This window comes from Paraburkholderia lycopersici, from assembly GCF_900096975.1.
Lineage (GTDB): Bacteria > Pseudomonadota > Gammaproteobacteria > Burkholderiales > Burkholderiaceae > Paraburkholderia > Paraburkholderia lycopersici.
Window position 1 is genome coordinate 170538 of the sequence record NZ_FMYQ01000003.1, and the last position, 57671, is coordinate 228208.

50 protein-coding genes (2 of these 50 cut by a window edge) are annotated in these 57671 nt (G+C 65.7%); 11 read left to right on the forward strand and 39 right to left on the reverse strand.

Annotated elements, in window-relative coordinates; all coding sequences use genetic code 11:
- A protein-coding gene (gene cysE / locus BLU17_RS05270; RefSeq protein ID WP_091995470.1) for a serine O-acetyltransferase crosses the window boundary here: on the reverse strand, window positions 1-402 show its 5' portion. The gene continues 435 nt to the left of window position 1, outside the view; only the first 402 of its 837 coding nucleotides appear in the window; its start codon is at window positions 400-402; its stop codon lies off the left edge, out of view.
- Between the two features lie 196 nt (window positions 403-598).
- Window positions 599-1474, reverse strand: a complete 876-nt coding sequence (locus tag BLU17_RS05275) for an RNA methyltransferase (protein ID WP_091995472.1) — start codon at window positions 1472-1474, stop codon at window positions 599-601.
- 369 nt (window positions 1475-1843) lie between these two features.
- Here BLU17_RS05275 and BLU17_RS05280 point away from each other — a divergent pair, with 369 nt between their 5' ends.
- The 4 genes from BLU17_RS05280 (at window position 1844) to BLU17_RS05295 (ending at window position 8346) form a co-directional block, all read left to right on the forward strand.
- Window positions 1844-2644 carry an inositol monophosphatase family protein gene (locus BLU17_RS05280; RefSeq protein WP_091995474.1) on the forward strand — a complete coding sequence of 267 codons (801 nt, stop codon included), beginning with the start codon at window positions 1844-1846 and terminating at the stop codon, window positions 2642-2644.
- A 167-nt stretch (window positions 2645-2811) separates the two neighbouring features.
- Window positions 2812-4110, forward strand: a complete 1299-nt coding sequence (lplT, locus tag BLU17_RS05285) for a lysophospholipid transporter LplT (RefSeq protein ID WP_091995773.1) — start codon at window positions 2812-2814, stop codon at window positions 4108-4110.
- A gap of 98 nt (window positions 4111-4208) precedes the next feature.
- Window positions 4209-6896, forward strand: coding sequence for a DNA mismatch repair protein MutS (mutS, locus tag BLU17_RS05290; RefSeq protein WP_091995476.1), 2688 nt, complete (start codon window positions 4209-4211; stop codon window positions 6894-6896).
- A 100-nt stretch (window positions 6897-6996) separates the two neighbouring features.
- Window positions 6997-8346, forward strand: a complete 1350-nt coding sequence (locus BLU17_RS05295; protein WP_245746729.1) for a hypothetical protein — start codon at window positions 6997-6999, stop codon at window positions 8344-8346.
- Window positions 8347-8356: 10 nt separating this feature from the next.
- Here BLU17_RS05295 and BLU17_RS05300 read toward each other — a convergent pair whose 3' ends face one another.
- The gene (locus BLU17_RS05300; protein ID WP_091995481.1) at window positions 8357-8905 is read right to left on the reverse strand and encodes an FKBP-type peptidyl-prolyl cis-trans isomerase; all 549 of its coding nucleotides are present in this window, start codon (window positions 8903-8905) and stop codon (window positions 8357-8359) included.
- A gap of 32 nt (window positions 8906-8937) precedes the next feature.
- Here BLU17_RS05300 and BLU17_RS05305 point away from each other — a divergent pair, with 32 nt between their 5' ends.
- Both BLU17_RS05305 and BLU17_RS34500 read left to right on the forward strand, forming a co-directional pair.
- Window positions 8938-10170, forward strand: a complete 1233-nt coding sequence (locus BLU17_RS05305; protein WP_091995483.1) for a cupin domain-containing protein — start codon at window positions 8938-8940, stop codon at window positions 10168-10170.
- Window positions 10171-10401: 231 nt separating this feature from the next.
- The gene (locus tag BLU17_RS34500; protein ID WP_425434064.1) at window positions 10402-10671 is read left to right on the forward strand and encodes a hypothetical protein; all 270 of its coding nucleotides are present in this window, start codon (window positions 10402-10404) and stop codon (window positions 10669-10671) included.
- A gap of 168 nt (window positions 10672-10839) precedes the next feature.
- Here BLU17_RS34500 and yoaA read toward each other — a convergent pair whose 3' ends face one another.
- From yoaA to BLU17_RS05330, 3 genes are all read right to left on the reverse strand, one after another.
- A complete protein-coding gene (yoaA, locus tag BLU17_RS05320; protein ID WP_091995487.1) occupies window positions 10840-13104 on the reverse strand; it encodes a DNA repair helicase YoaA in 2265 nt (754 codons plus the stop codon).
- A 76-nt stretch (window positions 13105-13180) separates the two neighbouring features.
- Complete coding sequence (locus BLU17_RS05325; protein ID WP_091995489.1) at window positions 13181-13414, reverse strand: DUF465 domain-containing protein; 234 nt, start codon at window positions 13412-13414, stop codon at window positions 13181-13183.
- Window positions 13415-13501: 87 nt separating this feature from the next.
- Window positions 13502-14503 carry a colicin transporter gene (locus BLU17_RS05330; RefSeq protein WP_425434069.1) on the reverse strand — a complete coding sequence of 334 codons (1002 nt, stop codon included), beginning with the start codon at window positions 14501-14503 and terminating at the stop codon, window positions 13502-13504.
- A 189-nt stretch (window positions 14504-14692) separates the two neighbouring features.
- On the opposite strand from BLU17_RS05330, the gene BLU17_RS05335 reads away from it, so the two are divergent.
- Window positions 14693-17041 (forward strand): Tex family protein, encoded by a 2349-nt coding sequence (locus BLU17_RS05335; protein WP_091995491.1) that lies wholly within the window; start codon window positions 14693-14695, stop codon window positions 17039-17041.
- A gap of 99 nt (window positions 17042-17140) precedes the next feature.
- Here BLU17_RS05335 and BLU17_RS05340 read toward each other — a convergent pair whose 3' ends face one another.
- The 17 genes from BLU17_RS05340 to ndk all read right to left on the reverse strand — a co-directional run bounded on the left by BLU17_RS05340 (window position 17141) and on the right by ndk (window position 36705).
- Window positions 17141-19027, reverse strand: coding sequence for a potassium transporter Kup (locus BLU17_RS05340; RefSeq protein WP_091995493.1), 1887 nt, complete (start codon window positions 19025-19027; stop codon window positions 17141-17143).
- Window positions 19028-19271: 244 nt separating this feature from the next.
- Window positions 19272-19844: a phosphoribosyltransferase gene (locus BLU17_RS05345; protein ID WP_091995494.1), complete on the reverse strand. Its 573-nt coding sequence runs from the start codon at window positions 19842-19844 to the stop codon at window positions 19272-19274.
- A gap of 30 nt (window positions 19845-19874) precedes the next feature.
- Window positions 19875-21221, reverse strand: coding sequence for an adenylosuccinate synthase (locus BLU17_RS05350; protein ID WP_091995496.1), 1347 nt, complete (start codon window positions 21219-21221; stop codon window positions 19875-19877).
- 190 nt (window positions 21222-21411) lie between these two features.
- Complete coding sequence (locus BLU17_RS05355) at window positions 21412-22563, reverse strand: ATP phosphoribosyltransferase regulatory subunit (RefSeq protein ID WP_091995498.1); 1152 nt, start codon at window positions 22561-22563, stop codon at window positions 21412-21414.
- Between the two features lie 109 nt (window positions 22564-22672).
- Entirely contained in the window at window positions 22673-22864 is a 192-nt protein-coding gene (locus BLU17_RS05360) for a DUF2065 domain-containing protein (RefSeq protein WP_028210024.1), read from the reverse strand.
- A 47-nt stretch (window positions 22865-22911) separates the two neighbouring features.
- Window positions 22912-23826: a protease modulator HflC gene (gene hflC, locus BLU17_RS05365; protein ID WP_091995500.1), complete on the reverse strand. Its 915-nt coding sequence runs from the start codon at window positions 23824-23826 to the stop codon at window positions 22912-22914.
- A gap of 12 nt (window positions 23827-23838) precedes the next feature.
- Window positions 23839-25275, reverse strand: a complete 1437-nt coding sequence (gene hflK, locus BLU17_RS05370; protein WP_091995502.1) for an FtsH protease activity modulator HflK — start codon at window positions 25273-25275, stop codon at window positions 23839-23841.
- A 97-nt stretch (window positions 25276-25372) separates the two neighbouring features.
- Window positions 25373-26560 carry a GTPase HflX gene (gene hflX, locus BLU17_RS05375; RefSeq protein WP_091995504.1) on the reverse strand — a complete coding sequence of 396 codons (1188 nt, stop codon included), beginning with the start codon at window positions 26558-26560 and terminating at the stop codon, window positions 25373-25375.
- 59 nt (window positions 26561-26619) lie between these two features.
- Window positions 26620-26856, reverse strand: a complete 237-nt coding sequence (gene hfq / locus BLU17_RS05380; protein WP_027814901.1) for an RNA chaperone Hfq — start codon at window positions 26854-26856, stop codon at window positions 26620-26622.
- A 162-nt stretch (window positions 26857-27018) separates the two neighbouring features.
- Entirely contained in the window at window positions 27019-28356 is a 1338-nt protein-coding gene (gene der / locus BLU17_RS05385; RefSeq protein WP_091995506.1) for a ribosome biogenesis GTPase Der, read from the reverse strand.
- A gap of 438 nt (window positions 28357-28794) precedes the next feature.
- Window positions 28795-29940, reverse strand: coding sequence for an outer membrane protein assembly factor BamB (bamB, locus tag BLU17_RS05390; protein ID WP_091995508.1), 1146 nt, complete (start codon window positions 29938-29940; stop codon window positions 28795-28797).
- Between the two features lie 66 nt (window positions 29941-30006).
- Window positions 30007-30636 carry a YfgM family protein gene (locus BLU17_RS05395; protein ID WP_091995511.1) on the reverse strand — a complete coding sequence of 210 codons (630 nt, stop codon included), beginning with the start codon at window positions 30634-30636 and terminating at the stop codon, window positions 30007-30009.
- Between the two features lie 93 nt (window positions 30637-30729).
- Entirely contained in the window at window positions 30730-32067 is a 1338-nt protein-coding gene (hisS, locus tag BLU17_RS05400; protein WP_091995513.1) for a histidine--tRNA ligase, read from the reverse strand.
- Window positions 32068-32156: 89 nt separating this feature from the next.
- Window positions 32157-33464 (reverse strand): flavodoxin-dependent (E)-4-hydroxy-3-methylbut-2-enyl-diphosphate synthase, encoded by a 1308-nt coding sequence (ispG, locus tag BLU17_RS05405; RefSeq protein WP_176928937.1) that lies wholly within the window; start codon window positions 33462-33464, stop codon window positions 32157-32159.
- 125 nt (window positions 33465-33589) lie between these two features.
- Window positions 33590-34771, reverse strand: coding sequence for a helix-turn-helix domain-containing protein (locus BLU17_RS05410; RefSeq protein WP_091995517.1), 1182 nt, complete (start codon window positions 34769-34771; stop codon window positions 33590-33592).
- Between the two features lie 198 nt (window positions 34772-34969).
- The gene (gene rlmN / locus BLU17_RS05415) at window positions 34970-36133 is read right to left on the reverse strand and encodes a dual-specificity RNA methyltransferase RlmN (protein ID WP_091995779.1); all 1164 of its coding nucleotides are present in this window, start codon (window positions 36131-36133) and stop codon (window positions 34970-34972) included.
- A gap of 146 nt (window positions 36134-36279) precedes the next feature.
- A complete protein-coding gene (gene ndk / locus BLU17_RS05420; protein ID WP_091995519.1) occupies window positions 36280-36705 on the reverse strand; it encodes a nucleoside-diphosphate kinase in 426 nt (141 codons plus the stop codon).
- Window positions 36706-37019: 314 nt separating this feature from the next.
- Here ndk and BLU17_RS05425 point away from each other — a divergent pair, with 314 nt between their 5' ends.
- Window positions 37020-37718, forward strand: coding sequence for a Bax inhibitor-1/YccA family protein (locus BLU17_RS05425; protein ID WP_091995521.1), 699 nt, complete (start codon window positions 37020-37022; stop codon window positions 37716-37718).
- A 138-nt stretch (window positions 37719-37856) separates the two neighbouring features.
- Here BLU17_RS05425 and BLU17_RS05430 read toward each other — a convergent pair whose 3' ends face one another.
- From BLU17_RS05430 to BLU17_RS05475, 10 genes are all read right to left on the reverse strand, one after another.
- A complete protein-coding gene (locus BLU17_RS05430; RefSeq protein WP_091995523.1) occupies window positions 37857-38630 on the reverse strand; it encodes an MBL fold metallo-hydrolase in 774 nt (257 codons plus the stop codon).
- A 1-nt stretch (window position 38631) separates the two neighbouring features.
- Window positions 38632-39771: an outer membrane protein assembly factor BamC gene (bamC, locus tag BLU17_RS05435; protein ID WP_091995525.1), complete on the reverse strand. Its 1140-nt coding sequence runs from the start codon at window positions 39769-39771 to the stop codon at window positions 38632-38634.
- Between the two features lie 123 nt (window positions 39772-39894).
- Window positions 39895-40800 (reverse strand): 4-hydroxy-tetrahydrodipicolinate synthase, encoded by a 906-nt coding sequence (gene dapA, locus BLU17_RS05440; RefSeq protein WP_091995527.1) that lies wholly within the window; start codon window positions 40798-40800, stop codon window positions 39895-39897.
- Between the two features lie 44 nt (window positions 40801-40844).
- Window positions 40845-41480, reverse strand: a complete 636-nt coding sequence (locus BLU17_RS05445; RefSeq protein ID WP_091995529.1) for a class I SAM-dependent methyltransferase — start codon at window positions 41478-41480, stop codon at window positions 40845-40847.
- 8 nt (window positions 41481-41488) lie between these two features.
- Window positions 41489-42691, reverse strand: coding sequence for a tryptophan--tRNA ligase (locus BLU17_RS05450; protein ID WP_091995531.1), 1203 nt, complete (start codon window positions 42689-42691; stop codon window positions 41489-41491).
- A 4-nt stretch (window positions 42692-42695) separates the two neighbouring features.
- Window positions 42696-43361 (reverse strand): site-2 protease family protein, encoded by a 666-nt coding sequence (locus BLU17_RS05455; protein WP_091995533.1) that lies wholly within the window; start codon window positions 43359-43361, stop codon window positions 42696-42698.
- 59 nt (window positions 43362-43420) lie between these two features.
- Window positions 43421-44059 carry an L-threonylcarbamoyladenylate synthase gene (locus tag BLU17_RS05460; RefSeq protein ID WP_091995535.1) on the reverse strand — a complete coding sequence of 213 codons (639 nt, stop codon included), beginning with the start codon at window positions 44057-44059 and terminating at the stop codon, window positions 43421-43423.
- A 178-nt stretch (window positions 44060-44237) separates the two neighbouring features.
- A complete protein-coding gene (locus tag BLU17_RS05465; protein ID WP_091995537.1) occupies window positions 44238-45068 on the reverse strand; it encodes a 3',5'-nucleoside bisphosphate phosphatase in 831 nt (276 codons plus the stop codon).
- Between the two features lie 105 nt (window positions 45069-45173).
- Window positions 45174-46058 (reverse strand): alpha/beta fold hydrolase, encoded by an 885-nt coding sequence (locus tag BLU17_RS05470; RefSeq protein ID WP_091995539.1) that lies wholly within the window; start codon window positions 46056-46058, stop codon window positions 45174-45176.
- A 72-nt stretch (window positions 46059-46130) separates the two neighbouring features.
- Entirely contained in the window at window positions 46131-47045 is a 915-nt protein-coding gene (locus BLU17_RS05475; protein WP_091995541.1) for a ferritin-like domain-containing protein, read from the reverse strand.
- 220 nt (window positions 47046-47265) lie between these two features.
- On the opposite strand from BLU17_RS05475, the gene BLU17_RS05480 reads away from it, so the two are divergent.
- From BLU17_RS05480 to BLU17_RS05490, 3 genes are all read left to right on the forward strand, one after another.
- Complete coding sequence (locus BLU17_RS05480) at window positions 47266-47790, forward strand: gamma carbonic anhydrase family protein (protein ID WP_091995544.1); 525 nt, start codon at window positions 47266-47268, stop codon at window positions 47788-47790.
- Window positions 47791-47856: 66 nt separating this feature from the next.
- Window positions 47857-48819: an Hsp33 family molecular chaperone HslO gene (hslO, locus tag BLU17_RS05485; protein ID WP_091995781.1), complete on the forward strand. Its 963-nt coding sequence runs from the start codon at window positions 47857-47859 to the stop codon at window positions 48817-48819.
- A 114-nt stretch (window positions 48820-48933) separates the two neighbouring features.
- The gene (locus tag BLU17_RS05490; protein WP_091995546.1) at window positions 48934-49335 is read left to right on the forward strand and encodes a hypothetical protein; all 402 of its coding nucleotides are present in this window, start codon (window positions 48934-48936) and stop codon (window positions 49333-49335) included.
- Window positions 49336-49432: 97 nt separating this feature from the next.
- On the opposite strand, the gene ftsB is transcribed toward BLU17_RS05490, so the two are convergent.
- The 6 genes from ftsB to BLU17_RS05520 form a co-directional block, all read right to left on the reverse strand.
- On the reverse strand, window positions 49433-49855 hold the full coding sequence (gene ftsB / locus BLU17_RS05495; RefSeq protein WP_091995549.1) for a cell division protein FtsB: 423 nt from the start codon (window positions 49853-49855) through the stop codon (window positions 49433-49435).
- A 104-nt stretch (window positions 49856-49959) separates the two neighbouring features.
- Entirely contained in the window at window positions 49960-51243 is a 1284-nt protein-coding gene (eno, locus tag BLU17_RS05500; RefSeq protein WP_091995784.1) for a phosphopyruvate hydratase, read from the reverse strand.
- A 341-nt stretch (window positions 51244-51584) separates the two neighbouring features.
- On the reverse strand, window positions 51585-52439 hold the full coding sequence (gene kdsA, locus BLU17_RS05505) for a 3-deoxy-8-phosphooctulonate synthase (RefSeq protein WP_091995551.1): 855 nt from the start codon (window positions 52437-52439) through the stop codon (window positions 51585-51587).
- Window positions 52436-54097 (reverse strand): CTP synthase, encoded by a 1662-nt coding sequence (locus tag BLU17_RS05510; protein WP_091995553.1) that lies wholly within the window; start codon window positions 54095-54097, stop codon window positions 52436-52438. The genes kdsA and BLU17_RS05510 overlap by 4 nt, the downstream gene beginning before the upstream one ends.
- Window positions 54098-54224: 127 nt before the next feature.
- Entirely contained in the window at window positions 54225-55028 is an 804-nt protein-coding gene (locus BLU17_RS05515; protein ID WP_091995555.1) for an alpha/beta fold hydrolase, read from the reverse strand.
- Window positions 55029-55090: 62 nt separating this feature from the next.
- Window positions 55091-57671 carry the 3' portion of a DNA internalization-related competence protein ComEC/Rec2 gene (locus BLU17_RS05520; RefSeq protein ID WP_091995558.1) on the reverse strand. Its footprint extends 14 nt past the window's final position, so only the last 2581 of its 2595 coding nucleotides appear in the window; its start codon lies beyond the right edge, outside the window; its stop codon occupies window positions 55091-55093.

The following is a 57671-nucleotide window of genomic DNA, read 5'->3' on the forward strand; positions in this document are numbered from 1 at the left end:
CAGCACCTTCGCGCCCGCGCCGACGATCACGCCCGGACCCAGCGTGGGGTGGCGTTTCGCGCCGCGCGTGAGCGAGGTGCCGCCGAGCGTCACGCCCTGATAGATCGTGCAGTCGTCGCCGACCTCGGCCGTCTCGCCGATCACGACGCCCATGCCGTGATCGATGAACACGCGCCGGCCGATGGTCGCGCCCGGATGGACCTCGATACCGGTCAGAAAACGCGCGATCTGGGAGACATAACGCGCGAGCCAGCGGCGTTTCGCGCGCCAGCACGCATGCGCCAACCGATGCAGCACGAGCGCGTGCAGACCCGGATAACAGGTCAGGACCTCCCACGCGCTGCGAGCGGCGGGATCGCGCTCGCGGATCGTGGCAATGTCTTCGCGAAGTCTCTTGAACATGGCAGTCACGCTAAAAACGGGCGGCATCGTGGAGAATTGCGGCCATGCGACCCCGCCACGTGCGCATGACCGGGCGCGCGGCCTTTGCAGCCGCGCGCATTTGCTTATGAGGTTTTAGCCGATTTTCAGCCGATTGTAGGCGTAAAGGCGCTTCGGGGCAGGAAGCCCCCGTCGGCGGCAAGGTCGGCGCCATGGCTCAGCGGCTTTCGCCGCCTTTGGCCTTGAGCATGAGGATGTGCTTGGCGATACCGCGCACGATGTTGACCTCCTCGCGCTCGAGCCCGGAGCGCGCGAAGAGCCGCCGCAAGCGCGACATCAGCTTCTTCGGATTGGCGGGATCGAGAAAATCGAGCGCGATGAGCGCGTTCTCGAGATGCACATACATGCGCTCGATGTCGTCGCTCGTGGCGAGCGGCGAGCCGGCACCCTGCTGGAGCACGCCGTCCGCGCCTATCGCACCGCCCGCGCGCCCTGCAACCGGCAGCGCCGCGCCAGGCAAGCCTTCGCCGAGATACGCGAGACGCAGCTCATAGGCGAGCACCTGCACCGCCTGGGCGAGATTGAGCGAGCTGTAAGCAGGATTGGCCGGAATGTGCGCCAGCGCGCTGCAGCGCTCCACGTCGTCGTTCGAGAGGCCCGTGCGCTCGTTGCCGAAGACGAGCGCGATGTCGCCGCCGTGCGCCACCTGGCGGCACGCATCCTGCACGGCCGGGCGCGGCGCGCTCGGCGGCGGCCCGTACTCGCGCGTGCGCGCCGTGAGCGCGAGCGACCACTGCACGCCGGCCAGTGCGTCGGCCAGCGTCGGCACGATGTGGGCAGCTGCAAGCACGTCGTCGGCGCCGCTCGCCATCGCCACGGCCTCGGGGTCGCAGTGGACCTGCGGCACACGCGGCGCCACCAGCACGAGGCGCGAGAAACCCATCGTCTTCAGCGCGCGCGCCGCGGCGCCGACGTTGCCGGGATGGCTCGGCTCGACGAGCACGAAGCGGGTGGACGTGAAGCCGCCGCGCAGCGGCTCGTGAAGGTCGCAAGCGGCCGCCGCGGCCTGACCAGCGAATGAATCGGGGTGCATCAAGATAAGTCTCTAGCGCGAACGTAAGGAAAACGTCTATGTTAGCGCGCCTCGCATCCGGAGAAGAGGCGGGAAAGCGGCGCACCGTCAGCCAGAGCGGCCCGGTCTCAGGTAAAATGCGAGGTTCGCGCGCGTTTGGCGTTGCGCCGGGCCGCTTCACGGCTCGCGCGGCGTCGGGCAGGCTAGTGGCAAATAGCGCCGCCGCGCCCCGCTCTTATTCAATTCGTCTCCGTTGGCGGGACAGGTTCCGCAGGCTGCTCCAGGCCCGCGCCCTGTCCAATCGTTAGACGCTTTTATCTTTTGCACCACCGGCGCGCAGCAACCTCGAGCAGGTCGAGCGCGAGCGCCGGACAACAAGGATCCTGGCTCATGCATCCCATGCTCAACATCGCTGTCAAGGCCGCGCGCCGCGCCGGACAGATCATCAACCGCGCGTCGCTCGATCTCGACCTCGTGCAGGTTGCGAAGAAGCAGCACAACGATTTCGTCACGGAAGTCGACAGGGCGGCCGAAGCCGCCATCATCGAAACGCTCAGGACCGCCTACCCCGATCACGCCATCCTCGCCGAGGAATCGGGCGAGTCGGAGAACGAATCCGAGTACCAGTGGATCATCGATCCGCTCGACGGCACCACCAACTTCATCCACGGTTTCCAGTACTACTGCGTCTCGGTCGCGCTCGCGCACAAGGGCATCGTCACGCAGGCCGTGGTCTATGACCCGACCCGCAACGACCTCTTCACCGCCTCGCGCGGCCGCGGCGCGTTCCTGAACGATCGCCGCATCCGCGTGGGCCGTCGCGACCGTCTCGCCGACGGCCTGATCGGCACCGGCTTTCCGTTCCGCGAAAAGGACGGCCTCGACAGCTACTGCGAGCTCTTCGCCGAGATGACCGGCGCGTGCGCGGGCCTGCGTCGTCCGGGCGCGGCCGCGCTCGACCTGGCGAACGTCGCCGCAGGCCGCATGGACGGCTTCTTCGAGCAAGGCCTCAACCCGTGGGACGTCGCCGCGGGCGGCCTGCTCGTGACGGAAGCCGGCGGCCTCATCGGCAACTACACGGGCGACTCGGCTTTCCTGCACGTTGGCGAAGTCGTCGCGGGCAACCCGAAGATCTACGCGCAAATGGTGCCGATCCTTTCGAAGTACACGCGCGTCAACAAGGCAGCCTGAGAGGCAACCTGAGTGCGCGGCGCCGTGCGCATGTCCGCACGCCGCGACGCGGACCACGCATGCGTATCGAGCGGCTTCGGCCGCTTTTTTGTCGCTTTTTTGTCGCCCGTCTGCCGCTGGTTCATTCCCGCCGCCGCGCCGCTGCATGAGCAGCGCGCATGCATCCGATGAAAAAAGGCTTCTATACGATTATCGCCGCGCAGTTCGTGTCGTCGCTCGCCGACAACGCGCTCCTCATCGCGGCGATCGCGCTGCTCACGGTGATCTCCTCGCCCGCCTGGGTCACGCCGCTCCTGCAGATCTTCTTCACGATCTCCTACGTGCTGCTCGCGCCTTTCGTCGGCGCATTCGCCGACGCCCTGCAAAAGCGCCACGTGATGTTCGTCTCGAACGCGCTCAAGGCGTGCGGCTGCCTGCTGATGATCGCGGGCGTGCATCCGATGATCGCCTATGGCGTGGTCGGCTTCGGCGCGGCCGCCTACTCGCCCGCAAAGTATGGAATCCTGACGGAACTGCTGCCGGCCGAAAAGCTCGTCGCCGCCAATGCGTGGCTCGAATCGGCCACGGTGCTCTCCACCATCGTCGGCACGATGATGGGCGGCGCGCTCGTTTCGGCCTACGCCGAGCGGTTCGTCGCGCGCCGTCCGCTGCCGCTCATCCATTCGGCCGCCGACCTCGCAATGCTCGCCGTGATGTTGACCTACGTGATCGCCGCGCTCATCAATATGGGCATTCCCGATACGGGGGCGCGCTACGAAAACCGGCTCAAGGAGCCCGCGCGGCTCTTCCACACGTTCACGCATTGCTTCAACGTGCTCTGGGCCGACAAGCTCGCGCAAATCGCGCTCTGGGTCACGACCCTGATGTGGGGCGCGGCCGTCACGCTGCAACTGCTCGTACTCAAATGGGCCGACGTGAACCTCGGCCTCTCGCTCTCGAAGGCGGCCGTCATGCAGGGCGTGACCGGGCTTGGCATCGCACTGGGCGCAGGCGCCGCTGCGGCGTGGGTGTCGCTGCGCGCCTCGCTGCGCGTGCTGCCCGTTGGCGTGCTGTGCGGCGCGGTCGCCGTGGGCATGGCGTTCTACAGCAAGGGGCTCTTTCCGCACGGCGGCGGCGTGCGCCTCGGCACCTTCATCGTGCCCTTCTACCTGCTTTTCGCGTACCCGCTGATGGTACTGCTCGGCATGCTCGCGGGGTTCTTCATCGTGCCGATGAATGCGCTGCTCCAGCATCGCGGCGCGACGCTGCTCTCGGCGGGCCACTCGATCGCGGTGCAGAACTTCAACCAGAATCTCGCGGTGTTGCTGATGCTCGGCGCATATGCGCTGCTGCTCACCGCAAAGATGCCCGTGCCATGGATCATCGTCGTTTTCGGCGTATTCGTCGCCGCGATGATCTGGCTCGCCATGCGGCGCAGTGCGGCAAACGCACGCACGATGGACCTGCAGGCGCTGGTCGACGAATGACGGGAATGCCTGCGGCACGGCGTTAGCCGAAAGGCTGGCTTTACATGCAATCGGCGCGCGTTAAACTCACGCCCTGAACCCCTAGCAAGACACCGAGGATGGCTACACATACCGCCGGCGCAGCCGACAGCGCGCAACATACCCCCATGATGCAGCAGTACCTGCGCATCAAGGCCGACCACCCGGGCACGCTCGTGTTCTACCGGATGGGCGACTTCTACGAGCTCTTTTTCGAAGACGCCGAGAAAGCCGCGCGCCTGCTCGACCTCACGCTCACGCAGCGTGGCGCCTCGGCGGGCAATCCCATCAAGATGGCGGGCGTGCCGCATCACGCCGTCGAGCAATACCTCGCGAAGCTCGTGAAGCTCGGCGAATCGGTCGCGATCTGCGAGCAGATCGGCGACCCGGCCACTTCGAAAGGGCCGGTCGAGCGCAAGGTAGTGCGCGTCGTCACGCCCGGCACGCTGACAGACGCCGCCTTGCTGTCCGACAAGAACGACGTCTACCTGATGGCCGTCTGCCCCGGGCACAACCGGCGCGGCGTGACCGTCAACGTCGGCCTCGCATGGCTCAATCTCGCGAGCGGCGCGCTGCGTCTCGCGGAAGTTGCGCCCGAACAGGTCGCGACGGCACTCGAACGCATTCGGCCGGCAGAAATGCTCGTCGCCGAAATGCCGGCGGAAACCGCCGCCTGGGCGCCGCCCGCCGGTACGGGGGCGCTCACGCGGGTACCCGCGTGGCACTTCGACGTCAGTTCGGGCAAGCAACGCCTGTGCGACCAGCTCGACGTGGCGAGCCTCGACGGCTTCGGCGCGCAAACGCTCACGAGCGCCTGCGGTGCGGCCGGCGCGCTGCTGCTCTACGCGGCGGCCACGCAAGGCCAGCAACTGCGCCACGTGCGCAGCCTGAAGGTCGAAGCCGAATCGGAATACATCGGGCTCGATCCGGCCACGCGCCGCAATCTCGAACTCACCGAAACGCTACGCGGCACCGAATCGCCCACGCTCTGCTCGCTGCTCGACACCTGCAGCACGGCAATGGGCAGTCGCCTGCTCCGTCACTGGCTCCATCACCCGCCGCGGGCGGCGGCGGTCGCGCGGTTGCGTCAACAGGCCATCGGCGCGCTGCTCGAAGCGCCGCCGCACGCGAGCGTCGATACGCTGCGCGGCGCCTTGCGCCAGATTGCCGACGTCGAGCGCATCACGGGCCGTCTCGCGCTGCTCTCGGCGCGGCCGCGCGACTTGTCCAGCCTGCGCGACACCTTCGCCGCGCTGCCCGCGCTGCGCCAGCAGGTCGCGGCCGCAAGCGGCGCGGCGACTTCGCTCGCGCACATCGCCGAGGCGCTCGAACCGCCCGCGGAGTGCGCTGCGCTCCTGCAACGCGCTGTCGCACCCGAGCCCGCCGCCATGGTGCGCGACGGCGGCGTGATCGCGCGCGGCTACGACGCCGAACTCGACGAACTCCGCGACATCTCCGGGAACTGCGGCCAGTTCCTGCTCGACCTCGAAACGCGTGAACGCACGCGCACCGGCATCGGCAACTTGCGCGTCGAGTACAACAAGGTGCACGGCTTCTATATCGAAGTCACGCGCGGCCAGACCGACAAGGTGCCCGACGACTATCGCCGCCGCCAGACGCTCAAGAACGCGGAGCGCTACATCACGCCGGAACTCAAGACATTCGAGGACAAGGCACTCTCGGCGCAGGAACGCGCGCTCGCGCGCGAAAAATCGCTCTACGACGCGCTGCTGCAAGCACTGCTGCCGTTCATTCCCGACTGCCAGCGCGTGGCCGCGGCGCTCGCCGAGCTCGATCTGCTCGCGGCATTCGCAGAACGCGCCCGCGCCCTCGACTGGAACGCGCCCACGTTCACGGAAGCGCCCGGCATCGAGATCGAGCAAGGCCGCCATCCCGTGGTCGAAGCGCAGGTCGAGCAGTTCATCGCCAATGACTGCGCGCTCAACGCAGAGCGCAAGCTGCTGCTCATCACCGGCCCGAACATGGGCGGTAAATCGACCTTCATGCGACAGACTGCGCTGATCGCGCTGCTCGCCTACGTGGGCAGCTACGTGCCCGCGAAGCGGGCGCGCTTCGGGCCGATCGACCGCATCTTCACGCGCATCGGCGCCGCCGACGACCTCGCGGGCGGCCGCTCGACCTTCATGGTCGAGATGACCGAAGCTGCGGCCATCCTCAACGACGCCACGCCGCAAAGCCTCGTGCTGATGGACGAGATCGGACGCGGTACGTCGACGTTCGACGGCCTCGCGCTCGCATGGGCGATTGCGCGGCACCTGCTCGCGAGCAACGGCTGCCACACGCTCTTCGCCACGCACTATTTCGAGCTCACGCAATTGCCCGCAGAGTTTCCGCAGGCAGCGAACGTGCATCTTTCGGCCGTCGAGCACGGTCACGGCATCGTCTTCCTGCATGCGGTGCAGGAAGGCCCGGCGAACCAGAGCTACGGCCTGCAGGTCGCGCAGCTCGCTGGCGTGCCGGCTGCCGTGATCCGCGCGGCGCGCAAGCACCTCGTGCACCTCGAGCAGCAATCGGCCGGACAACCTACTCCGCAACTCGACCTCTTCGCGGCACCCGCCACCGATTACGACGACGAGCCACCCTGCGCGGAGGATCGCGCCGCGCCCGCTGAGGAACAAGATCCCGCCGCAACGCTGGTCGCACAACGGCTGCGCGAACTCGATCCGAACGAGTTGCGCCCGCGCGATGCGCTCGATCTGTTGTACGAACTGCATGAACTGGCCACGGCGCCGGACGCGAAACGCTGAGCGTCGCCTCGCGACGCCACCGCGGCCACCGCATCCGCCGGGCCGCGGCCGCCTCGGCTCGTGCTATCTGAAAATTATGCGCCGTATGGCATGTGCGTTGATGCTGGCGTTATCGCTTGGTTCGCCGCGTGCCGCGCACGCGCAGTCCCCGCGCTATGCCTTCGCGGTCGTGGCGAACGCGCTTGCATCCCAAAACGACGAAGCGGCTGCGCGACGCCTCCTCGACGCCATCGGGCGCGATCCGCAAATCGCCTTTATCGTCTACGACGGCAATCTCAAAGGCGTGCACGAAGCTTGCGCAGACCATCTCTACGAGCGGCGTCACGACATTCTCGACACGTCGCGGGTGCCGCTCGTCTTCGTGCCGGGCGAACGGGACTGGGTAACCTGCGGCGCGAACGGGTCGGGCGCCTATGATCCGGCCGAGCGGCTCGATTTCCTGCGCCAGAACTTCTTCGCCGACCCAAATTCGCTCGGCCAGAACCCCTTCGCGCTTACACGAGAAAGCGAAGTCTCGCGCTTCAGGCCCTATCGCGAAAATGTGCGCTGGCAACTTGGCGACACCGTGTTCATAGGGGTGAACGCGCCGGCCGGCAACAATCACTATCTCAATGCGGGCGGGCGCAACGGCGAATTCGAAGACCGGGTGATCGCCAACAGCTTCTGGCTCGAGCATGCGGCCGAATATGCGAAGCGCCGTAACGCGCGCGCGATCATCATCTTCATGCAGGGCGACGCGATGCCCGAGCACTATGAGCGACCCGAGCGCTTCGCATGGCTGCGTTTTCACCGTGCGCCGCGCGACGGCTATCTCGAGTTGCGCCGCAGCCTCGTGAAGCTCGCCCAGACCTTCCGCGGCCCGGTGATCCTCGTGAACGCCGACGACTCGAAGCTCACGCACGGTTTCACGATCGATCAACCGCTGCACAACGAAAAAGGCGCGAGGATAGAAAACGTCACGCGCATTGCGTTCTCGCTGCGCGATCCGCTCACGCAATGGCTGCAGGTGGATGCCGACATGACGCGCGGCACGCCGCTGCGCGTGAGCGTGCGCGACGTGCCAAAACATCTGGCTCCGCAGCCTGTACAACCATCGCAGGGTACGCTGGGCGCAGGACAGTCGCCCGCGATGCCGGAAATGCCCGAAGTCTCGTCGATGCCCGACGTGACCGAGATTCCCGGCATGCCGCAATCGCCCGACGTCACGCCGCCGCCCCAGAGCACGCCGGGAAGCGCGCCAGATTCCGGTGTACCGCCCACCGGTAACGGCGTGCTGATGCCAGCCTGGCCCGCGCAGGGCGGCCAGAATGGACTACATGGTCCGAACGGTATGAATAACGCTAATGGCCAGAACGGCCTGAATGGCGCAAACGCCGGCAGCGGCGAAAGCGGTGGAGCGGGCCGGCGGCAACCGCCCGGCGCACCTGCGTCGGGCGGCTTTGCACACTGATCAGCGTGGATCAGTGCAGTGTGGGTTTCGAAGCGCCTTCGTCGCCGTCGTCTTCCTCTTCGTCTTCGTCGACGACTTCGAGGCCGTCTGCGCCATGCGCGTGCTCATGCTCGATCTCGTCGTCAGTGGCTTCACGCACTTCCTTGACCGTTAGCGCGAAACGCAGCGCCATGCCTGCGAGCGGATGATTGCCGTCGAGCACGACCTTGTCTTCCGCGACGTCCGTCACCGTATAGATGAGCGTGTCGAGATCTTCGTCGCCCTCTTCAGGCGTGCCTTCGAACTGCATGCCGACTTCGAGCGGCTCGGGAAAGCGATTGCGCGGCTCGATCTTCACGAGTTCCGGATCGTACTCCCCGAAGGCGTCCTGCGGCTCCAGCTGGATCTGGGTCTCGAAGCCCGGCTCCTGCCCATCCAGCACTTCCTCGATCTTGGGGAACGTGCCATCATAGCCGCCGTGCAGATAGACCATCGGCTCGTCGCTTTCCTCGATCAGATTGCCCTGCGCATCCGATAGCTTGTAAGCGACCGACACGACGGTGTCCTTTGCAATTTTCATTCGATCCTCCAGATTACAGACCACATTATACGATGCCGAAGCGGTCCCCAGACCACCCGGTGGACGCGCGCAAGCGGCGCGCCTCCCTCCCCCCGGCATGCCCCGCGCCCGATGTCCCCACGCCGCTCCTGGGCGGCCTGACTCCGGCGCAGTTCATGCGCAAATACTGGCAGAAAAAGCCGCTCTTGATCCGCCAGGCGATCCCCGACATCGAAGCCCCGCTCACGCGCGACGAACTCTTCGCCCTTGCCGACAGCGATGATGTCGAGTCGCGCCTCATCACGCATTTCCGCCGCCGCTGGGCATTCGAGCACGGTCCGTTCTCGCCGGACGAGTTGCCCACGCCCAGGACGCGTCAATGGACACTGCTGGTGCAAGGCGTCGATCTGCACGACGACCGTGCGCGCGCGCTGCTCGAACGCTTTCGCTTCGCGCCCGATGCGCGCCTCGACGACCTCATGATCTCGTACGCATCCGATGGCGGTGGCGTCGGCCCGCACTTCGATTCGTATGATGTCTTTTTGCTGCAGGTTCACGGGAAGCGCCGCTGGCGCATCGGCGCGCAGCGCGACCTGTCGCTGCAGGAAGGCCTGCCGCTCAAGATCCTCGCGAACTTCCAGCCTGAGGAGGAGTGGGTGCTGGAACCGGGCGACATGCTGTACCTGCCGCCGCACATCGCACACGACGGCATTGCCGAGGGCGAATGCATGACATGCTCGATCGGCTTTCGTTCGCCTTCCACGAGCGAGTTGACGAGCCAGTTCCTCTACTGGCTCGCCGAGCGCGGCACCGATGACGGCAACCGTCAACCCACGCTCTACCGCGACCCCGACCAGCCGGCCGTGACGCATCCCGCCCAGTTGCCGCCGGCACTCGTGGAGCGCGTTGGCGCCGTGCTTGCTAAAGTGCGCTGGAGCGACGCCGACGTATCTTCGTTCGTGGGCTCCTGGCTCTCCGAACCGAAAGCGAATGTCGTCTTCGACGCCCCGGAGAAGCCGCTCGACGAGGCCCGTTTCGTTACGCGAGCCGCAAAATATGGGATAACACTCGACCGCAGGACGATCCTGCTTTACGATTCGCGGTCGTATTACCTGAACGGGGAACAATACTTGCTCAAAGAAGCGAGAAAGTGGCTACCGGCACTGGCCGACAGCCGCTCTATGGACGGGAAACGCTTTGTAACACTCTCACACGATTCATGTATGACAGTGTTGCTACACGAGTGGTATCGTGCGGGCTGGATACGGGTCGGGGTGCTTGCCTAAGCGCTTCGGACTGTTATACCGTATTAAAATAGTGCTTGTATGAGAAAGACAACGTATTGTCCCCGGATTTGTCGACGGTCGATACGAAAGTGCCTATAATTCCCGGCCAGGCCGTAGGGAAGATTCACGCTCTTGCAGTGCGTCTCCACCAGCGGCTCAGGTCGGTGTTGGGGCACATTTACCGGTATTATTTGCGCTGTTGCTTACCTTTAACCATAAAAGGACGTGATCATGAAGAAATCCCTCCTCGTAGCATCCCTGCTGGCAGCTGTTGCACTGGCTGCGTGCAACAAGAGCAGCGACCAAGCTGCTGCGCCGGCTAGCGACGCTGCTGCTGCTTCGGCACCGGCTGCTGCTTCGGATAACGCAGCTGCTGCTTCGGACGCTGCTGCTGCGAGCGACGCTGCTGCTTCGGCTACCGCCGCTGCTTCGGAGGCTGGCGCTGCTGCTTCGGACGCAGGCGCTTCGGCTCCGGCTGCTGCTTCGGGCGCAAGCCAATAAGTTGCATTCGCGCGAGCTCGCCTGGGACCCTGGTTCCGGCGAGCGTCGAAGCGAATCGCCGTATAGCCTGGCGCTTGCGTCAATCGCGTGTCAGGCGTACGACGGGCAAGCAAAAAAGCCACGAACTCACGTTCGTGGCTTTTTTGTTATGCGCCGCGCGCGCATTGCTTAACGCCCGGCGCCCGACTCTTCCGCCGCCTCGCTCTTTTCTTCGAAGAACGCCTTCACCACCTCAACGTCACGGGTGCGCTTGAATGGCGGCAGGCTTTGCCAAATGCGCCGCCCGTACGGCTTGTCGACGAGACGGGTGTCGCAGATCATCAGCACGCCGCGGTCGCTTTCCGCGCGAATCAGACGCCCCGCGCCCTGCTTGAGCGTAATGACCGCCTGCGGAAGCTGGTGGACCGCGAATGGGCTCAGGCCTTTTTTCGCCAGCGCATCGAGGCGCGCCGCCAGCACCGGATCGTCGGGCGGCGCGAACGGCAGCTTGTCGATCACGACGAGTGAAAGCGCGTCGCCGCGCACGTCCACGCCTTCCCAGAAGCTTTGACTGCCCACGAGAATGGCGTTGCCATAGGCGCGAAAGCGCTCAAGCAGCTCCGTGCGGCTCGCGTCGCCCTGCACGAGAAGCGGCGTGTTCCAGCCGCGTGCCTCGATCGTGTCGCGCAGCTTCGCCGCGATGCGGTCGACGGCGCGCAGCGTCGTGCATAACATGAATACGCCGCCACCCGACGCCTCGATTGCCGGCAGCGCCACATCGAACACCGCATCCGTGAACTGCGGCGACGACGGCTGCGGCATATTGCGCGGCACGTAGAGAAGCCCTTGTGCGGGATAGTCGAATGGGCTTGGCAGCGTCATCGAGCGCCGCGAACTCAAGCCCATCTGCGCCGCGTAGTGCGTGAAATCGCCGCGCACGGAAAGCGTCGCCGAAGTGAAAATCCAGGTCCGCGGCACGCCGGCGCGCTGCTTCGCAAAAATCGGAGCCACGGAAAGCGGCGTTTCGTGCAGTTGGACCGTATGCGAAAACACTTCGATCCAGCGAACTTTCTCGTCGGAGCCGTCGGCCGCGGGGGCGTTTTCTTCACGCTCGTCGGCGCCGGACTTGCGGGTTTCGCGCACTGGCGACGAGGTTTCGGGCACCGTCCAGCCCGCGAGGATGCCCTGCAGCTCGCGCACGCGCCGCAGGCACGCGCCAAGCGATTCGGCACGTTCCGCCTGCCCGGCAAGGGCCGTGGCGAGCGCGCCCAACTCGGTCTGCAGCGTGTCGAGCGCATCGAAGAGCGGGTGATCCACCGGCAACTGCGCGATCGAGAGGCGCAGCGAATCTTCCTTGAACGCGAGCCGCACGTCGCGCGCGGCACGCTCCAGCGCGGCACCGAGTTTGACCCACTCCACCGCGTCGCGCGCATGGCCCAGGCCTTCGGCCACGCAATCGCGCGCAAGCTCGAGGAACTGCGCCGTGGAAAGCGTTTCGCCGAAAAAGAGCGTCGCCGTTTCGGGCAACTGATGCGCTTCGTCGAAGATGATCGTGTTCGCGCTCGGCAGCAGCTCGGCCATGCCCGTATCGCGGAGCATGATGTCGGCGAAAAACAGATGGTGATTCACCACCACGATGTCGGCCTGCTGCGCCTCGCGACGCGCCTGCATCACGAAGCAGTCCTTGTAATGCGGGCACTCCTGGCCGAGGCAGTTGTCACGCGTGGACGTCACCATCGACCATACCGCCGCGGTCTCGGGCACGCTCGCGAGCTCGGCCTTGTCGCCTGAGCGCGTGATCTTCGCGAAACGCACGATTTCCTGCAGATAGGCCGTTTCCTGGCGTGACGGCAGCCGGCCGTTGTCCGCCGTGCGCTGCAGATAGTAGTGGCACAGATAGTTCGCGCGCCCCTTGAGCATCGCGACGCTCACGGGCACGGCGAGCGCGTCGCGCACCGTGGGGATATCGCGCGCGAAGAGCTGGTCCTGCAGGTGCTTCGTGCCCGTCGATACGACCACCTTGCCGCCCCACAACATGGCCGGCACGAGGTACGCGTAGGTCTTGCCGGTGCCCGTGCCGGCCTCGACGATCAGCGTGTTGTCGCCCGCTTCGGCTGCGGCGTGCGCGGCTTCCCCGGCGCCCGGCTGCGCCGCCTGGGGCGCACCACGCTCGAGCCGCCGCGCGGGACGCGACTGGGCTTCGAACATCGCGGGTTCGGGCAAGGACTGCGCCGCGGCTTCCATCGCGGCCGCGACTGCGCGCGCCATTTCGATCTGCGCGGCGCGCGGACGATAGCCGTCGATCTCGCGAGCGAGCAAGCCGTCGGCGGCGAAAAGCTCCTCGAGCTCGGCCGCGCGGCGGGCGCTCAATTCGGGCGCCGCGGCGCGCGCGTCGGCCTCCGGCGCGCCGCCTTCGCGCGCGGGCCGGGAACGGGAAACGGTCTTTGAATTCAAGGCAAGCGGTTCCTGCTCGGTCCGGAAGGGCGCGGCCCGCCGACTGCCGCGCCCCGGCGCCTGCCAGGACCCGGGATCAGGCGTGCCCGTCCGAAGTCTTCGTTGAATCGGGGTCCAGCTGCAGTTGCAGCAGGATAATGTTGTCCTTGACCTTGAGCTTGCGCTTCTTCAGCCTCTGCAGTTCGAGATCGTCGTAGTCTGCGGTATCGGACATCCGGTCTATCAGGCGGTCCAGATCGCCATGCTCCGATTCCAGTTGCAGAATGCGGTCACGAAGGACCTCGGCCTTGACTTCACGATGCTCGCGCATGCTCGCCTCCTCGACATATGCGGCGCGCGCTTGCGAAGAACGACGCGCCTGAGGTTGCTGTCCGGCTGAAAAAGCGTGCTACTCGTACTACTGGTCCTGCTGCTGTTGCTGCTGCTTCAGTTGTTGTTGCTGCTGCAGTTCTTGCTGCTGCTTTTCCTGCGCCTTCCCGGCCGCCTGTTTCTGACGTTCTTCGACGTCAGCCTTATGCCTGGCCGCGTCTTCCTGCTTCTGCTGGAAGCGCTGCGCCTTGTCGGCACGTTCCTGCGCCTTCTGTTCACCCTGGCGACGCGCTTCGTCCAGTTGCTTCTGATAGTTCGCCTGCTTCTGGTCGTAGGCCGCCTGGTTCGCGTCACGCTGCGATTGCCCGCCTTCGCGCTGCGCCTGGGCCAGCGCATGTTGCCGCTGCTTTTCCTGATACGCCTGCTCGTTCGCGGCGCGCTGCGGCGCCTCCGCCTCGCGCTGCGCCTGGTCGAGCGCGTGCTGCCGCTGCTTCTGTTCGTACGCCTGAGCGCTCGCCGCTTCGTTGGCGGCGCGCTGCGGCGCATTGGCCTCGTCCTGCGCGCGCTGCAATGCTGCCTGCTGGTCGCGTTGCTGCGCATGCGCGGTGCGTTTCTCGTCGTCGAGCGCCAGCTGTTCGCGGCGAATATCCGCCTGCACGACACGCATCTTGTCGCGCGCCTTGCCGATGCAATGATTCACGAAGAACGTGCTGTAACAGTTGTGCTGCGCGACTGCAAACTGATAATTGTTCTCCGCGGTCCGACGATCCAGCACCTGTTGCCGCGCGTCGAAGTCGTTCTGCTGCGACGTCTGAGCCCCCGGGGCGCCAGCAACATCGGACGCCGCAAGCGGCGCGTTGCCTGCCGGCGCGGCCTGCACCGCCGGCGCACCTTGCAGATCCAACGGCCCGGGCACCCCGACCGTTTGCGCGAGGGCCGGAACGCTCGCCCCGAAGCTCAGCGCGATGGTGCAAATCGCCCCTAGGGCGGTGAACCGCCGGGCAACGCCAGCAGGCGCGCAAAACCGGGCAAGGGGCGAAACGGCGGAGAAGCGGGAGGTCGTCAACGTCTTCGGTGGGCAGCGGAACATGGCTGAAATTCTAACACCCCCCGAGTTGAGCGCTCCGCCATTTATGGCAAAATGCCCCGCTCCACCGGCCGGCGGCGCCCACCCGGCAACGCCCCGAAGCACCTGAGGTTCCGGGCGCCCGAGTCCGGACCGGCCGCCGGAACGCAATCCCCGACCGCAAACCGATCCTCGCAGGAATATCCAGACCCTATGACGGAAACCGTAGCACTCAAGATCGTCCAGCGTATCGCCACCGAGCTGACCGTGCAGCCACGCCAGGTCGCAGCCGCCGTGCAGCTTCTCGACGAAGGAGCGACCGTTCCGTTCATCGCCCGTTACCGCAAGGAAGTCACGGGCAACCTCGACGATACCCAGCTGCGCACGCTCGAAGAGCGCCTGCTCTATCTACGCGAACTCGAAGATCGCCGCGCCGCGATCCTCGCGAGCATCGAGGAGCAAGGCAAGCTCACCGACGAACTTCGCAGCGCCATCGAAACCGCCGACAGCAAGCAGGTCCTCGAAGACCTCTATCTGCCCTACAAGCCCAAGCGCCGCACGCGCGCGCAGATCGCCCGCGAAGCCGGCCTGCAGCCGCTCGCCGACGCGCTGCTCGCGAATCCGCTGCTCGATCCGCAAACGGAAGCCGCGCAATACGTGGACGCCGGGAAAGGCGTCGCCGACGTGAAAGCCGCGCTCGACGGCGCGCGCGACATCCTCTCCGAGCAGTTCGGCGAAACGGCCGAACTGCTGGGCAAGCTGCGCGACTGGCTGCATAACCAGGGTGTGGTGACGTCGAGCGTGGTCGAAGGCAAGGAAAACGAGGAAGGCGAGAAGTTCCGCGATTATTACGACTATTCGGAGACCATCAAGACGGTCCCGTCGCACCGTGCGCTCGCGCTCTTCCGCGGCCGCAACGCGGGCGTGCTGATGGTCAAGCTCGGACTTGGCGGCGAACTCGACGCGCAGGTGCCGCATCCCGGAGAAGCGATGATCGCGCGCCACTTCGGCATCGCGAACCAGAACCGCCCGGCCGACAAGTGGCTCTCCGACGTCTGCCGCTGGTGCTGGCGCGTGAAGGTGCAGCCGCACCTCGAAAACGAGCTGCTCACGAACCTGCGCGAACAAGCCGAAGCCGAAGCGATCCGCGTGTTCGCGCGCAATCTGAAGGACCTGCTGCTCGCCGCGCCGGCGGGCCCGAAGGCCGTGATCGGCCTCGACCCCGGCCTGCGCACGGGCGTGAAGGTGGCGGTGGTCGACCGCACGGGCAAGCTGCTTGCGACCGACACGATCTACCCGCATGAGCCGCGCCGCGACTGGGACGGCTCGATCGCAAAGCTCGCGCGCATTGCCGCGCAGACGCAGGCGGAGCTCGTCAGCATCGGCAACGGCACGGCTTCGCGCGAGACCGACAAGCTCGCGAGCGAGCTGATGTCGAAGCATCCCGAGCTGAAGCTGCAGAAGATCGTGGTGTCCGAAGCGGGCGCTTCCGTTTATTCGGCATCCGAACTGGCGGCCAAGGAATTCCCCGATCTCGACGTTTCGCTGCGCGGCGCCGTTTCCATCGCGCGCCGCCTGCAAGACCCGCTCGCCGAGCTCGTGAAAATCGAGCCCAAGGCGATTGGCGTGGGCCAGTACCAGCACGACGTGAACCAGCGCGAACTCGCGCGTTCGCTCGACGCCGTCGTCGAGGACTGCGTGAACGCCGTGGGCGTCGATGCGAACACGGCCTCGGTCGCCCTGCTCGCCCGCGTGTCGGGCCTGAACTCGACGCTCGCGCGCAATATCGTCGACTACCGCGACGCGAACGGCCCCTTCCCTTCGCGCGAGCATCTGAAGAAGGTGCCGCGACTGGGCGACAAGACCTTCGAACAGGCCGCGGGCTTCCTGCGCATCAACGGCGGCGAGAACCCGCTCGACCGCTCCTCGGTGCACCCGGAAGCGTACCCGGTCGTCGAGCGCATGCTCGCGAAGATCAAGCGCACGATCGGCGAGGTGCTCGGCAGCCGCGAAGCGCTTTCGGGCCTTTCGCCCACCGAGTTCGTCGACGAACGCTTCGGTCTGCCGACGGTGCGCGACATCCTGAGCGAACTGGAAAAGCCGGGCCGCGATCCGCGCCCCGAGTTCAAGACCGCGACGTTCCGCGAAGGCGTCGAGAAGGTGTCGGACCTCGTGCCGGGCATGCTGCTTGAAGGTGTCGTGACGAACGTAGCCGCGTTCGGCGCGTTCATCGACGTGGGCGTGCATCAGGACGGGCTCGTGCATGTCTCGGCCATGTCGACGAAGTTCATCAAGGACCCGCACGAAGTCGTGAAGGCCGGCCAGGTCGTGAAAGTGAAGGTGCTCGACGTCGACGTGAAGCGTCAGCGCATCGCGCTCACGATGCGTCTCGACGACGATCCCGCGAGCGCCGGCGCTTCGCGCAACGGCGGCGGCGCGAGCCAGGCGGGCAACCGCGACAACCGCGGCGGCGGCCGTGACAACCGCGGCGGCCAGCGTTCACGCGACGCCGAGCCGGCGGGCGCGATGGCGGCGGCATTCGCGAAGCTCAAGCAACGCTGATGTCCGCGCAACGCGCGTGAACCCGCAGCGGTTCACGTTGCGCGCACAACAAAAAAGGCGCCGCGGCGCCTTTTTTGTTGTCGATCGAAACGGAAACGGTCAGATCTCGATCTTGGTCCCGAGTTCGACCACGCGGTTTGCAGGAATACTGAAGAAATCAGTGGGCTTCGCGGCGTTCTGATGCATCCATGCAAACACGCGCTCGCGGAAGATCGACATGCCGGGCAACTGGGTCGGCACGACCGTCTCGCGCGCGAGGAAGAACGACGTATCCATCATCTCGAACTTCATGTTGTGGGTGCGCTCGATCTCTTCGAGCACGGCCTGCACGTCAGGCGTTTCGTTGAAGCCGTAATCGGCCTTCACGAGATAGAGCCCGCCGCCGACGTCTTTCACCGTCACGCGGTCGGCGTCCGCCACGTAGGGAATGTCGCGGATCACGAACGTGAGGAAAATCGTGCGCTCGTGCAGCACCTTGTTGTGCTTCAGGTTATGCAGCAGGCTCACCGGCACGAGCGACTCGCTGCCCGTGAGGTAGATCGCCGTGCCCGAGACGCGATGCGGCGGGTGCGCGAGCAGTCCCTGCAGGAAGGGCATGAGGGGAATACCGTCCGCGGCCGTGCGGTCCTTCACGATCATACGGCCCTTGAACCACGTCATCAGCAGGAAGAACAGCAGCGCGCCGATGCCGAGCGGCAGCCAGCCGCCCTCCTCGACTTTGAGCAGGTTCGCGCCGAAAAAGCCCAGATCGACGGCCATGAAGCCCGTGATGATGAACGCGACGAGCACCTTGTTCCACTTCCACACTTTCACCATCACGACGCTCGCGAGCACCGTGGTGATGACCATGGTCGCCGTCACGGCGATACCGTAGGCGGCGGCCAGATTGTCCGAACTCTTGAAGCCGACCACGATGCACAGGATGATGACGAGCAGCATCCAGTTCACGACCGGCACATAGATCTGGCCGATGGCGAGGTCCGAGGTGTGCAGCACTTTCATGCGCGGCACGTAGCCGAGCAGGATGGCCTGGCTCGTGAGCGAATACGCGCCGGAGATGACGGCCTGCGAGGCGATCACGGTCGCGACCGTGGAAAGCACGACGAGTGGTAGCAACGCCCAGTCCGGCGCGAGCAGGAAGAACGGATTCTCGATCGCGCGATGGTTCTGCATCAGCAGCGCGCCTTGCCCAAAGTAATTGAGCACGAGCGAAGGCATCACGAGCGTGTACCAGGCGCAGCGAATGGGCTTCGCACCGAAGTGGCCCATGTCGGCGTAGAGCGCTTCGGCACCGGTCAGCACCAGCACGACCGAGCCGAGCACCACGTAGGCCTGAAGCATGTGCGCGCCCATGAAGCTGACCGCGTAATACGGACTGAGCGCGGCGATGACACCCGGCGCCTGCACGATGCGCGAGACGCCGAGCACACCGATGGTCACGAACCACAGCACCATGATCGGGCCGAACAGGCGGCCGACGAGCGCGGTGCCGTGCCGCTGGATCCAGAACAGCAGAATCAGGATCACCATCGTGAGCGGCAGCACCAGATGCGAGAGCTTGGGCGCGGCGATCTCGAGACCTTCGACCGCCGACATCACCGAGATGGCCGGCGTGATGACGGCGTCGCCATAGAACATGCATGCGCCGAAGATGCCGAGCGCAGTGAGCAGCGCGGCCGACTTGCTCTTGCGGCTGAAAGAGCGCATGGCGAGCGCCATGAGCGCGAGCACGCCGCCTTCGCCGTTGTTGTCGGCACGCATCACGAAAAGGACATATTTGACGCTCACGACGATCATGATCGCCCAGAACAGCAGCGAGATGACGCCCAGAATGGACGTATCGTTGAGCGGAATCCCGTGCGACGGGCTGAACGCCTCTTTCAGCGAATACAGCGGACTCGTGCCGATGTCGCCAAACACCACGCCGATGGCCGCCACGGCAAGAGTAGGTAGCGGCTGCTTGGCCACGTGTGTGCTAGTTGTCATATACGCGGTAATCCGTTTCGAGGCGGAAAAAACGAGCGCTATTCTAAACCGGGCTGCGGAGGAATCCGAGCCGTCGTCGCGGCACTGCGACATAACTTGCCCCCGCGCAGTTTAGCACCGGCCCCAGATGCCGTCTGCCGGTCTGCCGTGCTACTCGCGGCATAAAAAAACGGAGCCGCGAAGGCTCCGTTCGTGGGTCCGCCCGCCGCCGCAGCCCGAAAGCCGCGGCGGCGCAAACCACAGCTTACTGCTGCGCGTCCTGCTGCGCCTGTTGCAGGCCGCGCTTGATCCACGCACCGAGATTGTGCGGGCGCACCGTGTCCCACTCCTCGAACGGCTGGTGAATCCACGGATTGGTCGGCAGATGCTGGACGAAATAGTCCGGCTTCACCGTCGAGCAGCCCTTGTACCAGAGCACCGCCGAGCGCACGCCGGTCACGGCCGGATAGCGTTCCTTGAGATGCTCCTGCACGCGCGCGAGCGTGACGCCCGAGTCGACGAGATCGTCGACGAGCAGCACGTTGCCCGAGAGCTGACCGCGCGTCATCGTGATGTACTGCGCGATGTCGAGATCGCCCTGCTGCGTGCCCGCGGCTTCGCGGTACGAACTCGTCGCGAGAATCGCGAGCGGCAGGTCGTAAATGCGCGAGAGCTGGTCGCCCACGCGCAGGCCGCCGCGCGCGAGGCACAGGATCTGATCGAACTTCCAGCGCGACTCGTGCACCCGCAGGGCGAGCAGCTCGATCAGCCGGTGATACTCGTCCCAGCCGACCCACAGGTTCTTTTCGTCGTTGCGCGGATCCGTCATCTGAATCATTTGTGCTTCTACCTCGTCGCTACTTTTTCTTTACACCTTGAACGGATGACGCAGCAGGATCGTTTCGTCGCGATCCGGGCCGGTCGAGACCATGTCGATCGGCACGCCAGCGACTTCCTGCACGCGCGCAAGGTAGGCCTGCGCGCTCTTCGGCAGCGCGTCCCATTGCGTGATGCCGATGGTGCTTTCCTTCCAGCCCTCGAACGTCTCGTACACCGGCTCGCACGCGGCCACCTGCGAGGCGCCGCGCGGCAGGATGTCGACGTCCTTGCCGCCGACCTTGTAACCGACACAAAGCTTCACTTCGTCGAGGCCGTCGAGCACGTCGAGCTTCGTGATGCACAGACCCGTCACGCCGTTGATCTGGATCGAGCGGCGCAGCGCGGCGGCGTCGAGCCAGCCCGTGCGACGCGGACGCCCCGTGACCGAGCCGAATTCCTTGCCCACCTTCGCGAGCGTGAGGCCCACTTCTGCCTGACGGTCTGCGTTGTCGGCGTCGTAGAGCTCGCTCGGGAACGGGCCCGAACCAACGCGCGTGCAGTACGCCTTCGTGATGCCCAGCACGTAGTTGAGCTTCTGCGGACCGACGCCCGCGCCCGCCGACGCCGCCCCGGCGACGCAGTTGCTCGACGTGACATACGGATAGGTGCCGTGGTCGATGTCGAGCAGCGTGCCTTGCGCGCCTTCGAACAGCAGGTTGCCGCCTTCGTGGTTCACGTCATAAAGACGACGCGAAACGTCCGTTACCATCGGCTTCAGGCGATCGACGTACGAGAGCATCGTGTCGAGCGTCTGCTGATAGTCCACCGCAGCGGCGCCCAGATACTGCGTGAGCACGAAGTTGTGATAGTCGAGGTTCTCGCGCAGGCGCTCCGCGAAAACTTCCGGCTCGAAGAGGTCCTGCACGCGCAGACCGCGGCGCGCCACCTTGTCTTCGTAGGCCGGACCGATGCCGCGCCCCGTCGTGCCGATCTTGGCCGCTCCGCGACGCGCTTCGCGCGCCTGGTCGATGGCGATGTGGTACGGCAGGATCAGGGTGGTCGCTTCGGAGATGAAAAGGCGCTTCTGGACGTCGATGCCCGCTTCCTCGAGCTCGGCGATTTCCTTGAAGAGTGCTTCGGGCGAGAGCACCACGCCGTTGCCGATGTAGCAGGCGACGCCGGCGCGCATGATGCCCGAGGGGATCAGCCGGAGAATGGTCTTCTTGCCGCCGATGATGAGCGTATGGCCGGCGTTGTGACCGCCCTGGAAACGCACCACGCCTTGCGCGTGGTCCGTCAGCCAGTCGACGATCTTGCCCTTGCCCTCATCGCCCCATTGGGTGCCCACGACGACGACATTGCGCCCCGGGGTTACATTCACTGCGCTGGCAGACATGGTGTTTCGTTAGCTGGTTAAAAACGTATTTTACCTGGGTTCGGCGACAAGGCCGCCTTTTTTTCCCGCAATTCGCGGAATTTCCTTTTGCACTCAACGGCATGCGCGCCGCGAGACGTCCTTTGCGACACCCCGCGCGCTGCTCCGCAGGGCGGCGCAACCGACCGCCCGAATGCGCATTACGCCCGCTTCACGCCTGCCTCTCGACGACCCACACGCGGTCGCGCTCGATCAGCACGCGATCGCAGGCGAACTCGTCCATGTCGTGCTCGTGGCCCGGCAGCGCCTGGATCACGACTTCGCCGGCATCGCGCAGCGCGGCGACGGCGGCGCGCAACGCGTCGTCATGGCGCCAGGGCGCGAGAATTGCGCTGCTGCGCGCCTCGACCGGCGAAATGCGCGCCACTTCGCGCAGATCGAGCGAGAAGCCCGTGGCGGCGCGCGCGCGCCCGTAGGCCTCGCCCACCTTGTCATAGCGGCCGCCGCGCGCCACGGCGTTGGGTACGCCATCCACGTAGGCCGAGAACATCACGCCGCTGTGGTACGCGTAGCCGCCGAGATCCGCGAGGTCGATCATCAGTTCCGCGCCGTTGATTTCGCGCACGAGAAACGCAAGGTCGTCGAGCGCACGAGCGATCCCGGGCAGCGCCGGCAGACGCGAGCGCGCCTCGTCGATCACGCTCGCGTCGCCGTAGAGCGACGGCAGCGCGCGCAATGCGTCGCGCGAAACCGCTTCGAGGTTCTGCGTGAGTTCCGCGAGACGCGGCACGTCCTTGCCAGCGAGCGCTTCATACAACGCGTCGCCCAGCGCGGCGGCGGCGGGATCCGCTTCGATGATCGCGGCGAGCACGCCCGCATGCGAGAGATCGAGGCGCACCTTCGCGAGACCGGCGAGGCGCAGCGCATCGAGCATCAACTGCTGGATTTCGAGGTCGGCTTCGAGGCCAGCATGGCCGTAGATTTCCGCGCCGATCTGAATCTGCTCGCGCGTGGCATGCAGGCCTCGCGGGCGCGTGTGCAGCACATTGCCCGCGTAGCACAGGCGCGTCACGCCCTGGCGGTTCAAGAGGTGGGCGTCGATGCGCGCGACCTGCGGCGTCATGTCGGCGCGCAGGCCGAGCGTGCGGCCCGAAAGCTGGTCGACGAGCTTGAACGTGCGCAGGTTCAGATCGCGCCCGTTGCCGACGAGCAGCGATTCGAGGTATTCGAGCAGCGGCGGCATGACCATCTCGTAGCCATAGGCGCGGAAGCGGTCCAGCAGGCGACGCCGCAGCTCTTCGATCTTGCGCGCTTCGGACGGCAGCACGTCCGCAATGTTCTCGGGAAGTAACCAGGTCGACATCGGTTGAGTCCTACCACAATGAGGGCCGCGCGAAGCACGAAGCGACGCGGGCCGATAATTCGGAATCCGGCGAAAACGCCGGCAGCGCAAGACGATTGCCCACGCGCCGTCAGGTCGCCAGCATCAGCAGTACGAGGCCGAGCCCCATCACGATGAGCCCGCCGATCCTGATGTGGTGCGGCGGCCGTTCCGCAATTTTACGGAATGTGTCACGCCACGCCGTCGGAAAGACGAACGGGAACATGCCCTCGATAATCAGCATCAGCGCGATCGCGAGCAAGAGGGAGCCGGCTATGTCCATGCGAAAAGATGCGCCGCGCTGAGCGCGGCGCCTGTGTCTCGTTTTGTCTAGTGTTTGCGCGATGCAGCGGATGGCGGCAACGTTTCGCCGCTATTCGCGCCGCCGTTCGGGCCACGCATGAAGCGGAAGAAGTCGCTCGACGAATCGACCACGATCACGTCGCCGGGCCTGAAGCTCTCGCGGTACGCCAGCATGCTCTGATAGAACCGGTAGAAGTCCGGGTCGCGGCCGAACGCCGCTGCGGCGATCGCCGCAGCCTTGCCGTCGCCCTCGCCCTTGATCGCTTGCGCCTGCGCGTAGGCGTCGGCCATCACGCCCTGCTGCTTGCGCTCAGCGTCGTCCTTGATCTGCTGCGCGTCGGCCGCGCCCTTCGCCCGAATATCGGCTGCGGCCTGCTCGCGCGCCGAACTCATGCGCTTGAAGACCGTCTCGGCCAGCTCGGGCGGGTAGTCCACGCGCGTGAGTTCGATCGCGACCACGTCGATGCCGAGCGGCGCCGCGGCTTGTCTGAGCGTGTCGCGCGCGCCATTGGCGATGGCTTCCTGCTGCGCGAGCACCTCGGTCAGCGTGACCTTCGAGATCGCGTCGCCGAGCGCGTCGCGCGAAAGCGAGGCAAGGCGGTCCGAGAGCGTCTGTGCATCGCCCTTCGTGGCGGCGAAGAGCTTGAGCGGATCGGCAATGCGATAGCGCACCACCGGGCTCACGAGCAGCTCGGTCTTGTCGGAGGTCGTGTAACGGTCGGCGTCGGGAGTCGCGAAGGCCTGGACGCGCGTGTCGATGAACGTTGCCGTCTGGAACGGCGGCGGCAACTTCACGTGCAGCCCGGGACCGGCGAGCGTGGCATTGGCCCCGCCCGACGAGGAAATAATGGCAACGTGGCGCGGATCGACCATGAAAACTGCCGACGAAGCGACCAGCACGACAACCACGACGGCGACGACGAGCGCAATGATCTTGTTCATGTCAGCGCGCCCTTATTGCACGTCGTCTTGGCGGCCGCGCGAGCGAAATGCGTCGCGCGAACGGAGGGAGTCGCTTGCGGCGGCTGCCGCGTCGCTGGCCGCGGGAGCGGCTGCCGCGCCTTGCTGCTGCGTGCCTTGCTGCGATTCGCTGCCGGTAGCCGGAGCGGAACTCGCGTTGGCATCCGAAGCCGCGCCGGCCGTTGCCGCGGCGGAACCCGAAACAGCGGCGGCGCCAGTGGCGCCGGCCGCTACGGCGGCGCGCTGACGCGTCGCGTCGACGAGCTTGTCGAGCGGCAGATAAATCACGTTGTTGCCCGACTTGCTGTCGACGAAGACCTTTGTCGCATTCGAATAGATGTGCTGCATGGTGTCGAGATACATACGCTCGCGAATCACGGCCGGTGCCTTCGCGTATTGCTCGTAGACCTGCGTGAAGCGCTGTGCGTCGCCCTGCGCCTGCGCGACCACACGCTCGCTGTATGCCCTGGCGTCGTCGATAAGGCGCGCCGCGTCGGCCTGCGCGCGCGGCAGCAACTGGTCCGCATAGGCCTGCGCGTCGCGCGTCGCGCGATCCCGGTCCTGGCGTGCCTTGGTCTCGTCGTCGAGCGCGGCCTGGACCTGATCGGGAGCCGAGACGCTCTGGATCGCCACGCCGGTCACGCCGAGGCCCGTCTTGTACTCATCGAGCGCGTGCTGGATCGTGTCGGCGAGCTGGGCGCGGATCGGCTCGCGGTCTGCGTAAAGCAGGTCGTTCGTGCTGCGCGCGCCTACCACGGTACGCACCGCCGCCTGCGCGGCCTGCGTGACGGTGAGGTCGGGGTCGACGCTGCGGAAGAGATAGTCGATTGGTTGCTTCACCTGGTACTGCACCGTGAAGCGCACGTTGAGGATGTCGCCATCATGCGTAATTACCGCGGCATCCTTCACGTTTGCCGGGCGCACGAGATTGCTGCGGCCGATTTCGACGGTGCGAATCTGGCCGACATTGACAAGTTCGTGGGTCTGGAACGGATACGGCAGGCGCCAGTGGACTCCCTGGCCGACCGTGTGGCGATACTGGCCGAACTGAAGCACGACGCCCGCCTGCCCTTCCTGGACAACGAATACGCCGCTGCCCACATAGATCGCGATGAGCACGCCGAGCACGATGCCCACGCCGATGCGCGCGCCATGACCGTTATCCGGGCGCGGCCCGAAGCCGCCCGGCCCCTTGCCCTTGCGGCCAAGGAAAGCGGACACGCGGCGGTTGAAGTCGCGCCACATTTCGTCCAGATCCGGCGGCCCCTCACCCTTGTCGCCGTTGCCGCCCTTGTTGCCGTTATTGCCCGACGGGCGGCGCCCGTCGTCCGAGCGCTGGCCATTGCCGTCGCCTCGCCCCCAACGCGGGTCGTTCAGCGAGAAAATGGCGCGCGCGCGCTGCCAGCCAGTCCGCTTGTTGTAATCGTTCACCTGTGTTCGTTCACCAGAGTAGACAGCGGGTCAATTGCGTGCGGATTCCATCGGAACCGCTGGGCCGGACCGCCTGCAAGGCGACGCCGGGCGCGCTTCAGCGCTCGTGCTCGGGTTCCCAGCGAGGTTCTTCCTGCTGCGCCGCGTTCCAGTCGGCGGCCAGGGGCTGCGACGCCTCGGCAAGCGGCTCGGCAGTCGCGATTTCGGCGATGGCGGAGCGCAGCGCATCCAGTCCGACACCCGTGCGTGCGCTCAAAAAGACGCGCGAAATATTACCATATTCGTCCCGCTCGACCGTTCCGCCACGGGCCGCCAGTTCGGGCACGGCGTCGATCTTGTTGAAGACGAGCACCTGCCGGATCGTATCCGCCCCGATATCGTGCAGCACCTCGTTCACCTGGTCGATCTGATCGAGACGTACCGCGCTCGACGCATCGACCACGTGCAGCAACAGGTCGGCCTGGACCGTTTCCTGCAGCGTTGCACGAAACGCGGCGACGAGCTGGTGCGGCAGCTCGCGAATGAACCCTACCGTATCGGACAGCACGATCTGCCCCACGTCGTCGCCGAGCCACACGCGCCGCGAGGTCGTGTCGAGCGTCGCGAACAACTGGTCGGCGGCGTAGGCTTGCGCCTTTGTCAGGGCATTGAAGAGCGTGGACTTGCCCGCGTTCGTATAGCCGACGAGCGAGACCGACATCGTGCGGTTGCGCTCGCGCTGGCGCCGCTGCGTGCCGTGCTGGCGACGCAGCTTCGCGAGCTTCCCCTGCAGCATCTTGATGCGCTCTCCGATGAGCCGGCGGTCGGTTTCGAGCTGCGTTTCGCCCGGCCCGCGCAAGCCGATACCGCCCTTCTGGCGCTCGAGGTGGGTCCATGCGCGCACGAGGCGCGTGGCGAGGTATTGCAGCTGCGCCAGTTCGACTTGCAGCTTGCCTTCGTGACTGCGGGCGCGCTGCGCGAAGATGTCGAGAATGAGGCTCGTGCGGTCCACCACGCGACGATTGAGCCCGCGCTCCAGGTTACGTTGCTGGGCGGGTGAAAGCGCGTGATTGAAAATAACGATTTCGACGTCGTTCGCCTCGCAGGCGAGACGCAATTCCTCGGCCTTGCCGCTGCCGATGAACATGGCGGCGTCGGGGCTGGAGCGTCGGCCGGTGAGCGTGACGGCTGGATGGGCGCCCGCGCTTTTCGCGAGCAGGCTGAGTTCTTCGAGACTGGCTTCGAAGTCGGTCTTGCCGAAGTCGATGCCGACGAGTGCGGCGTTGATCAAATTAGCGAATGTCAAAATGGATGCGGCCGGACCGGAGCAGCCAGGAAGGCGCCCCGGTCCGGCCGCGTCGTAGGTCAGGACGCTTCCGAATCCGGGTGGAAATTCACCGGACGGGCCGGAACCACTGTGGAGATGGCGTGCTTGTAAACCATTTGCGTAACCGTATTACGGAGCAACACGACGTACTGGTCGAACGATTCGATGTTCCCTTGAAGCTTGATGCCGTTGACCAGATAGATCGAAACAGGCACGTGCTCCTTGCGCAGCGCGTTCAGAAACGGGTCTTGTAACAATTGCCCTTTGTTGCTCATAGCAAACTCCGTATTTTTTTGCAGGTTTAACTTATATTGGGGTGAAGAAAAAGAAATCCACCGCCAATCGCTACACTATAGCCGATTCTCGTTCCCCCGCGAGCTTACTGGCTGTTCGGCCAGGAGGCCTCTGGGCGGTAGCGAACGCAATTCAGCCAGAGCCTAGTTTTTATCCGTATAGGGATTCGTCGAGGATCGGAACTCTATGCGCAATGGAGTCCCCGTCAGCGAGAAAGTTTCCCGGAAGCGGTTCTCCAGATAGCGCTTGTAGGTGTCCGTGACGGCATCGAGCGCGTTGCCGTGAATCACGATGATGGGCGGGTTCTGTCCCCCCTGGTGCGCGTAGCGGAGCTTCGGACGCACTGGCCCGCGGCGGCGCGGCTGCTGGAACTCGACCGCTTCGATGAGCGCGCGCGTGAGCTTCGGCGTGGGCAGCTTCGCCATGGCAGCGGCGTAGGCATCGTCCACCGAGCGCATCAGCGCGCCGATACCGAACTTTTCGGTCGCCGAGATGAAGTGCATCTTCGCGAAGTCGAGGAACTTCAGCTTGCGCTGCAGGTGGTGCTTGGTGCGCTCGCGCGCGTGGTCGTCCATGCCGTCCCACTTGTTCACGCCCACCACGAGCGCACGCCCCTGCTCCACCACGAAACCCGCAATATGCGCGTCCTGATCCGAGATTTCCTGGCGCGCATCGAGCAGCAGGATCACCACGTTGGCGTCGGCGATCGACTGCAGCGTCTTCACCACCGAGAACTTTTCGATCGCCTCGAACACCTTGCCGCGGCGGCGCAGGCCGGCGGTGTCGATGAGCGTGTACTTTTTGCCGTTGCGCTCGAAGTCGACATAGATCGAATCGCGCGTGGTGCCCGGCATGTCGAACGCAATCACGCGGTCTTCGCCGATCAGCGTATTGACGAGCGTCGACTTGCCCACGTTAGGGCGCCCGACAATCGCAATCTTGACGCCATGCTTCGCGGCATCCTCGTCGCTTTCTTCCGGGCGATCCGCGTAAGCCTGGTCGAGCGCCTCGTTGATCATTTCCGTCACGCCGTCGCCGTGCGCCGCCGAAATCGCGCGCGGGTCGCCGAGGCCGAGCTCGTAGAAGTCGGCGGCCACCGCGCTGTACTTCATGCCCTCGGCCTTGTTGACGACGAGGAAGATCGGCCGGCCAGTCTTGCGCAGATAGTCGGCAATATGCTTGTCCTGGGGCGCGAGGCCATTGCGACCGTCGCAAATGAACACGACGATATCGGCCTCTTCGACGGCCTGGCGAGTCTGGCGCGCCATCTCGTGCAAGATGCCGTCCTTGGCGATCGGCTCGAAGCCGCCGGTATCGACCACGAGATACGCGCGGTCGCCAACGCGCCCTTCACCGTAGTGACGGTCGCGAGTGAGGCCCGGAAGATCTGCCACCAGCGCATCGCGCGAACGCGTGAGCCGGTTGAACAGCGTGGATTTCCCCACATTGGGGCGCCCAACCAGGGCGATTACGGGTTTCATCTGATCTTTTCTACAGTAAGGCGCGGCGCCGGAACCGTCCGGCGCGCCACGCGGCAAGCCCCGCGCCTGCGGGGGCTGCATCAGTTGCAAATTATCACGAAATAGGCCGCGGGCCCGAGCCGAAAGCGCCAGCGTCCGGGGCGGTCATCACGCAACCTTCAGGTGACGGAGCGGTAGACGGCGGGGGCATGCGCGCCGCCATCGAAAATGCGCACGGCCGGCTTGAGCCGGCCGATAAGGCACCAAGGAGCCCGAGGTCCGATGTCGCGGTTCCGAGGCCCCTTGCGCCTGCACCCATCAAACGGTCGCCGGGACACGCGGCCGCCTGTTTGCCGTGGATGCCAGCGCGTTGCCTTGCGCGCCGTCTGCGCGGCCGGCATGACGGACACATCCGGGCACTTCATGAGCACTACCAGGGGGCGTCCCGCCCCACGTCGCTTAGCGCGGACGCAGCCCGTACAGACCGCCATCCTTCGTCTGCACGACCAGCGTGTTGCCGGCGAGCACCGGCGCAGCGGCAATCGGACTGCCGTCGGTCTTCACGCGCGAGACGAAACTGCCGTCGTCGACCGAGAGGAAATGCACGTAGCCCCGATAGTCGCCGAGCACGACCGCGTGGCCCAGGACCGCAGGCACGCTCACGTCGCGGCTCTTGAGCTTTTCGTTCGTCCAGGTCGGTTGCCCCGTCGACACGCTGAAAGCCTTCACGACCGACCAGTCGTCGCCGCCCACCACCGTCGTTTCGTCTTGGGCGATACCGCTCGTGCTCGAGAACGGCTTTTGCCACATCGGACGACCCGAGTTCGCGTCGAAGCAACCCAGTTGCCCCTGGAACGTCACCGCGCAGGTCGTCGCGCCGACGAGCGTGGGGGGCCCGCTCACGTCATTGATACGCTCGACTTCCGTCACACCCTTCGGATACGAGACCGGCGTTTCCCAGAACGCGTCGCCGCTCTGCAGGTTGATGGCCGCGAACGTGCCGCCCGGGAAGCCTGCGAGTACGGCCTGATCGCCCGCGAACGTCATGCCCGCCGAGACACGCAGGTTCAGCGGCACGGCGCGGTTGCGGTAAGTCCATTTCTGCTCGCCCGTTTGCCCGTTGAAGGCGACGATCTGGCCGTCGATGGTGCGCACGATCACGAGGCCGTTGCCGACGAGCGGCGGCGAGATGATCTCGCCCGGCGCCTTGGCCCGCCACGAAAGCTTGCCGTTCGCGTCGAGCACGTAGACGTCGCCCTTCAGGCCGCCGACGGCCGTGAGATTGCCGTCGCTGCCCACGCCCGCCGAGATGTCGTCCTTGAGCTTCGTGCGCCAGACGTCCTTACCCGACGCGGCGTCGATCTTCGCAACCGAGCCGTTCTCGCCCGCCGCATAGACGGCGTCGCCCACGGCGACCGGCGAAAACAGATAGCGCCCCGCCTTGCCGACACTCGCCTTCCACACCTGCTGCACGTCCAGCGCCGGCTTGAATTCGGTCAGCGGCACCGGCACGCGGCGCACGTCTTTCGTCGATGAGCAGGCCGCGAGAGCCAGGACGGTCATCGCGATAGCGACGGGCACAACGGTTCGTTTCAGCAGATTCATCGGTGAACGACGCATGAATGAAGTTGATTTTGAATGGTTTCGCAATGCCGCGTACACGCTGGCAACTTAGCCGCCGAGTGCGTCCAGCTTGAACTGGATCAGTTGACGCTCGGAAGCGTCGCTCTTCGGCAGGCTGTCGAGGGCGAGCCTGTAGGCCGCGCGCGCGTCGTCGCGCTTGCCGGCCGCCGCCAGCAGGTCGCCGCGACCGTCCGCCACGATGCCTTTGAAGGGCCCCGAACCAGATTGCGGAATCAGCGCGAGGCCCTGATCGTAGGCCTTTTCGTCGAGCAGCAGCGAGGCGAGGCGCAGCTTCGCGATCTGGCGGAATTCGTCGTCCTTCGCGTGGTCGGCGGCCCATTGCAACTGGGCCTTCGCGCCGGCGGTGTCGCCTTGCATGTAGAGCGCCCTGGCGACGCCGAGCGCCGTCATCTGCGCGTAGGCGGTGCCGCCGAAGCGGTCTTCCATGTCCGACGCCACACGCGTGAGCATGGCCTTGTCGCCGCCGTTCGCGGCCTGCTGCACCTGGTCGTACAGCACGGCAGCTTCGGCCGCCTGACGGCGCTGCCAGAAGTTCCAGCCGTTCCACGCGGCGAGCGCGAGCAGAACGATCAGCACGACCCACGTAGTGGCATTACCCCACTGCGCCCACCATGCCTTGAAGCTCTCGATCGATTCCTGTTCGTCGTGGTAACTCATCGCGTAGCGATTCCTCGTTTATTCTCAAGCCTGTTTTCGAATGCGCCGCGACCTGGGCGGTCCCACCTGAGCGGCCGTACCTCAGCGGCCCCGTCAGTCGTCGCCGTCTTCGGCGGATGCAACCATCGCATTGATCAGATATTCGGTCAAGTCCTCAAGCGCTACCGTTTGTTGCTCGCTGCGAGCCTCCGCAGCCGTCCCGCGCAGGGCCTTCACACCGGCCTCGCCCTTCGCCACTTCGTCCTCGCCGAGCACCACGGCGAACGCCGCGCCGCTCGCATCCGCACGCTTCATCTGCGACTTGAAGCTCGCGCTCTGACCGTCGGCGCTGCAATGCAGGATGACGTCGAGGCCCGTGTCGCGCAGGCGCTCAGCGACGATGAACGCCTTCTCGCGCGCGGCTTCGCCCTGATGGACGACATAGACGTCGCAACCTTCTTCTTCAGGCACGAGGTCTTCTTCCTTGAGCAATTCGAGAATGCGCTCGATGCCCATTGCCCAGCCGCACGCGGCAGTCGGCTTGCCGCCCAGTTGCTCGATCAGCGGATCGTAGCGACCGCCCGCCGCGACGGTGCCCTGCGCGCCGAGCTTGTCGGTCACCCATTCGAACACGGTCAGATTGTAGTAATCGAGACCGCGCACGAGACGCGGATTGATCGTGAACGGAATGTTGTTCGACTTGAGGATGCGCTGCAGCCCTTCGAAGTGCGCGCGCGAACCCTCGCCGAGGAAATCGATCAGCTTGGGCGCCTTGTTGGCGATTTCCTGCAGCGCGGGATTCTTCGTGTCGAGCACGCGCAGCGGGTTCGTGTAGAGGCGGCGCTTGCCGTCTTCGTCGAGCATGTCGACGTGCTGCTCCAGATATTTGATGAGCTCCACGCGATGCGCGGCGCGCTCTTCGGCCACGCCGAGCGAGTTGATCTCGAGCTTGATGCCGGTGAGGCCGAGATCGTCCCAGAGACGCTGGCACATCAGGATGATTTCGGCGTCCGCATCGGGACCCGCGAAACCGAGCGCCTCGACGCCCACCTGGTGGAACTGGCGATAGCGGCCGCGCTGCGGACGCTCGTGACGGAACATCGGGCCGATGTACCACAGGCGCTTCGGGCCGTCGTAGAGCATGTTGTGCTCGATCGATGCGCGCACGGCCGCGGCGGTGCCTTCCGGGCGCAGCGTCAGATTCTCGCCGTTGAGCGCGTCGGTGAAGCTGTACATCTCCTTCTCGACGATGTCGGTCACTTCGCCAATGCCACGCGTGAAGAGCTGCGTATGCTCGACGATCGGCGTGCGGATGTTTTGATAGCCGTACGAACGAAGCATGGACTTCACCGTGGTCTCGAAAAAGTCCCACAGTCCTGCCTCCTGCGGCAGGATGTCGTTCATGCCCTTCACGCCCGTGAGCTTTTCGGGCTTGCGTTTTTGTTCAGTCATTGCGTTGCGGATTTGCGTGGCGAATGTGCCTTGCGAATGGCGGTATTCGGTTGTGCGTATTGATCTGCGCTGACGATCTGTGCTGACGCCTAGTTCGTCGCTTCGGCGTTGCCGTACTTGCGGGCGACGTAATCACTGACGATCTGCTGGAATTCTTCGGCGATGCGCTCGCCGCGCAGCGTCTTCACCTTCTCGCCGTCGATGAAAACCGGCGCCGCCGGGTTCTCGCCCGAGCCCGGCAGGCTGATGCCGATATTCGCGTGCTTCGACTCGCCCGGGCCGTTCACGATGCAGCCCATCACGGCCACGTTCATCGTTTCGACACCCGGATACTCGCCGCGCCAAACCGGCATCTGCGCCCGCAGATAGTTCTGGATCTGCGAGGCCAGCTCCTGGAACAACGTGCTGGTCGTGCGGCCGCAGCCGGGGCACGCGATGACCATCGGCGTGAACGAGCGCAGGCCCATGGTCTGCAGGATTTCCTGGCCGACCACGACTTCGCCAGTGCGCGAGGCGCCCGGTTCCGGCGTGAGGGAGATGCGGATCGTGTCGCCGATGCCCTGCTGCAGCAGCACGGAAAGCGCCGCCGTCGAAGCGACGATGCCCTTCGACCCCATGCCCGCTTCCGTGAGCCCGAGGTGCAGCGCGAAGTCGCAGCGCTTCGCGAGCTGCTGGTAGACGGCGATCAGGTCCTGCACGCCGCTCACCTTGCACGACAGGATGATCTTGTCGCGGCCGAGGCCGAGTTCGACAGCGCGTTCCGCCGAGCCGATCGCCGATTGAATGAGCGCTTCGTACATCACGCTCTGCGCTTCCCACGGCTCCTTGCGCGAACCGTTCTCGTCCATCATGCGCGCGAGCAGATCCTGGTCGAGGCTGCCCCAGTTCACGCCGATACGCACCGGCTTGTCGTACCTGATGGCCGCTTCGATCATCTGCGCGTATTGCGTGTCGCGCTTCGCGCCCTGGCCCACGTTGCCCGGATTGATGCGGTACTTCGAGAGCGCCTCGGCACAGGCCGGATAGTCGCGCAACAGCAGGTGACCGTTGTAGTGGAAGTCGCCGACGAGCGGCACCGTCACGCCCATGCGATCGAGCTGCTCGCGGATGTGCGGCACGGCTGCGGCCGCTTCCGGCGTGTTGACCGTGATACGGACGAGTTCCGAGCCCGCCTGCGCGAGTTCCTTGATCTGGATCGCGGTGCCGATGGCGTCGGCGGTGTCGGTGTTGGTCATCGACTGCACGCGCACCGGCGCGTCGCCGCCGATCGTCACCAGCTGACCGCCCCAGCGCACATGCACGGCGTGCGACGTGCGGCGCGGCGCGTGGCCGCCGAGGATCGGCTCGTTCGAGCAGATCTGACTGTTGCTGGTCGAGGATTGCGTTTCGCTTTGCATCGAAAAACCCATTTGCGCCTCACGCGGCAGCGGCCGACTGGGCAGCCGCCGCACTACGTGAATTGAAAAAGCGTCGCGGCCGGCGCTGAGACAGGAGGCCGGCCGCGACGCATACCATGTCTTGATCAGGGCAGCACGAAACGCGCGACATTGCCGCGCGCCGACGCATACTTCGAAGCGTCGACCGGCTGGCCGTCGATGGTCATCGACTCGATGCCGGCCTTGTTGCCCACGGTGATCTTGAGCGGCTCGGTGCCGGTGATCTCGCGCGCGTCGCTGCCGTGGATCATGCCCGAGAAGACCTCCTTGCCATCCTTCTGGCGCACGCTCACCCACGTGTCCTGCGTCACGCGGATCGCGAACGTCGAGGTGTCCGCGCCGCTGTCGGCTGCGGCATTTTGTGCCGCCTGCGCGGCCGACGCGCTTGCCGCCTGCTGCGCTTTCGCCGCGCTTGCCGCAGCCGGCACTGCGCTCGCAGCGGCAGGACGCGCAGCCTGCTGCACCGGTTGCGGGGCGACTTGCTGCGCGGGCTGCGGCGCCACCGGCGGTGCGCTCGCCGCGGCCCGCTGCTCGGGCGCAGCGTTGCCGCTGTCGCCCGTGTTGCCGGCATTCGCGGCACCATCGTTGGCGTTGGCGTTGCCGGCCGCCGGCGCGGCGGACTGGTCCGCACCCTGCGCAGCCGGTACGCCAGTCGCCTCGCCCTGCGTCACGGTGGGCGACGACGCGCCCGGCTGCACGCTCGCGCCGTTGGCCATCGCCTTCAGGCGCGCAAACCAGGCCGATGATTCGCCGCTGTTTGTATGCCACATGGAAAGCGCGAGCACCGCGACCACGATGATCGCCACACCCCACAGCCACGAGGCGCGACGGCGCGGCGCCCGCGCGCCGCTGCCGCCAAGCGAAAGCGACACGCGTCCGCGCGGCAGATCGGAACCCGCCGAGGCCGGCATCGACAGATCCGGCTGCGGCATGCCGCGTTCGCGGCGCAGCGCCTGGGCGAACGGCGCGGGATCCGCGCCGAGCAATTTCGCATAGGCACGCACCACGCCGAGCGCGAACGTATTGTCAGGCAGATGGCTGATATCGCCCGCTTCGAGCTCGCGCAGTTTCGACACCGCCACCTTCAGGCGCGCCGACACGTCTTCGATCGCCCAGCCCTTTGCCTCGCGCAGTTGCGCGAGGCGTGCGCCGGCTGCAACCAGCGTATCGGGCACGGGCTGCACCGGCGAGGGCGCCGCGCCCGGCGCCGAACGGCCTGCGTTGCTGTCAGTTCCGTCTGTCCCGAAAGGGTGCTGCGGCTCGCTCATCCCAAAGTCCTTGCGTCGATTCTTTTCCATACTGGAACCGGTGGGCCGCATCCCGCCCGCCTCTACCCGATTCGCAGACCGTTTATAACAAAATGCGCGGCCCGTGTGCCGCTTCCGATCGCTTTTGCAACTTTCTTTCAATGTCACCCAACACGGCGCGTATCCCCGCGCGCCGCCATGGGCCCTCCTCGCGCCGGCTCAGTGCTGAACCGGCCGTACTTCGATAACCTTACTCGCAGCCCGGCCCGTTCGCTCGGCAAGACGCGTGCGGTCCTTCACCTCGCCGGCGAGCTGGCCGCACGCCGCGTCGATGTCGTCGCCGCGCGTCTTGCGCACGGTCGTGACGACGCCCGCATCCATCAGGATCTGCGCAAAGCGCTTGATCTGCTCCGGTTTCGAGCGCAGCAGGCCCGATTCGGGAAACGGATTAAACGGGATCAGATTGAATTTGCACGGTACGTCCCGGGTCACCGCAAGCAATTCCCGCGCGTGCTTTTCGGTGTCGTTGACGCCGTCGAGCATGCAGTACTCGAAGGTAATGAAATCACGCGGCGCGACTTCGAGATAGCGCTGGCATGCCGCCATCAGCTCGCGCAGCGGGTATTTGCGGTTGAGCGGCACGAGCTCGTCGCGCAGCGGGTCGTTAGGCGCGTGCAGCGAGACGGCGAGCGCCACCGGCAGCTCGGCGCCAAGGCGGTCCATCATCGGCACCACACCCGACGTGGACAGCGTGACACGCCGGCGCGACAGGCCGTAGGCGTTGTCGTCGAGCATCAGGCGCATCGCGGGCACGACCGCGTCGTAGTTCAGGAGCGGCTCGCCCATGCCCATCATCACGACGTTCGTGATGACGCGCTCGCCCTTGCCGTCACCGCCGGTCGCGCGGCCGCCGGCCTCGCCCAACAGCGAGGCGCGCAAGGCGAATTCCGCCATGCGCAACTGGCCGATGATCTCGGCAGTGGTGAGATTGCGTGAGAAACCTTGCTTGCCGGTCGAGCAGAACCGGCAATTGACCGCGCATCCGGCCTGCGAAGACACGCATAGCGTGCCGCGGGTTTCTTCAGGGATGAACACGGTTTCGACGGCGTTGCCGTTGCCGACGTCCACGAGCCATTTGCGCGTGCCGTCGGAGGAAACGTTGTCGCTGACGATGCCGGGCATGCCGATGGTGGCGCGCCCTTTCAGTTTTTCGCGTAGCGATTTGGCCAGATCCGTCATGCCGTCAAAGTCGGCGGCATTGTACTGATGGATCCAGCGTTGAAGCTGTTTGGCGCGAAACGGCTTCTCGCCCAGGCTTTCGCAATATGCGACGAGCCCTTGGGCGTCGAGATCGAGAAGGTTGACGGTGGAACTGCTCGTCATGTCGAATCCTGCCATTTCAGTGCGAGAGCGCGCCCACCGCCCGCGTTGCCCGGCTGCCTGCGCCCTTGCGCGACAGCGGGAATCGGACGACGGGCGTCATCGCCGTTCGCGACCCTATGCTACTACTGCAGCCCGCTCGCGCCTGCTTAGCGCGAGTAGACGTTGACTTGCGGGAAGAAGAACGCGACTTCCACGGCAGCCGTTTCGGCGGCGTCCGAACCGTGCACGGCGTTCGCGTCGATGCTGTCGGCGAAGTCGGCGCGGATCGTGCCCTTGTCGGCCTTCTTCGGGTCGGTCGCACCCATCAGTTCGCGGTTCTTCAGAATGGCGTTCTCGCCTTCGAGCACCTGAATCATCACCGGACCCGAAATCATGAAGTCGACGAGGTCCTTGAAGAACGGACGCGCTGCGTGAACAGCATAGAACTTCTCGGCGTCGGCGCGCGAGAGGTGAACCATGCGGGCGGCAATGATCTTCAGGCCAGCGTTTTCGAAGCGGCTGTAGATCTGGCCGATCACGTTCTTTGCCACTGCGTCCGGCTTGATAATCGACAGGGTGCGTTCGATCGCCATAAAAACTCCAGAAAATTAAGAGGTTACAGATTCAAATGAATCCGCAATTGTAGCATGTTCCCATGTATGATTGCGATTGAACCCTGTTAGGCCCGAAAACCCGGCTTGGCGGGACGAGAATGGGCGCAAAAACCGCCATATCGGGCATTCGGCGCCCCTTTCAGCGGCGCTTAAGAGTAGCGGCTTACGCTGCACGAACATAACGGAAACCGTGTGGCAACCTGTTGAAACTATGGGTTGCCGAATCTATCTTACGAGGAAGCGGACCGCGCGCCTGCGCACCGCCAACCACGCGTCTCACGCAAGGAGAAAGCATGAACGAGTATCCCTATAACTTCGGCCGCGGCGGCACCGTCACTTCGGCCGAGACCCGCAACCGCGTACTGCGCAACACCTACTGGCTGCTCGCGCTGTCGATGGTGCCGACGGTGCTCGGCGCGTGGGTGGGCGTGGCGACTGGCTTCTCGCTCTTCGCCGCCACCAGCCCGGCCATGAGCCTGCTGGCGTTCTTCGCGATTGCCTTCGGCTTCATGTTCGCCATCGAGCGCACCAAGAACAGCTCGGTGGGCGTATTCGTGCTGCTCGGGTTCACGTTCTTCATGGGCCTGATGCTCTCGCGGCTGCTGTCGTTCATCCTGGGATTTTCGAACGGCCCCTCGCTCATCATGCTCGCATTCGGCGGCACTGGCATTATTTTCACCGCCATGGCCACCGTCGCCACGGTCAGCAAGCGCGACTTCTCGGGCCTCGGCAAGTGGCTCTTCATGGGCGTCATCGTGATCCTGCTCGCCGGCGTCGCGAACATGTTCCTGCAACTGCCCGCGTTGATGCTCACGGTTTCGGTGCTCGCCATCGCGATCTTCTCGGCCTACATGCTGTTCGACGTGCAGCGGGTGGTGAACGGCGGCGAGACGAATTACATTTCGGCTACGCTTGCGATCTATCTGGACCTGTATAACGTGTTCACGAACCTGCTCGCCATTCTCGGCATCTTCGGCGGCAATCGTAATTAAAGCTGGCGAAAGCCTCGCGGGGCCAGATCGATGCTGACCGGCCCTCCATCAAGAAAAAAGCCCGTGACACACGTCACGGGCTTTTTTTCGTCCGCTCGCTTCGCTTCAACTGTGCCGCCGCAAAACGGCTCAGAGGGCTCAGAGCGAGATCCAGTCGAAGCCCTCGGCCTGAGAGGCGACCCCGACTTCTGTCGCCGCATTGCCGAGCACCGCGGCCATCGCCGCGCGCGCAAGCTCGGGGGTATTGTTCTGCTGACTCAGATGCGCCGCGATCAGATGGCGCAGCTTCGCGCGGTCGATCCCCGCAAGGATGCCGCCGGCCGCCACGTTGTTGAGATGACCATGCGACCCGCCGATGCGCGCCTTGAGCGAGGCCGGATAGCGGCTGGTGGCGAGCATATCGAGGTCGTGGTTGCATTCGAGCACGAGCGCGTCGCACCCGCCGAGCACGTTGCCGATGTGCGGCGTCGACTCGCCGACATCGGTCAGCACGCCTAGCCGGCTCGCGCCGTCGCTGAATACGTACTGCAGCGGCTCGCGCGCATCGTGCGGCACCGTGTAGGGCAGCACGCCGAGTTCGCCGATTTCCACCGTCTCGTCGCCCCATAGCACGTTGAGGTCGACGTCGGCGTCGTCGGCGCCCACGGCCTGCGCGGTGCCCCAGCTCATATAAAGCGGAATCGCCCAGCGCCGCGCCAGCGTGAGCGCGCTGCCAATGTGGTCGCTGTGTTCGTGGGTGATGAGAATCGCCGTGAGCGAGTCGGCGCCCAGCCCTGCGCGGGCGAGGCGCCGCTCGACTTCCTTCGCTGAGAATCCGCAGTCGAGCAGTACGCGCGTGAGCGTCGCGCCGCCGCCTGCTTCTACGACCAGTGCGTTGCCCTCGCTGCCGCTGCCGAGGCTCGCAAAACGCACGTCAGTTCAGCTGCGCGTGCAGCGCGGAGACGATACGCTGCGCGTCCGATGAGGTGTCGATGCGCCCGTTCTGATCGATCACGGCAACCTGCGTCGTGTTGCCGGTCGCGCGCACCGCGACGACGAATTCCGGCCCCTGGTCCTTTGCGGCCTTCTTCGGGTTGTAGAACAGCTTGCCGAGCAGACCGTCGCCCTTGAGTTCCTGCATGGAATCGGCGTAGCGCACGTAATAGAGACCCCGCTCGCGGTCACGGTTGTCGACCGTGAAGTTCGTGCGGTCGAGCGCGAGACCCACACGCAGCCATGCGGTGTCGAACGCCTCGGGCAGATCGAGCGTCGTGCCGTCAGGACCGGCCGCGACCTTGACGGGCGCAGTGGACGGGCGCGCATCGGTCAGCAGTTGTTTGGACTGCGCGTCGGTCAGACCGAACTTCTGCATGATCTTCGAGAGGAATGCGGCCTCGAGTGCCGGATCGCGCGGGCGCTCAACCCACTTGGAGCCGGTCTTGTCCTGCCCCGTCAGCACTTCTTCCATCGCGTTGTGCGTGACGGAGATATCGGTCTGACCGTCCGGACCTCGCGAGACCAGCACGCGGAAGCGGTCGCGCGTGCCCGACGAGTATGCGAAATCGATCACACGGCCGATCGTGCGCCGGAACCAGTCGTCCGGAATGTTGGCGCGGTTTTCGGCCCAGTCGGTCGTCATGATGCCCGTGGACGGCGAGTCGGTCGTCAGCGTGAAGCCGTTCTCGGTCCAGAATTCCTGCAACTGCGGCCAGACGTCGTCGGGCGAGCGGCCGTCGACCACGAGCCAGCGGCGGTCGCCGTCCCGTTCGACGTGCATGCCGAACGGGTCCTGCGCGCTGGGCACGCCGAGCGTGGCGTTGCCAGCCGGCGTGACCGTGCGCTGCGCGGCACCCCCGAGCGTGACCGTGGGCGGCGGCGCGACGTACTTCTGGTCGCCCGGCGCGGACGACAGGTCCTGCGGCACGTTCAACGGCGGCGCGCTCGGCGTGTCCTTATAGTTGACGCGATCCGACGCGAACATGTCGTTCAGCGACTCGCAGCCTGCGAGCGAGCCGAGTGCAAGCGCCAGCGCCGCCATGCGGGTTGCGTGGAGGGAAAGAGCGGAACGTTTCATGTGGGCCTTCGTGATACGGGAACGCTAAGCCTTGCTCTGCCAGATGGTCGATCAGATCTGCCAGTGGTCAGGTGGTTGGGCCGTGACGGCGTCGGTTGAAAAAACGGCGACTGGCTGATCGGATCAGCCAGTCAGGCCGGCTTCGCGCAGCGCGGCGCGCACCACGTCGTGGTAACGCGCGTCGAGCGGCGTGAGCGGCAGTCGGATACCGCCTTCGATGCGGCCGAGTTCCTGCAGCGCCCACTTCACCGGGATCGGATTCGATTCGATGAACAGGTTCTTGTGCAGCGACAGCAGCTTCAGATGGATCGCGCGAGCCGTCTTCACGTCGCCCGCGAGTGCCGCCTTGCACAGATCGCTCATCTCGCGCGGTGCGACGTTCGCGGTCACCGAAATATTGCCGTGGCCGCCGAGCAGCATCAGCGCGATTGCCGTGGGATCGTCGCCGCTGAAAATCTTGAAGCCGTTCGGTGCATGCTTGATGAGGTGCGCGGCGCGGTCGATGTTGCCCGTCGCTTCTTTCACCGCGATGACGCCCGGCACTTCGGCCAGACGCAGAATGGTCTCGTTCGACATGTCCGCGACCGTACGGCCCGGCACGTTGTAGAGGATGACCGGCAGATCCACCGCCTCCGCGATCTTCGCGAAGTGGCGGTACATGCCTTCCTGGGTCGGCTTATTGTAGTAGGGCACGACCTGGAGCGACGCCTGCGCGCCGACTTCCTTCGCCTGCTTCGTCAGCTCGATCGCCTCGGCCGTGGAATTGCCGCCGGCGCCCGCGATGATCGGCAGGCGCCCGGCAGCGTGCTCCACCGCCGTCTTGATCATCAGGATGTGCTCTTCGACGTCAAGCGTGGCGGACTCCCCGCTCGTGCCGACGACGACGAGGGCATCCGTCCCCTCTTGCACGTGCCAGTCGACAAGTTTGCGGAACGCCGGCAGGTCGAGACTGCCGTCCTCGTGCATGGGGGTGACGATCGCGGGAATGCTGCCTTGCAGCGTGATGCCGTCCTGAGTGCCGTTAGCCATGAAACGCCAGAAAAATGAGTCGGTTAAACCGCGATTGTAGCGGATTAGCCGGTCAGATCGTAACGCGGTGCGGGCAGGACCCGAGTCACAGGTACATTACCGGCTTTTTCGGGGGACACTGAGGTCGTTTTTTCTCGCACGGCGCAGATGCGCTGAATATATGCCTCTCGCGGCTGCGACAAAAAACCGTCCTGATAGGCGATAACCCGCAAGGCGGGCGTGCAAACGGCCAGCAACTCGCCCGGCACAAGCAGGAAAGCGGGGTTCGACGGCTTGCCGACGGTCTCGTTACCCTGCGCGAACGTTTCGTAGATGAGAACGCCGCCTGGCGCCAGTGCGTCGATGAGACGCGGCATGAGCGGCCGGTACAGGTAATTCGTCACGACGACGGCCGCAAAGCGCGCATCGGCGGCGAGCGGCCAAGGCGCGCCTTCGAGATCGCACGCTACCGTGGCGACGCCCGCCACACCATGCAGCGTGGCGAGCGCCGCGGCGTCGCGGTCGAGCGCCGCGACGGGATGTCCCCGGCCTGCGAGCCAGCGCGCGTGCCGGCCCGCGCCCGAGGCCACGTCGAGCACCGCGCCGCCGGGCGCGATCAGATGCGCCCAGCGGCGCACCCATCGCGAAGGTTCGGCCAGCCTGTCATGCGGCGCAGGCGCGGCGTCAGGCGTCGAGGTCATCGATCGCTTCAGTTGTACGAGAGGCCCATGGCCTCGCGCACGTCGCGCATCGTCTCGTTGGCGAACTTGCGCGCCTTGTCGCAGCCGTCCGCGACGATCGCGCGCAGCAGCGACGGATCGTCCATGTACTTCTGCGCGCGCTCCAGCATGGGCTGCTGCTCGCGCAGGATGCCCTCGATGACCGGCTGCTTGCACTCCAGACAGCCGATCCCCGCCGAACGACAGCCCTTTTGCACCCAGTCGTGCGTCTGCTCGTCCGTATAGACCTGGTGCAGTTGCCACACCGGGCACTTGTCGGGGTCGCCCGGATCGGTGCGGCGCACGCGCGCCGGGTCGGTCGGCATGGTGCGCACCTTCTTCGTGATCGATTCGGCGTCTTCGCGCAGGCCGATGGTATTGCCGTACGACTTCGACATCTTCTGGCCGTCGAGGCCCGGCATGCGCGAGGCTTCCGTGAGCAGCACCTGGGGCTCCGGCAGGATGATCTTGCGCGAGCCCTCAAGGTAGCCGAAGAGGCGCTCGCGATCGTTCATCGAGAGGCTTTGCGACTCCGAAAGCAGCGCGCGGGCCTGTTCGAGCGCCTCCTCGTCGCCTTCCTGCTGATAGGCGTTACGCAGCTCGTGATAGAGCTTGGAGCGCTTGCCGCCCAGCTTCTTCGCGGCTTCGTTGGCCTTCTCCTCGAACCCCGGCTCGCGACCATACATGTAGTTGAAACGGCGCGCCATTTCGCGCGCCATCTCGACGTGCGGCACCTGGTCCTCGCCCACCGGCACAAGCGAAGCGCGGTAGAGCAGGATGTCGGCGGCCATCAGCACCGGATAGCCGAGGAAGCCGTAGGTGCCGAGATCCTTGTCGCGCAGCTTCTCGATCTGCTCCTTGTAGGTCGGCACGCGTTCGAGCCAGGACAGCGGCGTGCTCATGCCGAGCAGCAGCGCGAGTTCGGCGTGCTCAGGCACGCGGCTCTGGATGAAGAGCGTGGCCTGGTTCGGGTCGATGCCCGAGGCGAGCCAGTCGATCAGCACGTCCCAGACGTTCTTCTCGATGACATCCGGCGTTTCGTAGTGCGTGGTGAGCGCATGCCAGTCGACCACGCAGAAGAAGCACGGGTACTCGGACTGCAGGCGCACCCAGTTTTTCAGCACGCCGTGATAGTGGCCGAGGTGCAGCGACCCGGTGGGCCGCATGCCGGAGAAGATACGGTCTGGGAACATGATGTTATGAGAAGAACGACACAAGAGGGGTAAGGATGGCCGTGACCGCGTCGTAACCTAGACTTACGAGCGGACGCAGCCAGAATCGCGTGAAGATGCCACTCACGAGCAATCCCATCACGATGATGAAACCATAGGGCTCGAGGCGCGAGAGCGCAATGCTCGCGCGCGTGGGCAAGAGCGCCGCGAGCACGCGTCCGCCGTCGAGCGGCGGCAGCGGAAAAAGGTTCAGCACGCCCAGCACGAGATTCACGCCCACGCCGGCGGCAGCCATGCGTGTGAAGAACGGCTCGTCCACGCCAAGCACCGCGAGCGCCACGCCGAACACGCCCCATGCGATCGCCTGCACGAAGTTGCACAGCGGACCGGCCGCCGCGACCCACAGCGTGCCCCAGCGCGGATTGCGCAAATTGCTGAACGCTATAGGCACCGGCTTCGCGTAACCAAACACGAACGCGCCATTCGTCAGGAAATAGAGCACGAGCGGCATCGCGATCGTCCCGATGGGGTCGATGTGGCGCATCGGGTTGAACGACACGCGGCCGAGCACATAGGCGGTGTTGTCGCCGAGCATGCGCGCGACGTAGCCGTGCGCGGCCTCATGCAGCGTAATCGCGAAGATGACCGGCAACGCGTAGACGACGATCGTCTGGATCAGATTGGCTTCCATGGCGGGCTATTGTATCAATGCGCCCCGGGCGCGCGAGGCGCCCGCCGCTTCGCGCATCGTCACGCCTCTTCTTCCGCGATGCCGAACGGTGCGAGCGCGCCCCGCCCCGGCCGCACGAGCACCGGTTCTTCGCCGGTGAGATCGATCACGGTGGACGGCTCGCACGGGCACGCTCCGCCGTCGATGACGAGATCGAGCTGCTTTTCCAGGCGCTCGCGAATCTCTTCGGGGTCGTTCAGCGGCTCGGTGTCGGGTGGGAGGATCAGCGTGGAGGCGAGCAGCGGCTCGCCCAGCTCCTCAAGTATCGCAAGCGGAATCGGGTGGCCCGGCACGCGCAGGCCGATCGTCTTGCGCGACGGATGTGAGAGGCGCCGCGGCACTTCTTTCGTCGCCACCAGCACGAACACGTAGGGCCCCGGCGTCACCGACTTGATGAGCCGGTACTGGCGATTGTCCACCATGGCGAAATTCGCCAGTTCGGAGAGGTCGCGCACCATCAGCGAGAGCAACGCCTTTTCGTCGAGTCCGCGGATGCGGCGCAGGCGCTCGGCCGCGTGCTTGTCGTCGATGCGCGCGGCCAGCGCGTAGCTCGAATCGGTGGGCAGCGCGATCACGCCGCCGTCGCGGATGATCTGCACCGCCTGCTTGACGAGGCGCGGCTGCGGATTCTCAGGGTGAAGCCGAAAGAACTGGGACATGGCAGTAATCAGCTAACGATTGACGACAGAGTGGCGACAGGAAACAGCGCGCGGGCCGCGAAAACGACGGAAGACTGCACAATTCGGCAAAGCCGGTTGGTCCGGCTCGGAACGCCTTACCGGGAACGGCGCAGCGACCGGAGGACGCAAGCTGTAGGCCGCGCGCGGGGCGCGCGGCCTACAGCCATCGCTCCCAGACAGGCTTGAGGTCGGAAGGCAGCGGCGGCAACGTGCCCGGCTCGATGGCGTCGGGCCCCGGCGCGTGGAAGTCCGAGCCGCGCGAGGCCTCGAAGCCAAAGCGCCGTGCCACGGCGGCGTATTCGACGTACTGATCCGGCGTATGGCTACCCGTGACGACTTCAATGGCCTTACCGCCCAGATCGATGAATTCGCCGAAGAGCGTATCGAATTCGAGCTGCGTGTATGCATAGCGGCCGGGGTGCGCGATGATCGCCTCGCCGCCCGCCGCCTTGATCCACGCGACGGCGTCGGCGAGCTTCGCCCAGCGGTGCGCGACGTAGCCGGGCTTGCCGTCGCCGAGCCAGCGCGAAAACGCGTCCTGGGTGTTCTGGGCCCGCCCACTTGCCACGAGGAAGCGCGCAAAGTGCGTGCGTGAAATCAGATCGGGATTCGAGACGTATTGCAGTGCGCCAGCGTACGCATCGGGAATGCCGAGTTCGCCGAGGCGCTCGCCCATCGCCTCGGCGCGCGCGGCGCGGCCGTCGCGCGTGCGCGCGAGTCCGTCGACGAGCGCGGCGCACTCCGGGTCCACATGCAAGCCGACGATGTGCACGGTGCGCGACGCCCAGGTCACCGAAATCTCGACGCCGCTCAGATAACGCATGCCGAGCGCTTCGGCCGCTTCGCGCGCCTCGCGCTGGCCACCGAGAACATCATGATCCGTGAGCGCCCACAGCGTCACGCCACCCGCCTTCGCCAGCTGTGCGACGGCAGCCGGGGTCAGTTGGCCGTCGGAAACAGTGGAGTGGCAGTGGAGATCGGCGTTCATTGCATGCGCGAAAAGGGTGAACGGCCATTTTACTGCAATGCAGTGAAGTCGTCGGGGCGTCCCTCGGGTGCAGTCAGCGCGCGAACGCCCGTTCATGCGAGCCGCTTACGCGCAGAACGCCTCGATCAGGCGGGCGACTTCTTCGGGCTGGTCGTGGTGCACCATGTGCCCTGCCCCGTAGACGATGCGCTCGCGCCAGTCGGGAAACGCCGTGAAGCGCCGCTTGAATTCGTCGATGGGTACGGCGCCCGCGAGCCGCGCGAGCGTCTCGGAACCGGCCGCTTCAACGTGCAGTACCTTCGCGCGCACCTGCGACCAGATCGCCATCACCTCGTCGAGCTGGTACAGCAGCGGCCCGCGCATCTTGTGCGCCGGATCGGCGAGCAGCACGTAGCCGCCCTCTCCGTCCGGCTTCGACCAATGCTCGGCGAGAAAGCGCGCGCGCGGCGCGATGAGGCGCGGGTTCGTCTTCACGAGGCGCGCGGCCACCGCATCGAGCGACGCATAGGCGCGCAGTTGCGGCGGCGTGCGCACCTCGTCGAGCCACGCGCGCATGCGTCCCGGCGCCTGGGCGGACGCCGGCGCCGGCAAGCCGAACCCCTCCAGATCGACCACGCGCCGCACGCGTTCGGGCCGCACGCCCGCATAGAGGCAGACGATGTTCGCGCCGAGGCTGTGCCCGACGAGATCCACCTGGCCCTCGGGCGCATAGTGCGCGAGCAGCGCATCGAGATCGGCGAGATAGTCGGGGAACCAGTAGTTGCTGCCGCGACCCTGCGCGACCGGCCAGCCGGACTGGCCGAAGCCGCGCAGATCGGGCGCGATCACCTGCCAGTCGCCGCTCAGCGCGTCGACGAAGAACTGGAACGACGCGGCCACGTCCATCCAGCCGTGCAGCATGAAAAGGACGGGAGCGTCCCCGGCGCCCCAACGGCGCACATGCAGACGGACGCCGGTCACATCGACGAATTCGGATCGGGAGAGATTCATGTGGGCCGCTGAAAAAGAATGATCGTTCGATTATATAAGCGACCGGCGGCTGAGGCATCTCATTCGCTTGGGTCATTCGCCTGCATCGCGCCCGCCTGATTTCTTCGGGGCGGTCTGCTCCGCGGCGTCCTGGGCTGCTAGCGTGTCCAGTTCGGCGTCGTCGAACCCGGCGCGGCGGCGCGCCTCGTAATTGAACGGCCCGCGCATGCGCGGCGCGCGGTACTGCTCGGCAAGTGCAAGCCAGGCCGCGTGCGGATCGAGATCGCGCGCTTCGCATACGTATCGGAACCAGTGGTTGCCGATGCGCACGTGCCCCACCTCGTCGCGCAGGATGATGTCGAGGATCGCCGCCGATTCGTCGTCGCCCGCCTGCTTCAGACGCGCGCGAATGGGCGGCGCAGCGTCGAGTCCGCGCGCCTCCAGCACGCGCGGCACGAGCGCCATGCGTGCGAGCACGTCGGCGCTCGTCCGCTCGCACATCTCCCACAGGCCGTTGTGCGCGGGAAAGTCGCCGTAAGCGTGGCCATAATCGGCGAGCCGCGCGCGCAGCAGCGAGAAGTGATACGCCTCTTCGGCCGCGACCCCGAGCCAGTCGGCGTAGAAGGCATCGGGCATGCCGGGAAAGCGCCACACCGCGTCGAGCGCCAGGTTGATCGCGTTGAATTCGATGTGGGCCAGCGCGTGCAGCAATACCACGCGGCCCTGCGGCGTGCTCATGCTGCGGCGCTGCAGTTCTCGCGGCTCGACGAGAGGGGGCTGCGCCGGGCGGCCCGGCAAGCCGTCCGGCGTCGCAAGGACACGCTGCGGGGCCCAGCGCGGCGCGCCGGCCGCGGCCTGTGCGTGCAGCGCGCGCACGGCGTTGGCCTTGGCGATCGGGTCGCATTCGCGCAGTGCGTCGAGCGCGGCTGCGCGCCAGCACTCCGACGCGGCACGAGAGGACGGGGCGCTGGCAACGTCGGCGTTGGCGGCGGAAGGAGCGGGATTCATCGGCAAAAGAAACGGGGGCGGGAAACATCGCGCAGGACCGCCCGAAGCGGGCCGCGCGCGCAACCGTTTACAATACGCGATTCACCTGCCCGGCGTCGCGGACATCTGCTGCGGCGCGTCAGCAAACCGGCAACCGCGCGGAAATCGCGCAGCAACCACCCAGCATGGGACCCGAGGGCGCCAAAGCGCCCGCTCCGGTCGACAAAGGAGACGCAACACCGTGGCCATCTACAAGCTTGGCGAAGCCGCACCGACCATTCATGAAAGCGTATTCGTCGCGGACAACGCGACCATCATCGGCAAGGTGGAACTCGCCGAGGACTCAAGCGTCTGGTTCGGCGCGACGCTACGCGGCGACAACGAACCGATCACCGTCGGCCCGCGCAGCAATGTCCAGGAAGGCGCGGTGCTGCATACGGACCCCGGCTACCCACTCACGCTCGAGGCGAACGTGACGGTCGGCCACCAGGCCATGCTGCACGGCTGCACCGTCAGGGAAGGCGCGCTGATCGGCATTCAGGCGGTGGTCTTGAATGGCGCGGTAATCGGCCGCAACTGCCTGGTTGGCGCGGGTGCGGTGGTCACCGAAGGCAAGGTGTTCCCCGACAACTCGCTGATTCTCGGCGCGCCGGCCAAGGTAGTGCGCGAGCTCACCGAGGCCGACATCGCCGGCCTCAAGCGCAACGCGGATGTCTACGCGCAGCGCCGCGAATATTTCAAGGCGCAGCTCGTGCGCATCGGCTGAGGGCCGCACGCTCTCGCCGTGCGCGGCGTGAGCCACGCCGCCCCGATCGAAACGAAGGAAAAGATTGTGAACGACCAGTTGCAGAAATTCATGTTCAGCGCCGCTCCCGTGCGCGGCGAGATCGTCTCGCTGCGCAACACGTGGCAGGAAGTGCTCACGCGCCGCCAGTATCCGGCGCCGGTGCGCACAGTGCTCGGCGAGATGATGGCGGCGTGCGCGCTGCTCTCGGCGAATCTCAAATTCGACGGCACGCTGATCATGCAGATCTTCGGCGACGGCCCTGTGAAGATGCTGGTCGTGCAGTGCGGCTCGGATCTGACGATGCGCGCCACCGCGCGTCTCGGCGAAGATTTCATCGGCGAAAACGCCCTGCCGCTCGGCGAAGAACTTACGTTCGCCGATCTCATCAACCCGGACGGCCAGGGCCGCTGCGTAATCACGCTCGATCCGGCAAAGAAGCAACCGGGCCAGCAGCCCTATCAGGGCATCGTGCCGCTGAATGGCGAGGACGGCCCGCTCAAGTCGATGGCCTCGGTGCTCGAGCATTACATGCATCACTCGGAGCAGCTCGACACGCGTCTGTGGCTCGCGGCGAACGACGAGCGCGCAGTCGGCATGCTGCTGCAGAAGCTGCCCGGCGACGGAGGCATCGTGCCGCACCAGGGCGAGCACGATCTCGACACGTGGGAGCGCGTCTGCACGCTCGGCGGCACGCTGACGCGCGACGAAATGCTCAAGGAGGACGGCGAGACACTGTTCCGCCGCCTTTTCTGGCAAGAGAACGTCCGTCACTTCGAGCCGCTTGCGCCGCAATTCCAGTGCTCGTGCTCGCGCGAAAAGGTGGGCGCGATGCTCAAGATGCTGGGCCGCGAGGAAGTCGACAGCGTAATCGAAGAACGCGGTCACGTCGAGATTCATTGCGACTACTGCAATCAGCGCTACGAGTTCGACCCTGTGGACGTCGCGCAACTTTTCGCGCTGACCGGGCTTTCGGAGGGCGTCAGCCCCGCTGCGGAGCGTCGTCACTAAGGCGGAGCCCGAAGGAGGTCGTGCCGCCGCCCTTCGCGGCGGCGCGTACGCAAACCCGGACGCGGCCCTCTCGGCATCTAGCCTTGCTTAGGCATCCGACAGATAGAGAGAAGCATGATCGAAAACAAGCGCTTCGCACTTCCGGTGCGTGGATGCGCGTCGCGAGCGGCCGCGCTGCTCGCGACGCTCGGCGCAGCCGTTGCGGTAACGAGCGGCTGCATGATGGACCCGCCCGGCCCGTCGCCGATCTACAGCCGGCTGCCCGCCAGCCAGTCGGGCGTCGCCGGAACCGCGCCGGTCCTCACACCCGAAGAAAAAGCACGCTACGACGCGATCGACCGCCAGGTGCTTGCCGAGCAGGACAACGCCATGGCCGCGGAGGCCGCCGCACAGGCGTGGTCGCGCGCCTACGCGCCGCCCGTCACGGTCTACGGCAGCTACTACAGTGGTGGTTGGGGGCGCGGCTGGGGCACGGGCGTTGGCTACGGATATCCCGGCTGGGGTTGGGGCTGGTAACCCGGTTACTGACGAAGAGACCCGGTAAACGGAAAAAGGCGCGGCTCGATGCCGCGCCTTTTGCTTTTGGCTCGCTGCCCGCTTCAAGCCATCAGGCTCATCCCGCCTTCTTCGCTTCCTTCCCGCGTCCGTGCTTCTTTTCGGGCACACGCGAAACCGGGTTCGGCACCACCCTCACCGGCGCCGCCGACATCTGGCCGCGCGTCGAGGTATCCGACGAGCCGCCCGGCGTGGCCGGCAGCGGCTGATTCGGCGAAACGAACTGCACGAACACCTCGCCGTCCTTCACCATGCCCATCTCGTAGCGCGCGCGCTCTTCGACGGCCGCGGTCCCGCTCTGGAGATCCTGCACTTCGCCCGCAATACGTTCGTTGCGCAGCTTTTCGTCTTCGTTCTGTTTCTGCTGCTGCGCGAGTTGCTGCTGCAATTCATGAACGCGCAGCCAGCCGCCATGGCCCCACCAGAGCGGATACTGGATCAGCACGAGCAGGATGATCAGGACGACAGTGACAAGCCGCATGAAAGGTGCCGGATAAATACACGCCGCCCTGCGCTATACGCAGGGCGGCGAAAGAGAGAGAGAACGAAAGATGGCAGCAACGCTGCTGCCGGCGTCAGGTCCGGTTAGCGCAGGTTATAGAACGCCGACTTGCCCGGATAGCTGGCGATATCACCGAGATCTTCCTCGATGCGCAGCAGCTGGTTGTACTTCGAGATGCGGTCGCTGCGCGAGAGCGAGCCGGTCTTGATCTGGCCGGCGTTCAGGCCGACGGCGATGTCCGCGATCGTCGAGTCTTCGGTTTCGCCCGAGCGGTGCGAGATCACGGCCGTGTAGCCGACGCGCTTGGCCATCTCGATGGCCGCGAAGGTTTCCGTCAGCGTGCCGATCTGGTTGATCTTGATGAGGATCGAGTTCGCGATGCCCTTCTCGATGCCTTCCTTCAGGATGCGCGTGTTGGTGACGAACAGGTCGTCGCCGACAAGCTGGATCTTCTTGCCGAGCTTGTCGGTCAGGAGCTTCCAGCCGGCCCAGTCGCCTTCGTGCATACCGTCCTCGATCGAGACGATCGGGAACTTGTCGGCGAGCGTCGCGAGGTAGTCGGTGAATTCCGCCGACGACAGTTGCAGGCCTTCGCCCGCGAGCTGGTACTTGCCGTCGTGGTAGAACTCGCTCGCCGCGCAGTCGAGCGCGAGCAGCACGTCTTCGCCAGCGCGGTAGCCGGCCTTCTCGATGGCCTGCAGGATGGTCGAGAGGCATTCGTCGTTGCTGCCGAAGTTCGGCGCGAAACCGCCTTCGTCGCCGACTGCCGTGCTCATGCCGCGATCCGAGAGGATCTTCTTGAGCGCGTGGAACACTTCCGCGCCGCAACGCAGCGCTTCGCGGAAGGTCGGCTGGCTCACCGGCACGATCATGAATTCCTGGATGTCGAGGCTGTTGTTCGCGTGCGCGCCACCGTTGACGATGTTCATCATCGGGACCGGCAACTGCATCGCGCCCGAGCCGCCGAAGTAGCGGTACAGCGGCAGGCCGGCCTCTTCGGCCGCAGCCTTCGCGACGGCCATCGACACGGCCAGCATCGCGTTCGCGCCGAGGCGCGACTTGTTGTCGGTGCCGTCGAGTTCGAGCAGGGTCTTGTCGAGGAAGGCCTGTTCCGATGCGTCGAGGCCCATGATCGCCTCGGAGATTTCGGTGTTGATGTGCTCGACGGCCTTCAGCACGCCCTTGCCGTTGTAGCGGCCGGCTTCGCCGTCGCGCAGTTCGATCGCTTCGCGCGAGCCCGTCGAGGCGCCCGACGGGACCGCTGCGCGGCCCATCGTGCCCGATTCGAGCAGCACGTCGCATTCGACGGTGGGATTGCCGCGCGAATCCAGAATCTCGCGACCGATGATATCTACGATTGCACTCATGGTTTCCTCAGGAAATGACAGTAATTCTTGCGCGAGCTGCGCCGCCTGCTGCATCGGCCCGCAAGGCACAGTTTCTATGCTCGCTCGGGGCACACCGTCACATGGACAGGCGGCGCGGTCGCCTGGTTCAACTTGCCGCAGCGCTACGGTCACGTTCGCATGACCGAAGCCGCGCTGCCACGCTATCTTGCACATCTAGCGCGGCGCGCCGGCCCGGCTGCTTACAGCATGATGCCGTTTCATGACACCTGCCGTACGGGTACGAGCGGTCGTGCGCCGCGCTGCTCCTCCATCGCGCCGCTCATGCAATCGAAGCGGCGCGCACTACACCTGCTGCGCGCTCAGTTGAAGTCGTTTTCGAGGAACGGCGTACGCTTGACCGCCTGGTCGAGTGTCACGAGCGTTTCGAGCAGGTCGGCCATGCGGTTCAGCGGCACGGCGTTCGGACCATCGGACTTCGCTTCGGCCGGCTTCGGGTGCGTCTCCATGAAGAGACCGGCCACGCCCGTGGCCACGGCCGCGCGCGCAAGCACCGGCACGAATTCGCGCTGACCGCCCGAACTCGTGCCCTGCCCGCCCGGCAGTTGCACCGAGTGGGTCACGTCCATCACAACCGGCGCGCCGGTCTCGCGCATGATCGCGAGCGAGCGCATGTCGGAGACGAGGTTGTTGTAACCGAACGAAACACCGCGTTCGCACGCGAGGAAGCGGTCTTCGGAAAGACCGGCCTCACGTGCGGCTTCGCGCGCCTTGTCGATCACGTTCTTCATGTCGTGCGGCGCGAGGAACTGGCCTTTCTTGATGTTGACCGGCTTGCCCGAGCGCGCGCACGCGTGGATGAAGTCGGTCTGACGGCACAGGAACGCGGGCGTTTGCAGCACGTCCACGACCGACGCCACGGGGCCGATTTCTTCTTCCGTGTGCACGTCGGTCAGCACGGGCAGGCCGAGCTGGCGCTTCACTTCGGACAGGATGCGCAGGCCCTCGTCCATCCCGAGGCCGCGAAACGACTTGCCGCTCGAACGATTGGCCTTGTCGTAAGACGACTTGTAGATGAACGGAATACCGAGCTTCGACGTGATTTCCTTCAGGCGGCCCGCCGTGTCGATCGTCATCTGTTCGGATTCGACGACGCAGGTGCCCGCGATCAGGAAGAACGGCTTGTCGAGGCCGACCTCGAAACCGCACAGATTCATGCTTTCTCCTTCGCGCGCGCCTCATGGTACGCGACCGCCGCTTCGACATACGCCTTGAAGAGCGGATGGCCGTCGCGCGGCGTGGACGTGAATTCCGGGTGGAACTGGACGCCGACGAACCACGGGTGCATGTCGCGCGGCAGCTCCATCATTTCCGGCAGATCTTCAGTCGGCGTACGGGCGCTGATGACAAGACCGCCGGCTTCGAGCTTGGGCACGTAGCCGTTATTGACTTCATAACGATGGCGGTGGCGCTCGTTCACGTCCTTGCCATAGATCTCCGCCGCGAGCGTGCCGGGCTTGATCGGGCAACGCTGCGAACCCAGACGCATCGTGCCGCCGAGGTCCGAATCTTCGCTGCGCTTTTCAACCTTGCCTTCGCGGTCGGCCCATTCGGTGATGAGCGCCACCACGCGGTCGGGCGTGTCCGGATCGAATTCCGTGCTGTTCGCGTGCTTCAGACCCACCACGTCGCGCGCGAATTCGATCACGGCGAGTTGCATGCCGAGGCAGATGCCGAGGTACGGCACCTTCGCTTCGCGAGCATACTGGATGGCCTTGATCTTGCCTTCGGTGCCGCGACGGCCGAAACCGCCCGGCACGAGGATCGCGTCGAGATGCTTGAGGCTCTCCACGCCTTCTTCGTCGATCTGCTCGGAGTCGATGTACTCGATGTTCACCTTCGTTGACGTCTTGATCGACGCGTGACGCAGCGCTTCGATGAGCGACTTGTACGACTCGGTCAGATCGACATACTTGCCGACCATGCCGATCGTGACTTCGTGCCTGGGATGCTCGAGCTTCTCGACCATTTCCGCCCAGATCGACAGATCGGCGGGCTTCGCCGAGAGCTTGAGTTCGTCGCAGACGATCGAGTCGAGGCCCTGATCGTGCAGCATCTGCGGGATCTTGTAGATGCTGTCGGCGTCCCACACCGAGATCACGGCGTCTTCGGGCACGTTCGAGAACATCGAAATCTTCGAGCGCTCGTCGTCGGGAATACGACGGTCGGCGCGGCACAGCAGCACGTTCGGATAGATGCCGATTTCGCGCAGCTTCTGGACGCTGTGCTGCGTGGGCTTGGTCTTCAGTTCGCCGGCCGTGGCGATGAACGGCACGAGCGTGAGGTGCACGAAGCACGCGCTGTTGCGGCCGAGGCGCAGGCTCATCTGCCGCGCGGCTTCGAGGAACGGCAGCGATTCGATGTCGCCCACCGTGCCGCCGACTTCGACGATCGCGACATCGGGCTCGCCGCAGGTGGCCGAAGCCGCGCCGCGCTCGATGAATGCCTGGATCTCGTTCGTGATGTGCGGGATGACCTGCACGGTCTTGCCCAGATAGTCGCCGCGGCGTTCCTTGCGGATCACCGATTCGTAGATCTGGCCCGTGGTGAAGTTGTTGGCCTTGCGCATCTTCGTGCTGATGAAGCGCTCATAGTGGCCGAGGTCGAGGTCGGTTTCCGCTCCGTCTTCCGTCACGAACACTTCGCCGTGCTGAAACGGGCTCATCGTGCCGGGGTCGACGTTGATGTAGGGATCGAGCTTGAGGAGGGTGACTTTCAGACCGCGCGATTCGAGGATCGCGGCGAGGGAGGCGGCGGCAATGCCCTTGCCAAGGGATGAAACTACGCCGCCGGTGACGAAAACATATTTGGTCATCGCTGGATGCTCGCGGGAAAAACGGATTATACCTGAAAGCAAGGGCTAACCCTGAATTTTGAACGCGCCGGATACGCTGCGCTCCGCTCGCCCCGACACCCTGGAGCCGGCACAGGAAAGCGCCGGTTCAGACGCCGTTTTCCATCGCGTAGAGCATGCGCTGCACCGCCCGCGCGGTTTCGATCGGGCGCTCCATCGGGTACAGATGGCTGCCCTCGATCCACTCGAAGCGCTCCCCCGCGATGCGCCGCGTCGCGGCGAGCCCGACCTGGCGCACTTCCTTCGACTGCGTGCCCGCGACGAAACTCACCGGCACCGGCGAGCCGTGCACGAGCCGCGCGCCGAGCGTATGCGGCAGCGTGCGGTAGATCATGTATTCGGTGTGGCGGTCGAAGGCGAGCGTGCGGCTGCCGTCCGCCGAGGTCTGAGGAATGCCGAAATCGACGTAGTCGGACAGCACGCGCTCGTCCCAGCGCGCGAAGGCCGCCTTCGCATGGAAGTGCCGCCAGGCCTCGTCGCGACTCGCCCAGTTCGTGCGGCGCGTGCGGGTGGCCGCAGCGGGCGAGAGGCGTTCGTCGAGGCCCGTCCATTGCGATACGCGCAGCATGCTGCTGCGCCAGCCGGCGATCACGGGAGAGTCGAGCATCACGACGCCCTTCACCCACTGCGGCTTCCTGAGCGCGGCCATCAGCGAAAGATAGCCGCCGAGCGAATGCCCGACGAGCCACACCGGCTCTTCATAGGAGCGTCCGATGTCATCGAGCAGTTGCTCGACGAGATGCGGCCAGTCGCGCGTAACGGGAAAGCGCGCGTCGTGGCCAATGCGCTCGATGTAGCGCAGTTCGTAGTTGTCGCCGAGTTCGGCGAAAAACGTGCGATACGTCGAGGCGGGAAAGCCGTTCGCGTGCGAGAAGTGAATGACGTTTTTCAAAGGCGTCTTGTCTCTCTATTGTTGATGTCTTTGGTGCTTCGCGTTCGCATCGGCCCGATGCGTCAGTCGGGCGATGGCGGGTCCATCCAGTAGCGCCGCTGCGTATCGCGAAAGCGCTCGACGGCGAGTGAGCCCGGGTGTGCCTCGACGCGCGCGGCGCCGTCCGCGTCGCTGCGCGCGAGCACGATGTGACGTGCCGCATAGCGCGCGTAGACGCCCGGATGCGGATGATGAAAGCGGTTCAGATAGCCTACTTGAAATATCGAGACGAGCGGCCATACAGAATCGAGGAACGGTTCAGTCGAAGAGGTGCGGCTGCCGTGATGCGGCACGACGAGCACTTGCGCCCGTAGCCGCCCGGGGTCGCGGGCGACGAGCGTGCGCTCGACGCCCGCTTCGATGTCGGCGGCGATCAGCGCCGAGACCCGGCCGCCTTCCGCATATGCCGCCGTCGATACCTTGAGCACGCAGCAATGTGCATTGGGCTTGCCCGCGAGCGGCCCGGGATCGGGCCACAACACCTCGAAGTCGACGGCGTCCCACTGCCAGCGCTGCCCTGCGGCGCACTGCACGGTCTGCGCACCCTTCTCGCGCGCGCTCGCCCATAGCGGATGGGCCGGCAAAATGCCCGCCACGAGTTCGCCGACGCCGATCGCGTCGAGCACGGCCTGCGCGCCGCCCGAATGATCTGAGTCGTCGTGGCTGATCATCAGCGCGTCGAGCCGCTGCACGCCGTGCGCCTGCAGATAGGGAACGACGATGCGCTCGCCCGCCTGTGTCGATTCCGGGCCTGGGCCGGCGTCGAAGAGCAAGGTGTGCCGCGCCGTTTCGACCAGCACAGAGGTGCCCTGCCCGATGTCGAGCGCCGTGAGCCGAAAAGCACCCGGCGGCGACCCGGTGGGCGCGGGCACGAGAAGCGGCAGCCAGGTGAACGGCGCGAGCCAGCGCAGCGGCCATCCGCGCGGCGCGAGACCCCAGGCGACGCCCACCGCCGCGCACGCCAGCGGCCACGCGCCTGGCTGCGGCAGACGCAAGACCGCCCACGGCAAGCTTTCGAAGGCGCCGAGCATTGCGGCGAGCCATTCGAGACAGGTATGGGCCGCGCGTAACGCGAACGCATCGAGCGGCGCGGGCAACGCCGCGCTCCCGATGACCGTCGGCGCCACGAGCATGCTCACCCAGGGAATTGCAAAGGCGTTGGCGAGAGGGCCGATCAGCGGTATCTGCGCGAACCAGTAAGCCGTGAGCGGCGCGAGCGCCAGCGTAACGGCCCATTGCACGCGTGCACTGTCGCTGGTGCGCATGGCAAGATGCAGCGCCAGTGCACGCCAGCCGCGGCGAAGCGAGGCAACGGAAACGAGCCGCCGCGCAGGCTCGCTTCGATCCCGCATCGGATCGGGGCCGTCAGCAAAATGAGGCTGCGGCGCTTGCCTGCGCAGGCGCGGCACGCCCGTCGCCGCGAACAGGATCGCCGCGACCGCGCAAAACGACAGCCAGAAGCCGGCAGCCGTCACGGCCCAGGGATCGCGCAGCAGCACGAGTCCCAGCGCCCAGGCAAGCACGTGCGATCGCGCAACCTCGCGTCCGGCAAATAGCGCGAGCGCCGCCACCGTCAGCATCCAGAGCGCGCGCTGAACCGGCACATTGAAACCGGCGAGCGCCGCATAGATTGTCGCGGCGAGCAACGCGCCAGCGATGGCGACTTTCTGCGCCGGCACGAACAGCGGCGCCTCGACGCCGCGCCAGCGCGCGCGTCGCCATACTGCGCCGGCGATCCACCCCGCGAGGCCCGCGACAAACGCGAGATGCAGCCCTGAAATCGCCACCAGATGACTCGTGCCCGTATTGCGCAAGAGGCGCCAGTCGGCGTCGCTCACGGCGTCCTGCGCGCCGTTGGCAAGCGCGATGACGATGCCGCGATGCGGAGCGTCGCCGAGTACCGCGTCGATGCGCGCGCGCAACACGGCGCGAGCGCGTTCGATGCGCACGCCGATGCCCGAGGCATCGACGGGAAGACGCACCGCGCGCTGCGGATCGCTCACATAGCCGGTCGCGCGTACGCCACGCGCAAGCCATGACGCCTCCGCGTCGCGCAGCCCGAAATTGCCGTTGCCGTGCGGGCGTTTGAGCCGCACCGAGAGCCGCCACCGTGCGCCGGGAACGAGCGGCGGCAGCGGCTCCTCGCGCGGCACCCATGAGAGCTGGACCCAATGCGGCAGCAGTGCGCCAGTTTTGCGCGTACCCCAGGACTCGACGCGAAAGATAAAGCTCGCGCCGTTCGCGCCATACGAAGGCAAGCTCGAGATATAGCCGGTGATGTCGAGATCGCGCGTTTGCCAGGCAGCGGGAAGCGTTTGCGCGAGGCTCAGTTCGGCGCGCCACGCGGCGTAGCCGAAGCCCGCACTCGCGGCGGCCACCCATACTGCCGCCCAGCCGCTCGCAATGCGCCAGCGCCGCCAGTACCCGACGCCGGACAGGCGCCCGGCGCCATCGCAAGACTCGTCCGAAGGCCTCGCGCCGCCGAGCGCCCGGACAGCCCACCCCGCAGCCAGCAGGCAGGCCACGATGAGCCCGGCCCACGCGCCCCGCCCCGGCAATGCCGCCTGCCGCTGCAACGCGATCACGCCCAGCGCAAACCCGCAC

Bases quoted from the DNA above. Each gene is read 5' to 3' on its own strand.
- hflC (WP_091995500.1), bottom strand. From the start codon at position 23,826: ATGAACAAGATCATTGCGCTCGTCGTCGCCGTCGTGGTTGTCGTGCTG.
- BLU17_RS05325 (WP_091995489.1), bottom strand. From the start codon at position 13,414: ATGCGCGAGCATCGTGAAGTCAAGGCCGAGGTCCTTCGTGACCGCATT.
- BLU17_RS05355 (WP_091995498.1), bottom strand. From the start codon at position 22,563: ATGTCGACCTGGTTACTTCCCGAGAACATTGCGGACGTGCTGCCGTCC.
- hfq (WP_027814901.1), bottom strand. From the start codon at position 26,856: ATGAGCAACAAAGGGCAATTGTTACAAGACCCGTTTCTGAACGCGCTG.
- BLU17_RS05280 (WP_091995474.1), top strand. From the start codon at position 1,844: ATGCATCCCATGCTCAACATCGCTGTCAAGGCCGCGCGCCGCGCCGGA.
- BLU17_RS05395 (WP_091995511.1), bottom strand. From the start codon at position 30,636: ATGAGTTACCACGACGAACAGGAATCGATCGAGAGCTTCAAGGCATGG.
- ndk (WP_091995519.1), bottom strand. From the start codon at position 36,705: ATGGCGATCGAACGCACCCTGTCGATTATCAAGCCGGACGCAGTGGCA.
- ispG (WP_176928937.1), bottom strand. From the start codon at position 33,464: ATGCAAAGCGAAACGCAATCCTCGACCAGCAACAGTCAGATCTGCTCG.
- BLU17_RS05305 (WP_091995483.1), top strand. From the start codon at position 8,938: ATGCCGAAGCGGTCCCCAGACCACCCGGTGGACGCGCGCAAGCGGCGC.
- der (WP_091995506.1), bottom strand. From the start codon at position 28,356: ATGAAACCCGTAATCGCCCTGGTTGGGCGCCCCAATGTGGGGAAATCC.
- BLU17_RS05450 (WP_091995531.1), bottom strand. From the start codon at position 42,691: ATGTTCCCAGACCGTATCTTCTCCGGCATGCGGCCCACCGGGTCGCTG.
- BLU17_RS05425 (WP_091995521.1), top strand. From the start codon at position 37,020: ATGAACGAGTATCCCTATAACTTCGGCCGCGGCGGCACCGTCACTTCG.
- kdsA (WP_091995551.1), bottom strand. From the start codon at position 52,439: ATGAATCTGTGCGGTTTCGAGGTCGGCCTCGACAAGCCGTTCTTCCTG.
- BLU17_RS05275 (WP_091995472.1), bottom strand. From the start codon at position 1,474: ATGCACCCCGATTCATTCGCTGGTCAGGCCGCGGCGGCCGCTTGCGAC.
- BLU17_RS05360 (WP_028210024.1), bottom strand. From the start codon at position 22,864: ATGGACATAGCCGGCTCCCTCTTGCTCGCGATCGCGCTGATGCTGATT.
- BLU17_RS34500 (WP_425434064.1), top strand. From the start codon at position 10,402: ATGAAGAAATCCCTCCTCGTAGCATCCCTGCTGGCAGCTGTTGCACTG.
- BLU17_RS05445 (WP_091995529.1), bottom strand. From the start codon at position 41,480: ATGACCTCGACGCCTGACGCCGCGCCTGCGCCGCATGACAGGCTGGCC.
- BLU17_RS05470 (WP_091995539.1), bottom strand. From the start codon at position 46,058: ATGAATCTCTCCCGATCCGAATTCGTCGATGTGACCGGCGTCCGTCTG.
- BLU17_RS05340 (WP_091995493.1), bottom strand. From the start codon at position 19,027: ATGACAACTAGCACACACGTGGCCAAGCAGCCGCTACCTACTCTTGCC.
- BLU17_RS05460 (WP_091995535.1), bottom strand. From the start codon at position 44,059: ATGTCCCAGTTCTTTCGGCTTCACCCTGAGAATCCGCAGCCGCGCCTC.
- BLU17_RS05300 (WP_091995481.1), bottom strand. From the start codon at position 8,905: ATGAAAATTGCAAAGGACACCGTCGTGTCGGTCGCTTACAAGCTATCG.
- bamB (WP_091995508.1), bottom strand. From the start codon at position 29,940: ATGAATCTGCTGAAACGAACCGTTGTGCCCGTCGCTATCGCGATGACC.
- BLU17_RS05330 (WP_425434069.1), bottom strand. From the start codon at position 14,503: ATGTTCCGCTGCCCACCGAAGACGTTGACGACCTCCCGCTTCTCCGCC.
- BLU17_RS05455 (WP_091995533.1), bottom strand. From the start codon at position 43,361: ATGGAAGCCAATCTGATCCAGACGATCGTCGTCTACGCGTTGCCGGTC.
- dapA (WP_091995527.1), bottom strand. From the start codon at position 40,800: ATGGCTAACGGCACTCAGGACGGCATCACGCTGCAAGGCAGCATTCCC.
- ftsB (WP_091995549.1), bottom strand. From the start codon at position 49,855: ATGCGGCTTGTCACTGTCGTCCTGATCATCCTGCTCGTGCTGATCCAG.
- eno (WP_091995784.1), bottom strand. From the start codon at position 51,243: ATGAGTGCAATCGTAGATATCATCGGTCGCGAGATTCTGGATTCGCGC.
- BLU17_RS05295 (WP_245746729.1), top strand. From the start codon at position 6,997: ATGCTGGCGTTATCGCTTGGTTCGCCGCGTGCCGCGCACGCGCAGTCC.
- hisS (WP_091995513.1), bottom strand. From the start codon at position 32,067: ATGACTGAACAAAAACGCAAGCCCGAAAAGCTCACGGGCGTGAAGGGC.
- BLU17_RS05335 (WP_091995491.1), top strand. From the start codon at position 14,693: ATGACGGAAACCGTAGCACTCAAGATCGTCCAGCGTATCGCCACCGAG.
- BLU17_RS05350 (WP_091995496.1), bottom strand. From the start codon at position 21,221: ATGTCTGCCAGCGCAGTGAATGTAACCCCGGGGCGCAATGTCGTCGTC.
- BLU17_RS05510 (WP_091995553.1), bottom strand. From the start codon at position 54,097: ATGACCAAATATGTTTTCGTCACCGGCGGCGTAGTTTCATCCCTTGGC.
- BLU17_RS05475 (WP_091995541.1), bottom strand. From the start codon at position 47,045: ATGAATCCCGCTCCTTCCGCCGCCAACGCCGACGTTGCCAGCGCCCCG.
- bamC (WP_091995525.1), bottom strand. From the start codon at position 39,771: ATGAAACGTTCCGCTCTTTCCCTCCACGCAACCCGCATGGCGGCGCTG.
- rlmN (WP_091995779.1), bottom strand. From the start codon at position 36,133: ATGACGAGCAGTTCCACCGTCAACCTTCTCGATCTCGACGCCCAAGGG.
- lplT (WP_091995773.1), top strand. From the start codon at position 2,812: ATGAAAAAAGGCTTCTATACGATTATCGCCGCGCAGTTCGTGTCGTCG.
- BLU17_RS05490 (WP_091995546.1), top strand. From the start codon at position 48,934: ATGATCGAAAACAAGCGCTTCGCACTTCCGGTGCGTGGATGCGCGTCG.
- BLU17_RS05465 (WP_091995537.1), bottom strand. From the start codon at position 45,068: ATGAACGCCGATCTCCACTGCCACTCCACTGTTTCCGACGGCCAACTG.
- BLU17_RS05410 (WP_091995517.1), bottom strand. From the start codon at position 34,771: ATGAGCGAGCCGCAGCACCCTTTCGGGACAGACGGAACTGACAGCAAC.
- BLU17_RS05345 (WP_091995494.1), bottom strand. From the start codon at position 19,844: ATGATTCAGATGACGGATCCGCGCAACGACGAAAAGAACCTGTGGGTC.
- mutS (WP_091995476.1), top strand. From the start codon at position 4,209: ATGGCTACACATACCGCCGGCGCAGCCGACAGCGCGCAACATACCCCC.